At 72.3% G+C, this 57,671-nt stretch carries 46 protein-coding genes (1 of these 46 running past the window's edge); 17 read left to right on the top strand and 29 right to left on the bottom strand.

Annotation, left to right across the window (positions count from 1 at the left end):
• Positions 1–897, top strand: partial view of a 3-deoxy-7-phosphoheptulonate synthase gene (locus DZA62_RS30715; RefSeq protein ID WP_116952780.1) — the 3' portion only. It extends 168 nt beyond the left edge of the window; the window shows 897 of its 1,065 coding nt (coding positions 169–1,065); its start codon lies beyond the left edge, outside the window; its stop codon occupies positions 895–897.
• 9 nt (positions 898–906) lie between these two features.
• Here the strand turns inward: DZA62_RS30715 and DZA62_RS30710 are convergent, their stop codons facing one another.
• The 3 genes from DZA62_RS30710 to DZA62_RS30700 are packed head-to-tail and all read right to left on the bottom strand — an operon-like array spanning position 907 to position 3,583.
• On the bottom strand, positions 907–1,500 hold the full coding sequence (locus DZA62_RS30710) for a DUF624 domain-containing protein (protein ID WP_116952779.1): 594 nt from the start codon (positions 1,498–1,500) through the stop codon (positions 907–909).
• Positions 1,501–1,514: 14 nt separating this feature from the next.
• Positions 1,515–2,417 carry a dihydrodipicolinate synthase family protein gene (locus DZA62_RS30705; protein WP_116952778.1) on the bottom strand — a complete coding sequence of 301 codons (903 nt, stop codon included), beginning with the start codon at positions 2,415–2,417 and terminating at the stop codon, positions 1,515–1,517.
• Entirely contained in the window at positions 2,414–3,583 is a 1,170-nt protein-coding gene (locus DZA62_RS30700) for a mandelate racemase/muconate lactonizing enzyme family protein (protein ID WP_116952777.1), read from the bottom strand. Before DZA62_RS30700 ends, DZA62_RS30705 begins: the two co-directional genes overlap by 4 nt.
• A gap of 85 nt (positions 3,584–3,668) precedes the next feature.
• On the opposite strand from DZA62_RS30700, the gene DZA62_RS30695 reads away from it, so the two are divergent.
• The 8 genes from DZA62_RS30695 to DZA62_RS30660 all read left to right on the top strand — a co-directional run bounded on the left by DZA62_RS30695 (position 3,669) and on the right by DZA62_RS30660 (position 21,500).
• On the top strand, positions 3,669–4,460 hold the full coding sequence (locus tag DZA62_RS30695; protein WP_116952776.1) for an IclR family transcriptional regulator: 792 nt from the start codon (positions 3,669–3,671) through the stop codon (positions 4,458–4,460).
• 34 nt (positions 4,461–4,494) lie between these two features.
• Positions 4,495–5,949, top strand: a complete 1,455-nt coding sequence (locus DZA62_RS30690; RefSeq protein WP_116952775.1) for an ABC transporter substrate-binding protein — start codon at positions 4,495–4,497, stop codon at positions 5,947–5,949.
• 3 nt (positions 5,950–5,952) lie between these two features.
• Positions 5,953–6,912 (top strand): carbohydrate ABC transporter permease, encoded by a 960-nt coding sequence (locus tag DZA62_RS30685; RefSeq protein ID WP_116952774.1) that lies wholly within the window; start codon positions 5,953–5,955, stop codon positions 6,910–6,912.
• Positions 6,909–7,805 carry a carbohydrate ABC transporter permease gene (locus tag DZA62_RS30680; RefSeq protein ID WP_116952773.1) on the top strand — a complete coding sequence of 299 codons (897 nt, stop codon included), beginning with the start codon at positions 6,909–6,911 and terminating at the stop codon, positions 7,803–7,805. The genes DZA62_RS30685 and DZA62_RS30680 overlap by 4 nt, the downstream gene beginning before the upstream one ends.
• An 11-nt stretch (positions 7,806–7,816) precedes the next feature.
• Positions 7,817–10,759, top strand: a complete 2,943-nt coding sequence (locus DZA62_RS30675) for a family 78 glycoside hydrolase catalytic domain (protein ID WP_198664378.1) — start codon at positions 7,817–7,819, stop codon at positions 10,757–10,759.
• 169 nt (positions 10,760–10,928) lie between these two features.
• Positions 10,929–15,641 (top strand): golvesin C-terminal-like domain-containing protein, encoded by a 4,713-nt coding sequence (locus DZA62_RS30670; protein ID WP_157988013.1) that lies wholly within the window; start codon positions 10,929–10,931, stop codon positions 15,639–15,641.
• A gap of 14 nt (positions 15,642–15,655) precedes the next feature.
• Positions 15,656–20,347, top strand: coding sequence for a golvesin C-terminal-like domain-containing protein (locus DZA62_RS30665; protein ID WP_157988012.1), 4,692 nt, complete (start codon positions 15,656–15,658; stop codon positions 20,345–20,347).
• Positions 20,348–20,369: 22 nt separating this feature from the next.
• Positions 20,370–21,500, top strand: a complete 1,131-nt coding sequence (locus DZA62_RS30660) for a mandelate racemase/muconate lactonizing enzyme family protein (protein WP_116952769.1) — start codon at positions 20,370–20,372, stop codon at positions 21,498–21,500.
• Positions 21,501–21,583: 83 nt separating this feature from the next.
• Here DZA62_RS30660 and map read toward each other — a convergent pair whose 3' ends face one another.
• Positions 21,584–22,351: a type I methionyl aminopeptidase gene (gene map / locus DZA62_RS30655; RefSeq protein WP_116952768.1), complete on the bottom strand. Its 768-nt coding sequence runs from the start codon at positions 22,349–22,351 to the stop codon at positions 21,584–21,586.
• 18 nt (positions 22,352–22,369) lie between these two features.
• Positions 22,370–23,107, bottom strand: coding sequence for an SDR family NAD(P)-dependent oxidoreductase (locus tag DZA62_RS30650; RefSeq protein ID WP_198664376.1), 738 nt, complete (start codon positions 23,105–23,107; stop codon positions 22,370–22,372).
• A gap of 55 nt (positions 23,108–23,162) precedes the next feature.
• Here DZA62_RS30650 and DZA62_RS30645 point away from each other — a divergent pair, with 55 nt between their 5' ends.
• Both DZA62_RS30645 and DZA62_RS30640 read left to right on the top strand, forming a co-directional pair.
• On the top strand, positions 23,163–24,323 hold the full coding sequence (locus DZA62_RS30645) for a mandelate racemase/muconate lactonizing enzyme family protein (protein ID WP_116952766.1): 1,161 nt from the start codon (positions 23,163–23,165) through the stop codon (positions 24,321–24,323).
• 7 nt (positions 24,324–24,330) lie between these two features.
• Positions 24,331–25,101: an NAD-dependent epimerase/dehydratase family protein gene (locus tag DZA62_RS30640; protein WP_157988011.1), complete on the top strand. Its 771-nt coding sequence runs from the start codon at positions 24,331–24,333 to the stop codon at positions 25,099–25,101.
• Positions 25,102–25,112: 11 nt separating this feature from the next.
• Here DZA62_RS30640 and DZA62_RS37725 read toward each other — a convergent pair whose 3' ends face one another.
• Both DZA62_RS37725 and DZA62_RS36040 read right to left on the bottom strand, forming a co-directional pair.
• Positions 25,113–28,016, bottom strand: coding sequence for a helix-turn-helix transcriptional regulator (locus tag DZA62_RS37725; RefSeq protein ID WP_198664375.1), 2,904 nt, complete (start codon positions 28,014–28,016; stop codon positions 25,113–25,115).
• Positions 28,017–28,086: 70 nt separating this feature from the next.
• Entirely contained in the window at positions 28,087–28,260 is a 174-nt protein-coding gene (locus DZA62_RS36040; protein WP_157988010.1) for a hypothetical protein, read from the bottom strand.
• A gap of 296 nt (positions 28,261–28,556) precedes the next feature.
• Between DZA62_RS36040 and DZA62_RS30630 the strand changes: the two genes are divergently transcribed.
• The 5 genes from DZA62_RS30630 to DZA62_RS30610 are packed head-to-tail and all read left to right on the top strand — an operon-like array spanning position 28,557 to position 33,325.
• Positions 28,557–29,426, top strand: a complete 870-nt coding sequence (locus DZA62_RS30630) for an ABC transporter ATP-binding protein (RefSeq protein WP_116952763.1) — start codon at positions 28,557–28,559, stop codon at positions 29,424–29,426.
• On the top strand, positions 29,423–30,241 hold the full coding sequence (locus tag DZA62_RS30625; RefSeq protein ID WP_116952762.1) for an ABC transporter permease: 819 nt from the start codon (positions 29,423–29,425) through the stop codon (positions 30,239–30,241). The genes DZA62_RS30630 and DZA62_RS30625 overlap by 4 nt, the downstream gene beginning before the upstream one ends.
• Positions 30,217–31,470, top strand: a complete 1,254-nt coding sequence (locus DZA62_RS30620) for a sensor histidine kinase (RefSeq protein ID WP_157988009.1) — start codon at positions 30,217–30,219, stop codon at positions 31,468–31,470. Before DZA62_RS30625 ends, DZA62_RS30620 begins: the two co-directional genes overlap by 25 nt.
• An 11-nt stretch (positions 31,471–31,481) precedes the next feature.
• A complete protein-coding gene (locus DZA62_RS30615) occupies positions 31,482–32,132 on the top strand; it encodes a response regulator (RefSeq protein WP_116952760.1) in 651 nt (216 codons plus the stop codon).
• 23 nt (positions 32,133–32,155) lie between these two features.
• Entirely contained in the window at positions 32,156–33,325 is a 1,170-nt protein-coding gene (locus tag DZA62_RS30610; protein WP_198664374.1) for an ROK family glucokinase, read from the top strand.
• A gap of 8 nt (positions 33,326–33,333) precedes the next feature.
• Here the strand turns inward: DZA62_RS30610 and DZA62_RS30605 are convergent, their stop codons facing one another.
• The 22 genes from DZA62_RS30605 to DZA62_RS30495 form a co-directional block, all read right to left on the bottom strand.
• Entirely contained in the window at positions 33,334–34,182 is an 849-nt protein-coding gene (locus tag DZA62_RS30605; RefSeq protein ID WP_116952758.1) for a 3-hydroxyacyl-CoA dehydrogenase family protein, read from the bottom strand.
• 2 nt (positions 34,183–34,184) lie between these two features.
• Positions 34,185–35,231 (bottom strand): phosphatase PAP2 family protein, encoded by a 1,047-nt coding sequence (locus tag DZA62_RS30600; protein WP_116952757.1) that lies wholly within the window; start codon positions 35,229–35,231, stop codon positions 34,185–34,187.
• Entirely contained in the window at positions 35,224–36,498 is a 1,275-nt protein-coding gene (murA, locus tag DZA62_RS30595) for a UDP-N-acetylglucosamine 1-carboxyvinyltransferase (protein WP_116952756.1), read from the bottom strand. The genes DZA62_RS30600 and murA overlap by 8 nt, the downstream gene beginning before the upstream one ends.
• A gap of 48 nt (positions 36,499–36,546) precedes the next feature.
• Entirely contained in the window at positions 36,547–36,987 is a 441-nt protein-coding gene (locus DZA62_RS30590) for a DUF2550 domain-containing protein (protein ID WP_198664373.1), read from the bottom strand.
• A 39-nt stretch (positions 36,988–37,026) separates the two neighbouring features.
• Entirely contained in the window at positions 37,027–37,398 is a 372-nt protein-coding gene (locus tag DZA62_RS30585) for a F0F1 ATP synthase subunit epsilon (protein ID WP_116952755.1), read from the bottom strand.
• Between the two features lie 84 nt (positions 37,399–37,482).
• Complete coding sequence (gene atpD, locus DZA62_RS30580; RefSeq protein WP_116952754.1) at positions 37,483–38,934, bottom strand: F0F1 ATP synthase subunit beta; 1,452 nt, start codon at positions 38,932–38,934, stop codon at positions 37,483–37,485.
• 6 nt (positions 38,935–38,940) lie between these two features.
• Positions 38,941–39,924: a F0F1 ATP synthase subunit gamma gene (locus DZA62_RS30575; protein ID WP_116952753.1), complete on the bottom strand. Its 984-nt coding sequence runs from the start codon at positions 39,922–39,924 to the stop codon at positions 38,941–38,943.
• A gap of 49 nt (positions 39,925–39,973) precedes the next feature.
• Positions 39,974–41,653, bottom strand: a complete 1,680-nt coding sequence (gene atpA / locus DZA62_RS30570) for a F0F1 ATP synthase subunit alpha (protein ID WP_116952752.1) — start codon at positions 41,651–41,653, stop codon at positions 39,974–39,976.
• A gap of 54 nt (positions 41,654–41,707) precedes the next feature.
• Positions 41,708–42,520 carry a F0F1 ATP synthase subunit delta gene (locus DZA62_RS30565; protein ID WP_116952751.1) on the bottom strand — a complete coding sequence of 271 codons (813 nt, stop codon included), beginning with the start codon at positions 42,518–42,520 and terminating at the stop codon, positions 41,708–41,710.
• 2 nt (positions 42,521–42,522) lie between these two features.
• Positions 42,523–43,095: a F0F1 ATP synthase subunit B gene (locus DZA62_RS30560; RefSeq protein WP_198664388.1), complete on the bottom strand. Its 573-nt coding sequence runs from the start codon at positions 43,093–43,095 to the stop codon at positions 42,523–42,525.
• A 14-nt stretch (positions 43,096–43,109) separates the two neighbouring features.
• A complete protein-coding gene (atpE, locus tag DZA62_RS30555) occupies positions 43,110–43,313 on the bottom strand; it encodes an ATP synthase F0 subunit C (RefSeq protein ID WP_116952749.1) in 204 nt (67 codons plus the stop codon).
• Between the two features lie 26 nt (positions 43,314–43,339).
• The gene (atpB, locus tag DZA62_RS30550) at positions 43,340–44,125 is read right to left on the bottom strand and encodes a F0F1 ATP synthase subunit A (protein WP_116952748.1); all 786 of its coding nucleotides are present in this window, start codon (positions 44,123–44,125) and stop codon (positions 43,340–43,342) included.
• A 347-nt stretch (positions 44,126–44,472) separates the two neighbouring features.
• A complete protein-coding gene (locus tag DZA62_RS30540) occupies positions 44,473–44,922 on the bottom strand; it encodes a hypothetical protein (RefSeq protein WP_157988008.1) in 450 nt (149 codons plus the stop codon).
• Between the two features lie 40 nt (positions 44,923–44,962).
• The gene (locus tag DZA62_RS30535; protein WP_116952745.1) at positions 44,963–46,078 is read right to left on the bottom strand and encodes a glycosyltransferase family 4 protein; all 1,116 of its coding nucleotides are present in this window, start codon (positions 46,076–46,078) and stop codon (positions 44,963–44,965) included.
• Between the two features lie 14 nt (positions 46,079–46,092).
• A complete protein-coding gene (locus DZA62_RS30530; protein WP_116952744.1) occupies positions 46,093–46,740 on the bottom strand; it encodes an L-threonylcarbamoyladenylate synthase in 648 nt (215 codons plus the stop codon).
• 7 nt (positions 46,741–46,747) lie between these two features.
• The gene (gene prmC, locus DZA62_RS30525; RefSeq protein ID WP_116952743.1) at positions 46,748–47,617 is read right to left on the bottom strand and encodes a peptide chain release factor N(5)-glutamine methyltransferase; all 870 of its coding nucleotides are present in this window, start codon (positions 47,615–47,617) and stop codon (positions 46,748–46,750) included.
• On the bottom strand, positions 47,614–48,708 hold the full coding sequence (gene prfA, locus DZA62_RS30520) for a peptide chain release factor 1 (protein WP_116952742.1): 1,095 nt from the start codon (positions 48,706–48,708) through the stop codon (positions 47,614–47,616). The genes prmC and prfA overlap by 4 nt, the downstream gene beginning before the upstream one ends.
• Before the next feature lie 85 nt (positions 48,709–48,793).
• The gene (gene rpmE, locus DZA62_RS30515) at positions 48,794–49,015 is read right to left on the bottom strand and encodes a 50S ribosomal protein L31 (RefSeq protein ID WP_092623147.1); all 222 of its coding nucleotides are present in this window, start codon (positions 49,013–49,015) and stop codon (positions 48,794–48,796) included.
• Positions 49,016–49,306: 291 nt separating this feature from the next.
• Entirely contained in the window at positions 49,307–51,415 is a 2,109-nt protein-coding gene (gene rho / locus DZA62_RS30510; protein ID WP_232827650.1) for a transcription termination factor Rho, read from the bottom strand.
• Positions 51,416–51,674: 259 nt separating this feature from the next.
• On the bottom strand, positions 51,675–52,577 hold the full coding sequence (thrB, locus tag DZA62_RS30505) for a homoserine kinase (RefSeq protein WP_116952741.1): 903 nt from the start codon (positions 52,575–52,577) through the stop codon (positions 51,675–51,677).
• Complete coding sequence (thrC, locus tag DZA62_RS30500) at positions 52,574–53,668, bottom strand: threonine synthase (protein WP_116952829.1); 1,095 nt, start codon at positions 53,666–53,668, stop codon at positions 52,574–52,576. Before thrC ends, thrB begins: the two co-directional genes overlap by 4 nt.
• A gap of 5 nt (positions 53,669–53,673) precedes the next feature.
• A complete protein-coding gene (locus tag DZA62_RS30495) occupies positions 53,674–54,966 on the bottom strand; it encodes a homoserine dehydrogenase (protein ID WP_198664372.1) in 1,293 nt (430 codons plus the stop codon).
• Positions 54,967–55,116: 150 nt separating this feature from the next.
• Here DZA62_RS30495 and DZA62_RS30490 point away from each other — a divergent pair, with 150 nt between their 5' ends.
• Positions 55,117–57,441 carry an ATP-binding cassette domain-containing protein gene (locus DZA62_RS30490; RefSeq protein WP_198664371.1) on the top strand — a complete coding sequence of 775 codons (2,325 nt, stop codon included), beginning with the start codon at positions 55,117–55,119 and terminating at the stop codon, positions 57,439–57,441.
• Positions 57,442–57,671 lie beyond the last annotated feature (230 nt).

Genomic DNA, 57,671 nt, shown 5'->3' with positions numbered 1-57,671 from the left:
CTCATGGTCGTCGTCGGCCCGTGCTCGGTGCACGACCCGGTGGCCGCGCTCGACTACGCCCGGCGGCTGAAGCCGGTGGCCGACGAGCTGCGCGACGACCTCGCCGTCGTCATGCGGGTGTACTTCGAGAAGCCGCGCACGACGGTCGGCTGGAAGGGCCTGATCAACGATCCCGGGCTCGACGGCACCTACGACGTGCGGCGCGGGTTGCGCATGGCCCGCGAGCTGCTGTTCGAGGTGCTCGGCGCCGGACTGCCGGTGGGCTGCGAGTTCCTCGAGCCGATCAGCCCGCAGTACATCGCCGACACCGTCTCGTGGGGCGCCATCGGGGCCCGCACGCCGGAGAGCCAGGTGCACCGCCAGCTCGCGTCCGGCCTGTCGATGCCGGTCGGCTTCAAGAACGCCACCAGCGGCGACGTCCAGGCGGCCATCGACGGCTGCACGGCGGCGGCGCACGGTCACGTGTTCTTCGGTGTCGACCACGACGGCCGCGCGGCCGCCGTCAGCACCGCCGGCAACCCCGACTGCCACGTCATCCTGCGCGGCGGCAGCGCCGGCCCGAACTACGGCCCGGACCACGTCCGCGACGCGCTCGCGCTGCTGCACAAGGCGCAGCTGCCGCAGCGGCTGGTCATCGATGCCAGCCACGGCAACAGCGGCAAGGACCACGAGCGGCAGGCCGTCGTCACCGCCGAGATCGCCGCGCAGGTCGCGGCCGGCCGGCGCGGCATCGCCGGCGTCATGCTGGAGAGCTTCCTGGTGGCCGGCCGGCAGGACATCGGCGCCACCCCGCTGGTCTACGGCCAGAGCGTCACCGACGCCTGCATGAGCTGGGAGACGACGCAGGGCCTGCTCGGCGACCTCGCGGCGGCCGTCCGCGCCCGCCGGGGCGCCTGAGCGAGAACGTCACCCAGCCAGCCCGCGCTGCACGGTCAGAGTGGCCAGCAGCGCGGGCAGCGCGGGGAAGAACAGCGGGACGGCCGCCGGTGTCGTGAGCCAGCCACCCACCGCCAGCCCCACGACCAGCACCGCCACGGCCACCGTCGCCAGCGGCCGCCGCCACGCCACCTCGGCCGTGACCTGCCACGAGCGCACCACCGGCAGGTCGAGGTGGGCCACGACGGCGGGCAGCTGCAGCAGCGTCGCGAGGTATCCCGCGGCCAGCACGGCCATCGCGACGGCGAACGGCGTCGACCGCGCCAGCAGCAGGTAGAACACGATCACCCACACGGTGAGGATCGGCAGCCCGAGCACCAGCTGCGCCGAACGCAACGACGCACGCCAGGCGGCCCAGAAGTCGCGCCAGAGCCGCGGCGAGCGGTCCAGCACGTACGCCCGCAGCACCGTGTACAGCGCGGCCGTGGCCGGGGCCAGCCCGAACAGCACCAGCCCGGCCAGCACGCCGAGGAGCCACAGCACGTTGAGCGCGGCCAGCCGCACCGGCCAGTCGAGGTAGCCGTACAGCCGGCCGAACCGGCCGCCGACCTCGATGTCCGCCATGGTCCTCCCGAGCGTCACAGGTCCAACGCGGTCAGGATGTCATCCAGCAGCGCCCGCCCGCCCGCGTCCAGCGTCTTGGCCGGCAGCCGGACGGTCGCGTGCTCGATGATGCCGCGGCGCACCAGCACCTCCTTGTGCACCGCCCACGCGATGCCCTGCTGCAGGCCGTGCACGATCAGCGGCAGCAGTGTCGCGAACGCCGCCCGCGCGCGCACGCGGTCGCCGGCGTTCCACGCGGCCAGAACGGGCCCGAGCAGGTCCGGGAACTCGCAGGCCGGCATGGTGCCGATGGAGCCGCGCGCGTACTCGTCGAGCACGAACTGGGCGTTCTGGCCGCCGAGGACGGCGAACCCGTCGTCGTCGCCGATCGCGTCGGCGACGGCGCCGACCTTGGGCACCGTCGGCGGCGACTCGACCTTGACCGACGTGACGCCGTCGAGCTTGCTCAGCTCGACGATCAACGCCGCCGACATCGCGACGCCGGTCACGCCCGGCGCGTCCTGGACCATCACCTCGGTGCCCGCCGACGCGGCGAACTCGCCGATGAGCCCGTAGAACTCCACGAGCTGATCCGGGCCGGGCTTGACCATGAACGGCGGGAGCACCATGAGCGCGTCGGCGCCGCCGCCGGCGGCCTCGCGGGCCTGCTCGAGGGCGGTGATCGAGGACGTGCCGTTCACGCCCGCGACGACCGGGACGGCATCGGCGACCACCTCGCGGACGTCGCGCAGGATGAGCTGGCGCTCCGTCGAGGTGAGCGCGAATCCCTCGCTGGCCATGCCGAACACCGCGACGCCGTCAACGCCGCTGGTCAGCTGGAACTCGACCAGCCGGCGCAGCCCGGGCCGGTCGAGCGTGCCGTCGGGGAGGAAGGGCGTGGCCAGGATCGGCACCAGGCCGTGAACGGTGTGGCTCATACGTTTCGGGACTCCTCGGCGAGCTTGCGGACGGTTTCCTCGTCGACGTCGATCCCGAGCCCGGGTCCGGCCGGCAGCGGGAAGCCGCCGGGGCCGAACGCGATCGGGTGCCGCAGGATGCGCCTGCCGACGTCGGTGGACTTGGGCTGGTACTCGAACACCTCGAGGTTCTCCACCGCGGCGCTGACGTGCAGGCCGGCGGCCAGGGCGACCGCGAGTCCGGTGGAGTGGTGCGGCGCGACCGGCAGGTGCCGGGCGGCCGCGAGCTCGGCGATGACCATCGCCTCGGTGATGCCGGTGCGGCCGACGTCGGGCTGCGCGATCCGCAGCGCCCGGGCGTCCAGCCACTCACCGAACTCGTAGCGGTTGCGAAGCGCCTCGCCGACGGCGATCGGGACCGGCGACGTCCGGGCGAGCTCGGCGTGCCCGGCGAGATCCTCGGGCGCCAGCGGCGCCTCCAGGAACCAGGCACCACGCTCGGCCAGGCCGGCGGCCAGTCGCCCGGCGTCGGTGACCGAGTACACCCAGTGCGCGTCGACCGCGATCCGCAGCGACGGTGCGGCGGCGCGGATGGCGTCGACGGTCGCCAGGTCGGCACCGACGCCGTTGCCCAGGTGCAGCTTGACCGCGGTGGCGCCGCGGGCCACCCACTCGGCGGCCAGCGCGGCCCGCTCGTCGTCGGTGGTCTTCGGCAGCCCCGAGACGTACACCGGCACGTGCTCGCGGAAGGCGCCGCCGAGCAGTTCCGCGACCGGGCGGCCGGCGAGGCGCCCGGCCAGGTCCCAGAGCGCGATGTCGACGGCGGCCAGGGCGTCGGCCTGGTGCCCCACCAGGTGACCGCGCTCGCGCATGAGGTCGCGCAGCCGGGACCACGCCGGTCGCGGCCGGGTGGCGTCCATCCCGCGCAGCACCGGCGCCAGGAGCAGGTCGACCACCGTCGCCGGCACCTCGGGCGCGACCGGTGCCAGCGCCTCGCCCCAGCCGGATGTCCCGTCCTCGGCCGTCACCTTGACCAGGAGTGCCTCGAAGCGCTCCGAGTAGAGGCTGCGCCACGGCTCGCGCACGGCGTACCCGGCGCCGATCTCGCTACCGTCGCGCAGCGCGCCCAGGTACGCCTCGTCGGAGCCCAGCTTGAGGACGAACGTCTCGATATCACGAATCAACATGCGTCATCCGAAGAGGGCTTGACTTCATGCACCATATGCGTAACTCTCCCACATGATGCACGGTTCCTTCAATCTCAGGAGCGCAGTGGCAACGGACCAGGCCACGAACCAGAGCGTCGAGAAGGCAGTGACCGTCCTCGGCGCCTTTCTCGACGGCCGCGCCCTGCGTGTCTCCGACGTTGCCAAGCACGCCGGACTCGGCCAGTCGACGGCGTCCAGGCTGCTGGCGACCCTGGAGTCGTTGCAGTTCGTCGAGCGCGACGCCGTCAGCACCCTTTACAGGCTGGGACCCGCGCTGCTGACGCTGGCCGGTGTCGCGATCAACCAGCACCCGGTGCACCGCGAGGCCCGGCAGGCGGCCCAGCTGCTGGCCGGAACGCTCGGCCTGGGCGTCAACGTCGCGGTCCGGCAGGGCTCGTCGCTGTTCTATCTGTGCAACTTCGAGGGCCGGCTGGCGCCGAAGTCGTTCACGCTGATGGGCCAGCGCAATCCCCTGCACGCCACGGGCATCGGCAAGTGCCTGCTGCTCGCGCTCTCCCCGGCCGAGCGCCGGGAACTGGTCCCCGACCTGCACCGCTACACACCGCGCACCATCTGCGACCACGACGAGCTCGACACCGCGCTCGACCTGGTCGCGCACCGCGGCTACGCCACCGAGGTCGAGGAACTGGCGCTGGGACGTTCCTGCGTCGCGGCCCCGATCCTCGACCAGTCAGGCAGCATCGTCGCCGCGCTGTCCATCTCCGGCCCGCTCTCCGCGCTGGGACTCGCCGACGGTGATCCCGAGCTGGCCAGCACCGTCATCGAAGTGGCCGACGCGATCAGCGTCGGCCTCGGCTATCTCGGTCCCCGGCACGCGCCGGCGGAGCGACACTGACCCACGTTCACCGACAAAGGAGTCCCCGAGAACCATGTCCCGCACACGACGCACGCTGCGCTGGGCAGCCGCCGCATCGGCCGTCGCCCTGACGGCCACCGGCTGCAACCTCGTCGGCAGCGGCGAGGACGACAGCAACGACGACGCCTCCGGCGAGAACGTCACCATCACCGTCGCGCTGGTCCCCGACCCGCCCGGCGCCAGCGAGTTCTACCGGGCCCAGTTCGACCAGTTCGAGGAGGACAACCCGGGCATCACCGTCGACGTCATCGAGAACCCGACGGACCAGCAGTTGAACGCCGTCGAGCTGATGTTCCAGCAGGGCGACCCGCCGGACGTGTTCCGGGCCCAGGCCGAGGGCTTCGACCGGATGTACGAGCGCGGCTGGACGCACTCGCTGGAGGAGTTCGTCACCGACGAGTTCATCGACCGCTTCCCCGAGGGCACGATGAACCCGGCGACGTCCGGCCTGCACCGCGACGGCGAGCTGTACACGCTGCCGCTGGTGACCGGTAAGTGGGACGTCCGTGTGCTCATCTACAACGAGGCGGTCCTGCGCGACAACGGCTACGACGCGCCGCCGGAGACGTGGAGCGAGCTCGAGGAGATGGCCACCACCATCACGCAGAACGGCGGCGGCTCGGTGTTCGGCTACGCGCCGGCCTCCAACAAGGCCGCCGCCGTCGAGATGCTCGCGCAGACCGCGGTGCCGTACTCCGTGGTCAGCGAAGGCATCGACTTCCGCACCGGCCAGCCCGCGACGGCGTCGCCGGGCATGGTCGAGGCGGTCGAGCTGCACCGCCGGATGCAGGCCAACGGCGTCATGGTGCCGGGCTGGGAGAGCTGGGACGGCAGCCGCGCGTTCACCGAGTTCGCCGCCGGCACGATCGCCATGTACCCGAGCGCGCCGTGGCACGTCGCGGAGATCCGCAAGCTCGACCCGGAGATCGAGATGGGCGTGGCGGCGCTGCCGGTGCCGGACGACGGTCGCGGCGGCTACACGCCGATGAAGCAGCCGTTCCAGCCGATCTGGTCGATGTCTTCGGAGACGGAGCACCCGGAGCAGGCATGGGCGGTCATGGACTTCCTCGCCTCGGAGGACTTCCACCGCGCCTACTACGAGGAGTTCGGCACGCTCACCGCGGTCGAGAGCGCCTGGGAGGACCAGGCGGCGGAGAACCCGGACCAGGCGGCGATCCTCGCGGTCGCCGAGGAGGGCATGCGGCTGGTGCCGAACCCGAAGCTGGCCACCCCGGGCGGCGCGGCCATCCTGCAGGCGCGGGCGCAGCGGCCGGAGCTCAAGCACACCGACGCGGCGGTCGACGCGATCATCAACAACAAGCCGTTCCTGCCGATCGCCGAGGCCCTCGACGCCCAGATCCAGACCTTCCTGGACGAGACGCTGACGGAGTTGAGCGGCACCGCCACCATCGACGACATCACGTTCCCCAGCTGGGATCCGCTCGAGAACTACACCCCGGAGCAGTAGTCCATGGCCTCCTTGCAAGCCCCCGCCCGGCGGCCGCGCGCCGCCGGGCGGCCCCGGGCGGCGCGCTGGCGCCGGCACGCCTGGAGCTACGCGTTCCTGGTGCCGGCCGCGCTCCTGTTCTGCGGCTTCTCGATCTGGCCGATGCTGGCCAGCTGGTGGTACTCGTTCTTCGAATGGGACGGCGTCGGCGCCCCGACCGACTGGATCGGGCTCGACAACTTCCGCGACGTGCTCGGCGCCGGCGGGTTCTGGGACGCGTTCTGGCACTCGTTCCTGTTCTCGCTCGCGGCGCTGTTCATCGAGCTGCCGCTGGCGCTGATACTGGCGATCCTGCTGAACAATGCCTGGCTGCGCGGGCGCAACGTGTACCGGCTGGCGCTGTTCCTGCCGGTCGTCACGACCACCGCGGTCGTCGGCATCGTGTTCGCGATCCTCTTCGACCCGATCCGCGGCGTGGTGAACACCGCGCTCACCGACATCGGGCTGGTCGACTCACCCATCAACTTCCTCGGCTCGACGACGACCGCGCTGCCGACGCTGATCGGGATCGATATCTGGAAGGGCTTCGGCATCACGCTGATCTACTGGCTGGCGGCGCTGCAGACGATCCCGAAGGACATCCACGAGGCGGCGTTGATCGACGGCGCCAACCCGCGGCAGTCGCTGCGCTTCGTCGTGCTGCCCATGCTGGTGCCGCTGGCGATCGTCATCCTGCTGCTGGTCTTCCAGCGCAGCCTCAACACGTTCGACCTGGTGCAGGCCACCACGCAGGGCGGGCCGAACTACGCGACGGACGTGGTGCCGACCTACATCTACCGGTTCGCGTTCGACCCGTTCCTGCAGGCGCCGCGGTACGGCTTCGCCTGCGCGGCCGGCGTCGTCTTCGGCGTCATGACCCTGCTGATCACGTTGCTGCAGGCCCCGGTCCTCCGGCGCCAGTACAAGGCGGGAGCGACGACATGAGCACCACCGAACTCGTCCGCGACACCCCGGCGCCACCCGCGCCGGCCGGCCCCGACCGGCGCAACCGCTGGTACCGGATCAGGCCCAACCTCTGGCACCTGTTCCTCATCCCGTTCTGCCTGCTCTGGGTCTATCCGTTCATCTGGATGATCTCGGCGGCGTTCAAGTCGCCGAGCGAGATGCTGCTGGGCGGATTGTCGCTGATCCCGGACGACTGGACGTTCGACAACTTCGACCGGGCCTGGACGACGGCGAAGTTCGGCGACTACACGATCAACACCATCACGTTCTCGATCACGGTGGTGCTGCTGGTCCTGCTGACGTCGGCGACGGCCGGCTACGCGCTCTCGCGACCGGACCTACCGGGCAAGAAGGTGATCGTCGGCATCCTGATCGCCACGATGTTCATCCCCCACGGGTACACCATCATCCCGGTGTTCCTGCTGATCAACGACCTGGGGCTGAACAACGGCCTGCTCGGCGCCGCGCTGGCGCAGGCCGGGCCGGTGCTGGTCGTGCCGATCCTGCTGTTCATGGGGTTCTTCGCCGGCATCCCCCGCGATCTGGAGGACGCCGCCCGAGTGGACGGTGCCGGGTACGTGCGCACGTTCCTGCGGGTCATGCTGCCGTTGTCCCGGCCGGTCATCGGCACCGTGACGCTGCTGAACTTCATCACCGCCTGGAACTCGTTCTTCATCCCGCTGGTGTTCACGCTCGGCGCGCCGGAGCTGCGCACGCTGGGTGTCGGCATGTTCAGCTTCTTCGGCCAGGAGGGCACCGACTGGACGGGGCTCGCGGCGGGCGCCTGCATCAGCACCGTCCCGATCGTGATCGTCTTCCTGTTCCTGCAGCGCACGTTCGTCGAGGGCATCGCCGGCGCGGTGAAGACCTGACCATGCCGGCCTTGACCACTGAGGCAGCCTGGATCTGGGACGGCCACGAGGACAGCCCGCGCAATGCCTGGCGTTGCTTCGTGCGCAGCTTCGCCATGCCGTCCGGCGTGACCGCGGCGGAGTTGCGGATCACGGCCGACGCCCGCTACGTGGCCTACGTCAACGGTGTCGTCGTCGGTGACGGTCCGGTGCGCGGCTATACCGAGCGGTGGCGGATGGATACCTGGGACATCAGCCGGCTGTTGCGGCCGACCGGCCCGAACACCGTTGCCGTCCTGGTGCACCATCCGGGCGTGAGTACGTTCTCCTACCGGCGGGCCCGTGGCGGGTTGCTGGCGGAACTCCGCTTCGAGGGGGACTCCGCCGGCACCATCGGCACCGACGGCTCCTGGCTCACGGCGCCCCATACGGGGTACGACAGCCGGGCCAACCGCATGTCGATGCAGCTCGGTTTCACCGAGCTGTTCGACGCTCGCCGGTTGACCGCCGACTGGACCACGGGTGCCATCCCGGACGAGGACGGCTGGTCCCCCGCACGCGTCATCGGGCCGGCCGGCATGGCGCCCTGGCGCACGATCGAGTCCCGCGACATCCCGCCGCTCACCCGGCGGCGGGTCACGGCGACGAGCGTCTGCGCACTCGGCACGCTCACCGCCTTCCACGAGTCCCGCGTGGTGGATCTGCGCACCGTCATGGATCCGTCGTCACCGGACCATGCCAATCGGGTGGCCTACGCCGGCTTCCTCGTCTTCGGGCTGCGGCTGACCCGCCGCGCGGAGGTGACACTGGCATTCGCCGGCGGGGATGTCGGGACGACGACCAACCCGCTGGCCATCGGTGGCTCCTGGGTGTCGCCCGATGAGTTCTACGACGGCGCACCCAGACTCAGGTGCCTGCGCCGTACCCTGGCGGCCGGCGACCACCTCGTCGTCGTCGACGTGTCCCGCCGGGACCACGGAACCGCGTTCCGGGTCGCCGCGCACGGCGATGCCACGGGAACCGTGTCGTTCGTCCCACCCAGCGGCGGCTCGGCGGAGTTCGTCGTGATCGGCCCTCTCGGCGACCCCGGCGTGCCGCATCCGTTGATCCCGGACCGGCCGCTGTTCCCCCGCGTCCCCGCGATCCCGGCCGAGCTGCGCGCGGCGGTCGGCGCCATCCGCACCGGGGACGAGCTCCTGGCTGCCCACCCGAGCGTTCGAGCAGTGCCGAGCGCACTCGTCTGCCCGGTCGACGTCATGGTCAACTCGGCATCGCCACCGGCACGGCAGGCGATGCGGGTGCCGCGGGCCTGGAGCCGTGTGGACGGTGAGAGGCCGGTCTCGGTGCCCGTGACCGGCGATGCCGACTGCGAGCTGGTCTTCGATCTGGGTCACGCGACGACCGGCTTCGTGAGCATCGAGGTCGACGCACCGGCCGGGACGGTCATCGACATCTGCGGATTCGAGTGGATGGCCGGCGGCGCTCGTGAGTACACCATCCACGCCGACAACACGGACAACTCCTTCCGCTATGTGGCGCGTGCCGGGCGCCAGCGTTACGTGTCGCCCGTTCGGCGTGGGATGAGGTACTGCCAGCTGATCGTTCGACGACCGGCCGGCGCGCCCGAGGCGCAGGTCGTCGTGCATGACGTCTCGGTCATCGAGAGTGTCTATCCCGCGTCGCCGGGCAGCTTCGAGTGCTCGGATCCGGTGCTGAACGATGTCTGGAGGATGTCCCAGCGCACGGTGCGGGCGTGCATGCTCGACGTCTACGTGGACAGTCCCGTCTACGAGCAGGCGGCCTGGGTCGGGGACCTCTACACCAGCGCACTGAGTGCTCAGTACGCGGTGGGTGGGTCCGAGCAGCTGACCGAACGCTGCCTGAGGCTCGCCGCCGACTCGGCGATCCAGACGCCGCTCATCAACTCCCACTCGGTGTCAGGCTGGGACAACGTCATCCCCAACTGGACGTTTCTGTGGGTCGTGGCCTGTCGCGATCTGTGGCGCCGCACGGGCGACACCGGATTCCTGGAGTCCGTGTGGCCGGCTGTCTGGACGGCCTTGGAGTCGTTCCGGGAGCACTGCGAGGACGGCCTGCTCGACATCGAGGCGTGGAACTTCATCGACTGGGCGCCCCTCGACCAGCCTAACGAGGGTGTCGTGACGCACCAGAACTGCCTGCTGGTGATGGCCCTCGACGCGGCCACGGAGCTGGCGGCGGCCCTCGGGCGGCCTGAGGCCGCGATCGCGCGGGCGACCGCCGCGGAGCTGTCGGCGGCGATCAACGCCACACTGTGGTCGCCCGATGCGGATGCGTACATCGACTGCGTCCACGCCGGCGGCCGCCGCTCCGATGTCGTCAGCGTGCACACGCAGGTGCTGGCCGTCTTCTCCGGCGTCGCGACCGGACGACGACGCAGCCGGCTCATCGACCTCGTCGCCGATCCGCCGCCTGACTGGGTGCCCATCGGCAGCGCCTGGATGTCGACGTTCCTGTACGACGTTCTGGCCGGCGCTGGTCGCGTCCAGGAGATGGTCGACCTGATCCGCCGCCACTTCGGGCTGATGCTGGAGCACGGCGCCACGACGTGCTGGGAGACGTTCCCCCGCGCAAGACCCGACGGCCGGCTGACACGCAGTCACTGCCACGCCTGGTCGGCGACCCCGGCCCGCTTCCTTCCGGCCTCGGTCCTTGGTGTGCGGCCGACGGCCGCCGGCTGGTCCCGGCTGCTCGTAGCACCGGAGCCGGTGGACCTCGCCTGGGCGCGCGGCCGCGTCCCACTCGCCGGGGGCGACCACGTCGACGTCTCGTGGACCCGTAGCGGCGCCACCCTCGACCTGCGCGTCACGGCACCGGACCACATTCGCGTCGACGCCAGGCTCCCCGACGGCTTCGACGGCACCGTGGCCATCGCCACGTGCCCCACCAGAACTGATACCTCGATCAAGGTCTTGACGCCACCGCAATTAGGATGAAACATCTGTTATGTGCATTCCGTCAGCATATCGCCGATGCCGCATGACGGGATCATCTCGAGAGTGGGCCCGTCCCACGAGACGCCGACACCCCAGACACTCGTAAGCCTGGCGCGCACAAGCCCGCAGAACGAGACTCCTTGCCCTCCGAGAGATGGAGCTGCGAGACATGAACGAAGCAGTCGTCGTCCAGGATCAGATTCGTGCGGCCATGTCCCGCCGCACCGCGATCCGCCTGCTCGTCGGCGCGGCCGTGCTGCCGCCGCTGGTGAACGCGTTCGGCATCTCGACCGCGTCCGCCACCACGCCCGCCGCGGACGGACAGCCGCCGCTGCCGGACGCGCTGCGCCGGTTGGCGCTCCCGAGCCTGGTCACCGAGCCGGTCGCCACCATCACCGGCGACCGGCACCGGGTGACGTTCCACCGCGCCGCCTGGGACGGCGGCCACACGTTCGTCCGTGACCTGGAGGTGCGCACGCCCGGCGGCGACTGGCTGCCCGTCACCGAGTCCCGGTTCGACGAGCAGTGGATCGTCCTGACCGGCGACGACGGCAACCCGACCGACTACTACACGTCGATGACGCCGAACTGGGTGGCCTTCGACTCGCTCGCGCAGCTCGACGCGCAGACCGTCGAGCTGCGCAGCACACCGCCCGGCGGCTACGACCTCACCGTCCGCTGGTCGCTGTCCGGGGCGAACCCGGAGCTGCAGTGGACGCTCACCGCGGGCTCCGCCGGCCACTACGTCGTCGGCTACCAGTCGGTCGACGCGGTGACGCCGGACGACGTCGACGAAGTGCTGTGCGGCTCCTGGCAGCACGCCCGGGTCATCGGCGGAGCCCAGTCGCTCGGCGCCTGGGAGCTGTTCGCGCCGATGTCGCTCACCCAGCGGCGCATCGGCGACCACGACGTCACCCTCGGCGTCTACACACCCGGCGAGGTGCTGCTGTTCGAGCACGAGCGCGAGCCGGGCCCGGACGGCCAGCCGTTCGGCATGAGCCTGCGCAACGACGACCGCGACGTCCAGCCGGTGCTCTTCGCGCCGCAGGCCGGGCGCCGGACGCCGCTGGCAGCCGGCGAGAGCCGCGGGTACGCGTTCGGGCTCTACGCCGCCGCCGGCACCGTCTACGAGTCCTATACCGACCTCGTCCGCCACGAGTACGGCTACACGGACTACCGGCGCAACGTCTACGACACGTCGCTCACCGACACCGTCCACCACCTCATCGACCTGCTGATGGTGGAGCCCGACGGCGACGACAGCGAGTCGTTCGTGCCGTCGTTCAGCGGCTGGTGGAACCGGGCCAAGGGGTTCGTCGACATCGAGAACGACCAGGCCGTACGGACGCCCATCGCCGGCGTCCTGCTGTCGGCGTACCACCTGACCGGCAACGACGCGCTGTACGAGCGTCGCGCCCGGCCGCTCGTCGAGTACCACCTGTCGCGCGCCAACCACGGCAGCACACCGGTGAAGGGCGCACCGGTGTACGGCAACCCCGATCTCTACCGCATCGGCCGGATCCCCGGCGACGCCTCGACCCTGGTCCCGCTGTACGAGCAGACGCGTGGGCAGAACGCCGGCATCCACGCGCTGGCGATGGACCTCATCCGGCAACGGCCCGCGCGCGACGCCCGCACCCCGATGAGCACCCCGCTGCAGGCCTACGTACTCACCGGCAACGAGGCCTACCTGGCCGAGGCCCGGGCGGAGGCGCGCCGGCTGATCCGGGACCAGATCATGCGGCCGTACACGACGAACGCCGCCGAGAACGAGTTCGGCTACCACTACGTGAAGGCCTGGACCGAGCTGCTCGTGCTGTTCGAGCTGACCGGCGAGCAGGAGTTCCTGGACGGCTCGTACCGCGAGGCACAGCGCTATCTCGGCGTCATGAACGTGCGGCCGGTCCCGGACACCACCGTCACCGTGCCGAACCAGCCCTTCATCGACAACCAGATCGACTGGTGGAACACCCCGCTGCTGCCGGACTACCCGCAGACGACGGTGCCGAGCGAGGAGGTGCCGGCCTGGATGGTGTCGTCGTCCGGGGTCACGTTCGAGCAGCTGTCGACCTACAAGACCTCCGCGGGCCGGGTGAACCCGGGCGGCGGTTTTACCTGGATCCCGGCCTGGGCGCCGTTCCTCCTCCGCCTCGCCCACCACACCGGCGACGACCTGTTCCGCGACGTGGCGCACAACCTGGTGGTCGGCCGGTTCACCAACTACCCCGGCTACTACAACCGCCAGTTCAGCGTCGCCCACATGAAGCCGGACTTCCCCTACCAGGGTCCGCCCGGGGCCGGCGGCATCTACTTCCACCACATCCCCGGCCAGCTCGGACTCGCGCTGGACTACTTGATCACCGAGCACCACACCCGCTCGGGCGGCGCGATCGACTTCCCGCGCCAGTTCGAGACCAACTACGTGTTCTTCAAGTACTCGACCTACGGGCACGCGCCCGGCACGTTCTACGGTGAGGACGGTGTCTGGCCGTACTTCCCCAAGGGCATCGTCAGCGTGGACAACCCGCAGGTCAACTGGCTGACGGCGGTCGGCAACGGCAGCCTGTACATCAGCCTGACGAACGAGAGCGAGACCGCCGAGCGGGTCACCGTCGACGTCGCCACGCCGGTCACCGGGCTCGCGCGCCGCGACGCCAAACGGGTCGAGGTGCTGGGTGGCGGCGCCGGGGTCCGGCCGGCTCAGACCCTGCGTGGAGGACGGCTCACCGCGACGGTGCCGGCCAAGGGCATCACCGCGCTCGTCGTCCGCGACGTCGACCTCAGCGCACCGTGGCAGTGGACCTCCGACGCCGCCGACCAGGGCCCGGACAGCCACCACCACGCCTTCCTCGACCCCGGGACCGGGACCGGCCTGGTCCGCGCGGTCCTGCTGGTGCGCCCGGACCGGTCCGGGTACGACGCCTACGTGCAGGCCGACACCGAGACGACGGCCCAGTTGCACTACGCCTTCGGCGACGGCGCGGCCCAGCAGGCGCCGGCGAAGGTCTTCCCGTTCGAATGGACGATCCCGGTCGACGATCTCACCACGCCCTTCACGTTCCGGGTCGTCGCGGGCGCACAGGCGACCGCGGACCACACGCTGCGGCTGCCGGCGTCCGTCACCGGCGCGGTGCCGCCGGGGACGCCGGCCGTGGGTGAGCTGACCACGTCGCCCGACACCACGCCGGGCGATGTCGTCCGGGTCCGGGCACGGGTGCGCGCCGGGTCGGCCGCGCTGGCCGGCGCGTCGGTGGCGCTGACCGTGCCGTCCGGATGGACGGCCGCGCCGGTGGGCGAGGTGCCGGCGTCGGTGCCGGCCGGCGGCTTCGCGGACTGGACCTTCGACGTCACCGCGCCGGAGGACGCCACCGGCAGCGTCGAGCTGACCGCCACCGCACGGTGGACGGGCGGAAGCACCGCTCTCGCCCCGGCCCCTGTCGAGGTACTGCCGCCGCTCAAGATCCCCGCGCTGATCGCCGCCCCGGCCGAGCTCGCCGAGCCCGGCGACGCGTTCGAGCTGACCGCCGCCGTCCTGAACGTCGGCCCGCTGCGGCGTTCGGGCACGCTGCGGGTGAGCGTACCGGCGGGCTGGCAGGCGTCGCCCGCGGAGATCGGGTTCGACGTGCCCGGGCGCGAGGAGCGCGAGTACACCGTCACGGTCACGTCGGCCGCGAGCGCCCAGCCCGGCACCGCTCACCGCATCACCGTCGCCGCGGACGGATCGGCGCAGCAGGCGGTCACCGTCCGGCTCGCCGGGACCGACATCATCGTCGACAACGCCGACCCGTGGCCGCGGTACGTCGAGACCGGCTGGTGGCTGCCCAGCACCCTGGCCGGCTGGAACCGCACCGCGTCCCGGTTCAGCGAGGAGGGCCGGCTCGGCGGCACGGCGACCTGGACCCCGGAGTTGCCCGCCGACGGCGCCTACGACGTCGCCGTCTGGTATCCGTCGAACGTGGAGACCACGCGGGCGGCGGTCTACGTCGTCCACCACGCCGACGGCGAGGACGAAGTGGTCGTCGACCAGCAGCAGGACGCCAACGGCTGGCGGACCCTCGGCCGGTTCCGGTTCGCGGCCGGCACCGGCGGGTTCGTGCGCATCGAGGTGCGCAACCCCGGCTTCCACCGGGTCGACGCGGCCCGGTTCCTCCCGGTCGACGCTGCGGCGCTGCTGCCGGTGGTGTCCGGGCTGGCCGCCGCGGACGTCACCGGTCCCGGCGGGACGACCACGCTGACGGCGTCGCTGCGCGCCCAGAACGGCACCCCGGCACGGGGCACGGCCACGCTGGCCACCCCGGCCGGCTGGGCGGTCGCGCCCGCCGAGATCCCGGTCGACCTGGCCGGCGGCGCCACGACGACCCTGGAGTTCGAGCTGACGGCGCCGGCGAACGCGACGGCGGGGTCCCTGCACGAGATCGCCCTGTCCGCGGCCGGCGCCGGGGCGGCGATCGCCGTGGCCGTCGGGACGCCCGACCCCACTGCCGCCGTCGTCGTCGACGACGAGGACGCCGGGTACATCGAGACCGGTGGCTGGAGCGCCAGCAGTCTGCTCGGCCACGACGGCAGCCGGTCGCGGTTCGCCGGTGGCGCCACGGGCGCGGTCGCCACGTGGTCCCCGCAGCTCGCGGCGGCCGGCCGCTACCGCGTCAGCGTCTGGTACCCGACCAACTCGACGACCACCAGGGCGGCCGTCTACACCGTCGTGACCTCCGACGGCGACCAGAACGTCGTCGTCGACCAGCAAGAGGGAGGCGCGAGCTGGCGGCCACTGGCCATCGTCGATCTGGACCCCACGACCGCGGCGGTCCGGCTGGCCGCGCAGAACAGCGGCCACCATCGTGCCGACGCGGCCCGGTTCGAGCCCGTCGTGCCCGCGCAGTGAGATCGGAGGCCGTGATGAACGCCACCCCGTCCCTGTCCCGCCGCACGGCGATCCGCCTGCTGGTCGGCGCGGCCGTGCTGCCGCCGGTGGTGAACGCGTTCGGGATCTCGACCGCGTCCGCCACGACCCCCGCCGCGGACGCTCAGGCGCCGCTGCCGGACGCGCTGCGCCGGCTGCCGATGCCGAACCTGGTCACCGAGCCGGTCGCCACCATCACCGGCGACCGGCACCGGGTGACGTTCCACCGCGCCGCCTGGGACGGCGGCCACACGTTCGTCCGTGACCTGGAGGTGCGCACGTCCGGTGGCTGGCTGCGCGTCACCGACCCCGGGTCCCGGTTCGACGAGCAGTGGATCGTGCTGAGCGGCGACGACGGCAACCCGACCGACTACTACACGTCGATGACGCCGAACTGGGTGGCCTTCGACTCCCTTGTGCAGCTCGACGCGCAGACCGTCGAGCTGCGCAGCACCCCGCCGGGCGGCTACGACCTCACCGTCCGCTGGTCCTTGGCCGGCGCCAACCCGGAGCTGCAATGGACGCTCACCGCGGCCGCCGCCGGCCACTACGTCGTCGGCTACCAGTCGGTCGACGCCGTCACCCCGGACGACGTCGACGAGGTGCTCTGCGGGTCGCGGCAACACGCCCGGGTGATCGAGGGCGCGCAGGCACTGGGCGCGTGGGAGCTGTTCGCGCCGATGTCGCTGACGCAGCGGCGCATCGGCGACCACGACGTCACGCTGGGCGTGTACACACCCGGCGAGGTGCTGCTGTTCGAGCACGAGCGGGAGCTCATGCCGGATGGCCAGCCGTTCGGGATGAGCCTGCGCAACGACGACCGCGACGTGCAGCCCGTGGTGTTCGCGCCGCAGGCCGGCCGGACGACGGCGCTGGCGGCGGGCGAGCGGCGCGGCTACGCGTTCGGGCTCTACGCCGGGGCCGGGAGCCTCTACGAGGCCTACGCCGACCTCACCCGCCACGAGTACGGTTACAGCGCCTACCGGCGCAACGTCTACGACACGTCGCTGACCGACACCGTCCACCACCTCGTCGACCTGGTGCTGGACGAGGGCGAAGGCGACGACAGCGAGTCGTTCGTGCCGTCGTACAGCGGCTGGTGGAACCGGGCGAAGGGGTTCGTCGACATCGAGAACGACCAGGCCGTGCGCACGGCGATCGCGGGCGTGCTGCTGTCGGCGTACTACCTGACCGGCGACGACGCGCTGTACGAGCGGCGGGCCCGGCCACTGGTGGAGTACCACGTGTCGCGGGCGAACCACGGCAGCACGCCGGTGCCCGGCAAGACCGTCTACGGCAACCCGAACCTGTACCGCATCGGCCGGATCCCCGGCGACGCCTCGACCCTGGTGCCGCTGTACGAGCTGACCCGCGGGCAGAACGCCGGCATCCACCGGCTGGCCCGCGAGCTCATCGCGCAGAACCCGCCGCGCGACGGCCGCACCCCGGTCAGCACGCCGCTGCAGGCCTACGTGCTCACCGGCAACGAGGCGCACCTGGCCGAGGCCCGGGCCGAGGCACGCCGCTACATCCGCGACCAGATCGCCCGCCCGTACACGACCAACCAGGCCGAGAACGGCTTCGGCTACAACTACGTCAAGGGCTGGACCGAGCTGCTGGAGCTGTTCGAGCTGACCGGCGAGCGGGAGTTCCTCGACGGCGCCTACCGTGAGGCGCAGCGCCACCTGAGCGTCATCCAGGTGCGGCCGGTGCCGGACACCACCGTCACCGTGCCGAACCAGCCCTTCATCGACGACCAGGGCGACCGCTGGACGACCGAGATCATGCCGGACTACCCGGTGACGACGGTCGAGTCCGAGGAGGTCCCGGCCTGGATGGTCTCGACCAGCGGTGCGACGTTCGAGCAGCTGTCGACGTACAAGGTGGCGGCCGGGCGGGTGAACCCGGGCGGCGGTTTCACCTGGATCCCGGCGTGGGCGCCGTTCTTCCTGCGGCTGGCCCGGCACACCGGCGACGACCTGTTCCGCGACGTGGCGCACAACCTGGTGGTCGGCCGGTTCACCAACTACCCCGGCTACTACAACCGCCAGTTCACCGTCACACAGCTCAAGCCGGACTTCCCCTACCAGGGGCCGCCCGGGGTGAGCACGATCTTCTTCCACCACATCCCGGGCCAGCTCGGGCTGGCGCTGGACTACCTGATCACCGAGCATCTGACCCGCTCGGGCGGCGCGATCGACTTCCCTCGCCAGTTCGAGACGAACTACGTGTTCTTCAAGTACTCGACGTTCGGGCACGCGCCCGGCACCTTCCACGGTGAGGACGGCGTCTGGCCGTACTTCCCCAAGGGGCTGGTGGTGCTCGACAACCCGCAGGTCAACTGGCTGACGGCGGTCGGCAACGGCAGCCTGTACATCAGCCTGACGAACGAGAGCGACGCCGACGAGCGGGTGACGATCGACGTCGCCACGGCGGGCACCGGGCTGCCCCGGCGGGCCCGCAACCGGGTCGAGGTGCTCAGCGGCGAGGTCCTCCACGGCGCTGCGACGCTGCGCGGCGGCCGGCTCACGACGACGGTGCCGGCGAAGGGGCACGCGGCGCTGGTGGTGCGCGACGTCGACATCGACGTGCCGTGGCACTGGACGAGTGACGGCCCCGATCGCGGGACGGACAGCCACCACGACGAGTACCTCGACCCGGCGGCGAACGACGGCCTCGTGCGGGCGATGCTGCTGGTGCGCCCGGACCGCTCCGGCTACGACGCGTACGTGCAGGCCGACGTCGAGGAGCCGGCAGCGAGGCTGTCCTATGCGATCGGCGACGACGCATGGCAGCAGGCGCCGGCCAAGGTGTTCCCGTTCGAGTGGACGATCCCGGTCGACGGCCTGACCACGCCGTTCACGTACCAGGTCAGCTCCGGGCCGCGGACGACGGCCGAGCACACGCTGCGGCTCCCGGTCGCCGTGACCGGCGTGGTACCGAACGGGACGGCTGCCGCCGGTGAGCTGAGCACGGCGCCGGACACCACGCCGGGCGACGTCGTCCGGGTCCGGGCGCGGGTGCGAGCCGGGTCGGCCGAGCTGGCCGGCGCGGCGGTGGCGCTGACCGTGCCGTCCGGATGGACCGCGGCGCGGTTGGGCGAGGCACCGGCGTCGGTGCCGGCCGGCGGCTTCGCGGACTGGACCTTCGACGTCACCGCCCCGGCGACAGCGAGCGGGACGGTCACCCTGGCGGGCACGGCGACGTGGACCGGTGGGAGCGCCGAGCTGAGATCGTCCGACGTCGAGGTGCTGACGCCGCTCAAGCTGACGGCGCTGGCAGCCGCGCCGGCCGAGCTCGTCGAACCCGGCGACGCGTCGGAGCTGACCGTCGCGGTGCTGAACCGCGGACCGCTGCCGCGAACGGGCACCCTGCGGGTGACGGCGCCGGCGGGTTGGCAGGCGTCGCCCGCGGAGATCGGGTTCGACCTGCCGGGACGCGAGGAGCGCGAGTACACCGTGACGGTCACGTCGGCCGCGAGCGCCGCGCCCGGCAGTACCCACCGGGTCACCGTCGCCGCCGACGGCGTGGGCGAGCGCGGCGTCACCGTGCGCCTGGCCGGGACCGACATCATCGTCGACGACGCCGACCCGTGGCCGCGGTACGTCGAGACCGGCTGGTGGCTGGCCAGCACGCTGGCCGGCTGGAACGGCACGGCCACGCGGTACAACGAGGAGGAGCGCTACGGCGGCACCGCGACGTGGCGGCCGGAGCTGCCCGCCGACGGCCGCTACGACGTCGCCGTCTGGTACCCGACGAATCCCGCCACCACGCGGGAAGCCGTCTACGTCGTCCACCACGCCGACGGCGAGGAGGAGATCGTCGTCGACCAGCAGCAGGACGCCAACGGCTGGCGCACGCTCGGCCGGTACCGGTTCACCGCCGGGTCGGACGGCTACGTGCGGGCGATCGTGCGCCACCCCGGCTTCCACCGCATCGACGCCGCCCGGTTCCAGCCCGTCGACCAGGCCGCGGCCGTGCCGGTGGTGTCCGCGCTGGCCGCGGCCGACGTCGCCGGGCCGGGCGGGACGACGACGCTGACGGCGACGCTGCGCGCCCCCGACGGCACGCCGGTGCAGGGGACGGCGCGCGTGGCCGCTCCGGCCGGGTGGACCATGGCGCCGGCCGAGCTGCCGGTCGACCTCGCCGGCGGCGCCACGACGACGCTGGAGTTCACGCTGACGGCGCCCCCTGACGCCGCCGCCGGGACACTGCACGAACTCGTGCTCGTCGCCGCCGCGACGCGGGCGGCGCTCGCCGTCGCCATCGGGACCCCCGACCCGGCCGCCGCCGCGATCGTCGGACCCGACGACCCCGGCTACGCCGAGGAAGGCGTGTGGACGCCGAGCAGCCTGCCCGGCCACGACGGCGGGCGGACCCGGGTCAGCGGCGGCGGCAGCGGAGCGGTCGCCACGTGGACCCCGCAGCTCGCGGCGGCCGGCCGCTACCGAGTCAGCGTCTGGTACCCGACCAACTCGACGACCACCCGGGCGGCCGTCTACACCGTCGTGACCGCCGACGGCGACCAGAACGTCGTCGTCGACCAGCAAGAAGGTGGCGCCGAGTGGCGGCCACTGGCCATCGTTGACCTGGACCCCGCGACCGCGGCGGTCCGGCTGGCCGCGCAGAACAGCGGCCACCATCGTGCCGACGCGGCCCGGTTCGAGCCCGTCGTGCCCGCGCAGTGAGATCGGAGATCGAGTGAAGAGCATGGTGATCGCGGCGGTCGAGGCGTTCCCGCTCCGGCTGGCGCTGGACGGCACACCCGATCGCGGTGGCCCTGACTATCAGGCGCCGCACGAGCGGCCGACCATCTATTCGCCCAGCCGCGAGACGGTGTTCGTCCGCATCGAGACGACGGAAGGGCTGGTCGGCTGGGGTGAGGCGCTGGTGCCGGTCGGCCCGCGGGTGGTCGCCGCGATCGTCGAGGACCTGCTCACCCCGGTCCTGCTCGGCGCCGACGCGGCCGACGTGCGGCCGCTGCGGTTCCGGCTGGGCGAGCTGATGCGCGAACGTGGCCACCTCGGCGGGCATCAGGCCGACGCGCTGGCCGCCGTCGACATCGCGCTGTGGGACCTGCTCGGCCGGGCGACGGGACTGCCGGTGGCGGCCCTGCTCGGCGGCGCGTTCCAGCGGCGGATCCCCAGCTACCTCACCTCCGTCGGCACCACGACCACGCCGGAGGAGTTCAGGCGGCACTGGGACGGCGGCGTGCGCCGGTTCAAGCTGCACCTCGGCCCGGACGTCGACGCCGCGCTGGCGGTGTTCGACGCCGCGCAGGCGGTGCTGCCGGAGGCCGCGTTCGCCGTCGACGTGCACTGCCGGCTCGACGGCGCGTCCGGGCTGCGGCTGGCGCGCGAGCTGTCCGCGCGCGGCGCGTGGTTCCTCGAGTCGGCGCTGCCCGCCGAGCACGCCCGCGGGTACGCCGCGCTCGCCGCCGCCGCCGACCTGCCCATCGCGGCCGGCGAGGCGCACCGGCACCGCTACGAGGTCGCCGACTGGCTGGCGATCGATGCGCTGGACCTCTATCAGCCCGACATCGGCCGGACCGGCATCACCGAGGGCAACGCGATCGCGACGCTGGCCAACACCGCGTACCGGCCGATCCTGCCGCACCACTCGGCAGCGCTCGGGCTGGCGCTGGCCGCGGGACTGCACGTCGCGGCGGCGGCCGACAACGCGCCGTACTTCGAGTACTCACCGGGGACGGTCGCGCTCGCCAACGCGCTGCTGGCCGAGCCGATCGTCGCCGAGGCCGACGCGTACCTGCTGCCCGACGGTCCCGGCCTCGGCGTCGTGGTCGACGAGGACAAGGTCCGTGCCGCCGTCGTCGAACGCTGACCGGTTCGACCGCCCGCCCTGGGCGTTCGCCGTGGCCGCGACGGCGAACGACCGGGCGGGGCAGGCGTCGGCGCCGGCCGGCGTCAGAGCGCCGTCAGCACCTGGGCACCGTCCGGCGTGATGGCGATGGTGTGCTCGCTGTGAGCCGTCCGCGACCCGTCGGCGGAGCGGATCGTCCAGCCGTCCGGGTCGTAGACGATGCGGCTGGTGCCGGCGGCGAACCACGGCTCGACGGCGAACGTCAGCCCCGGTCGCAGCGGGTAGCCGCGGCCGCGGCGGCCGATGTTGGGGACGGCCAGGCCGTCCTCGTGCATCGTGCGGCCCACGCCGTGGCCGCCGAACTCGTCGTTGGGCGTGTAGCCGTAGGCGCCGGCGACCTCGGCGATCGCGGCCGAGACGTCGCCCAGCCGGGCACCGGGACGGGCCGCCGCGATACCGGCGGCCAGCGCCTCCTCGGTGGCCCGGATCAGCCGCTGGTCCTCCGCGCGCGGCGTCCCGGCGATCACGCTGATCGCGCTGTCGCCAACCCAGCCGTCCAGCGAGACGGCGAGGTCGAGGCTGAGCAGGTCGCCGTCGCGCACCACGGCGTCGTGCGGCAGGCCGTGCAGCACCGCGTCGTTGAGGGACAGGCAGATCACGTTGCGGAACGGCCCGTTCCCGAACGACGGCGCGTAGTCCCAGTAGCAGGAGACGCCGCCGCCGGCCGCGATCAGCTCGCGGGTACGGTGCTCGATGTCGAGCAGGTTCACCCCGGCTCGCACCATCGGGCGCAACTCATCGAGGATGGATGCGACCAGCCGTCCGGCCGCCCGCATCTTCGCGATCTCGGCCTCGGTCTTGAGCTCGATCATTCGACACCTCCGGTATTATCATACCGGAGGCAGGAACCTGGCGCGCATCTCGGGGCGGGCGAACGCCGACGGGCTGGCAATGGTGAGGCCGCCGTCGACCGGCAGGGCGACACCGGTCACGAACGAGGCGCCGTCGCCGGCGAGGAAGTGGACGACCTCGGCGACCTCGGCCGGGCGGCCGGTGCGGTACAGCGGATAACCCTCGGCCAGGGCGGGCCGGTCGTCCGCCTCGGTCGTGATGAGCCCGGGCACCACGGCGTTGACGCGGATGCCTCGCGGCCCGTACTCCAGCGCGAGCTGGCGGACCAGCCCTTCAAGCCCGGCCTTCGCGGCGGCGTAGGCGGGCAGCCACGGCGCCGCGACCCGTCCGTTCACCGAGGACACCGCGACGATCGAGGAACCCGGGGCGAGGTGCGGGAGCCCCTGCTTGCAGACCTGGAACGCCGTGGTCAGGACGGCGCCGAGGGCCGCCTGCCACTGCTCGTCGGTGGTCTCGACGAGGGGCGCGGTCGGCTGGGCCGCGGCCGCCGGCACGATGACGTCGAGCCGGCCGGCGCGATCGAGCACGGTGTCGACCACCTGCCGCGCACCTGCCGCGGTGGTGCAGTCGGCCTCGAGGTGCACGGCCAGCGACGGGTGCTCGAGCGGCTGGACACTGACGCCGACCACCGTGTCGCCACCGGCGGCGAACCGGTCGGCGATGGCGCGGCCGATCTCCGACGACGCACCGATCAACAGGACACCGCGACCGGACACCAGACCTCCTCAGACCTGCACAACTAGTGCATTATCAGCATGACATTATCACCATATGGATAACGAGCTGGGGCTGCCGATGAGGATCACCGAGGTCGAACCGCTGGTCATCGCCACGGTGACCGGTACGTATCTGCTGGTCGTCGTGCACACGGACGAGGGACTGCACGGCCTCGGCGAGGTCGGCATGAGGTCGCGGCCGCGCGCCGTGCTGGGCGCGCTGGCCGACTTCGCCGACCTCGCCGTCGGCACCGAGGCGCACCGCATCGAGGAGCTGTCGCAGCTGTTCCTGCGCGGCGGTTTCTTCCCCGCCGTCGGCGACGTCGCGGCGGCCGCGGCCGGCATCGACCTCGCGTTGTGGGACCTGCGCGGCAAGGCGCTCGGCGTCCCCGTCCACGAACTGCTCGGCGGCGCCGTCCGCGAGCACGTCCCCGCCTACGTGCACGTACAGGGGCGCGGGCTGGCGGAGTACCTCGACCACGCCCAGCAGCTGGTCGAGCAGGGCTGGCGGCACCTGCGGATCGGCCTGCAGCCGCCGGCCGAGCCGGTGCTGGAGCCGCGGGCGACGCTGCGCGAGAACATCACCGTCTTCCACGGCCTGCGCGACGCCCTCGGCGACGACGTCGAGCTGCTCGTCGACGTGCACACCCGGCTCGACCCGGCCGAAGCGGCGGTGTTCTGCCGCGAGATCGAGCCGGCCCGGCCGTTCTTCGTCGAGGACCCGCTGCGCGCGGAGAACCTCGACGCGTACCGGACGCTGCGGACCCGGACCGCGGTGCCGCTGGCGGCCGGCGAGCAGCTGACCACGCTGTGGGAGTTCCGCCCGCTGCTCGAGGGCGACCTCGTCGACCACGCCCGCATCGACCTCGCCAACACCGGCCTCTCCCAGGGCCGCAAGATCGCGGCGATGGCCGAGGCGCACCACATCCAGATCGCCACGCACAACCCGCTCGGCCCGGTCTGCACGGCGGCGTCCGCGCATCTGAACGTCACACTGCCGAACGTCAGCGTCCAGGAGCAGGGCCACCCGCACGGCTGGGCCGACGACCCGTTGGTGCCGGCCGGCCCGCTGATCGAGGCGGGTGCCGTCCGGCCGGGCGACGGACCGGGTTTCGGCGTGGAGATCGACCTGCCCGCGGCGCGCCGCGCGGCGGGCGGCGAGCTGGGGCCGCCGCCCCGCTACCGTCGTCCCGACGGATCGCTGACGAACTGGTGAGGTGCCCATGACCGCGGTGCTCGTGACCGGTGCGGCCGGAAAGGTCGCCGGGATGCTCCGGCCCGCCCTGGCCGGCCAGGTCCTGCGCGTCGTCGACACCCGCGACGTGACCGGCTGGGACGGCGCCGACGCCCGCACCGGCGACCTCGCCGACCCCGGCTTCACCGCCACGGCGGTCGAGGGGATGGACGCGATCGTGCACCTGGCCGCCAACCCGCACCCCGGCGCGACCTGGCCGGAGCTGCGCGGACCGAACGCCGACGCCGTCGTGACCCTGCTGGACGCGGCGTGGCGGGCGGGGGTCGCGAAGGTCGTGCTGGCCAGCTCGGTGCACGCGGTGGGCGGCTACGTCGCCGACGGACTGCCGGCCGGCACGCTGCTCGATCCGGCCTGGCCGGCGCGCCCGTGCTGCACGTACGGCTCGTCCAAGGTGTTCGCCGAGGCGTACGCCCGCAGCGTCGCCGACGGCGGTGGTCCGTCCGTGGTGTGCCTGCGCCTCGGCGGCGTGGTGCCGCGGCCGACCGACACCGGCAACCTGCTCGGCTGGCTCTCCCCCGGCGACCTGCGGCTGCTGGTGCGGGCGGCGCTGGCGGCGGACGTCCGGTACGGGTGCTACTTCGGGGTGTCGGCGAACACCCGGGGCGTGTTCGACTACGCGAACGCGGTGACCGAGCTGGGGTACCGGCCGGAATCGGACTCCGAGGCCTACGCCGCCGACGTCACCCCTGGCGACGGAGGCCTGTGCCGCTGGCGCGACGAGCGCGTCGCCGTCGGGTGAGCGACGGGCCGTCAGGAGGCGGCGGTGCCGAGGAGGCCGTCGCGGTGGGCGATGGCGGCGGCCTCGCCGCGGCCGGAGGCGCCCAGCTTGGCCAGGATGTTCGACACGTGCACGCTGGCCGTCTTGGCGCTGATGAACAGCTCTTCGCCGATCTCGCGGTTGCTCCGGCCCGCCGCCACCAGCCGGAGCACCTCGTGCTCGCGCACCGTCAGGCCGGACGGCACCGCCGGGAGGGGCACGCCGGAGACCAGCGGCAGGTGGGCCTGCCGGGAGAACGTGTCGATCCAGCCGCGGAACAGCGACGCCCCCAGCGAGTCGGCGACCGCGGCGGCCTGGCGTAGTTCGTCGAGCGCGCGATCGCGCCGGCCGGTCGCGACGAGGGCCTGGCCGAGCCGGAAGCCGGCGTACGGAACGAGGTGCACCGGTCCCTCGGCCGTGCGCAGTGCCGCCAGCGCGGTGTCCCAGGCGTCGGCGTCGGTGCCGCCGGCACCGGCCAGCTCGGCGTCGACCAGCACGGTCCAGACGCCGGCCGGCCAGCCGTGGGCCACCTGCGCGACGAGCGCCCGCAGCCACCGGGCGTCGGGCTCGAAGCCGGCGGCCCGGCCCGCGGCGCGGATGCGTGCCCCCAGCGCTTGTGCCCCGGCGAACGCCAGCGGCAGGTCGTAGCCCGGCACCGCGGCGTCGACCCGCGCCCCGACCTCGCCGGTGACGGCGGCCCAGGCCCGCTCGGCGTCGCCCTGCGCGAGCGCGACGTCTGCTTCGAGCCGGGCCACCAGCCGGCTGTCCTGCGGCAGCACGACCCGGCGGGTCATGCCGGCGCGCAGCCGCTCGACCGCCGCGGCAGCGGCGTCGACGTCGCCGCGCCAGAGGCCGAGCCAGGCCTGCAGGCCGATCATGTGCCGCTCGTGGTTGGGCGGCGGCACCAGCTCGAGGCCGCGCGCGATCATCCGCTCGGCCCGTTCCCAGTCGCCCAGCGCCAGCATCGGCTCGGCCGCGTTGCCGGCCAGCACCGCGCCCGACGTGCGCTTGCGGCCGCGCTGGCGGGCATGCTCGTAGCCCTCGGTAGCGACGTCGACGGCGTCGCGGTAGCGGCCGAGCAGGGTGTAGGCGTCGGACAGGTTGACGAAGTAGCGGTGCAGGTGGTCGGGCTCCGCGGCGGCCGTGGGCCCGGCCCGGCGCAGTTCGCCGAGCGCCTTCTCGGCGTCGCCCATGTGCACCCACGCGGTGCCCCTGGTGATCTGCGCGGACGCGACGATGCGGTCGAGGCCGACGACGCCGGCGACGCGTTCGACCTCGTCGACGACCTCGAGGGACTCGGCGAATCGCCAGTCGAGCATGAGCATGGTGGCCAGCCAGTCGAGCGCCTCGGCCCGCTGCACCGACGGCTCGGCCGGAATGAGCTCGCGCGCCTCCATGAGCGCCTCGATGGCCCCCGGCCGGCCGAGCCGGTTCTTCACGCTGCCCAGGTGGGCCAGCAGCCACCCGGCCCGGACCGGATCGGCGGACCGGTCGACGAGCCGCAGCCCCTCTTTGACCAGCGACAGCGTCCGTTCGGTCTCGCCCGCCGCGTAGGCCTCGGTGGCCGCCCGGATGAGGACGTCGAGGCGGTCGCTGCCGGCCACCCGCTCGGGCTCGGCCACCTGGTCCCACAGCTCCAACGCCCGCTCGAGCAGCTGCTGCGCAGTGGCGTGTGCATAGCTGCGCACCAGCTCGTCGGCGGCGGTGAGCGACCAGGTGAACGCGCGCTCGACGTCGTGGGCGGAGTACCAGTGGTGCGCGACCTCGGCCGCCGTGGGCGCGTTGGGCATCAGTTCGGGGTGCGCTTCGAGCGCCTGCGCGTAGCGGGCGTGCATGCGCGCGTGCTCGCCCGGGAGCATGTCGTCGTGCAGGGCCTCGCGCAGCAGCGCGTGCCGGAACGCATAGCCGTCGCCGTCGACCACGATGACGCCGGCGGAGACCGCCTCGCGCAGCGCGGTGTCGAGCGGCCCGGACTGCTCGTCGGCGACCAGCTCGAGAACGGAGTGGTCGACCCGGTTGCCGGCCGCCGACATCAGCCGCAGCAGCCGCTGGGTCTCCTCGGACAACGGCTCGACCCGCACCAGCAGGAGGTCGCGCAGCGACCCGGGCAGGGCGCCGCAGTCTTCGGCGTGGGCCAGCTCCTCGACGAAGAACGGGATGCCCTCGCTGCGCCGCACGACGCGGTCGACGTGGGTCCGCTCGGGCGGGCGGCCGAGCAGCTCGCGCAGCTGCAGCACGACCTCGTCGGCGTCGAGCCGGGGCAGGTCGACGCGGTGCACCTGGCGCAGGCGGTCGAGCTCGGCCAGCAGCGGGCGCAGCGGATGGCCGCGGTGCAGTTCGTCGGAGCGGTAGGTGGCGAGGATCGTCAGCCGGGTGTCGCGCACCCCGCGGACCAGGAAGCGCAGGAGGTCGCGCGTGGGGCTGTCGGCCCACTGCAGGTCCTCGAGCACCACCACCAGCGGGCGGTCGGCCGCCACCCGCTCGAACAGCGACGTGACCACCTCGTACAACCGGCCGCGGCCCTCGGGCCCCTCAGCGGGCGCCACCCCCAGCTCGGGCACCAGCCCGGCCAGCGCGTCGCCGCCCGGACCGGCCAGCTCGAGCAGCCGCTGCGCGCCGAACTCGGCGTGCAACCCGCGCAACGCGCCGACCAGCGGGGCGAACGCCGGCCCTTCGCCGTCGAGCGGGACTGACTGCCCCGCGACGGCCCGCGCGCCGCCCGCGACCACCTCGGCCACGAACTCCTCGGCCAGCCGCGTCTTGCCGATGCCGGCCTCGCCCCCGACGAGGACGGTGACCGGCTCGCCCGCGCATGCGCCGGCATGGGCCGCGCGGAGATCGGCGAGCTGCCGTTCCCTGCCGACGAGGCCCATGGTGCGGGTGACGTGAATGACCACGTCATTCATCCTGCCACCCGCTACCGACAGCCCCATCCGAATTTCCCTCCAGCAGATCCGCCGCCCCGGCTCAGGCGGTCCGGGCCCGGCCGCGTGCCGTGGCCCCGCCGGCCTTGCGACCCGCGCCGCGCCGGAGGACGGCCAGCGCCTGGCGGGCCAGCCCGTCGCTGCGTGCCTCGGCCTGCAGGTCGCGGGCCCGCTGGTCGTGGACGATCCGTGCCGCGTAGTCCCCGTGAATGCTCATGATGCTCGGCTCCTCGCCATCCTCGTGCGCTCTGTCAACGAGCATGGTTCTGAGGCGCCGTGTGACGCATCGGGAGACTGCCGCATTGTGGCCGCCCGGAATCGTCTAAGGCACCCTGAGGCCCCGTCTAAGGTGGCCCGGACGGACCTCGGTCCGCCCGGCACCGGCCGCGTACGCCACCAGGGGCGCGGCGGCATCCCTCACCCCCGACCCGGGGGTGGGTCCACCGGACGGTGGACACCGGATCCCACCGCGCGGTGCTCGTGGCGAGCGCGGCCGGGCCGCATCGTGGAGTCATGAGCACATCCACCGCCATCCGCGTCCGCGGCCTGCGCAAGACCTACGCCGGAGTCGCCGCCGTCGACGGCCTGGACCTCGACGTGGCGCACGGCGAGGTCTTCGCCCTGCTGGGGCCCAACGGCGCCGGCAAGACCACCACCGTCGAGATCCTCGAGGGCTACCGCCGGCGCGACGCCGGCGAGGTCAGCGTGCTCGGCGCCGACCCGGCCCGGCCGGACCCCGGCTGGCGGGCCCGCATCGGCATCGTGCTGCAGAGCTCCGGCGGCCACGACGAGCTGTCCGTGCAGGAGCTGGTGCACCACTTCGCCGGCTACTACCCCGACGCGCGCGACCCCGACGAGGTCATCGCCGCCGTCGGGCTCGACGAGAAGCGCGCCACCCGCGCGCGGCACCTCTCCGGCGGCCAGCGCCGCCGGCTCGACGTCGCGCTGGGCATCCTGGGCAGTCCGGCGCTGCTCTTCCTCGACGAGCCCACCACCGGGTTCGACCCGGAGGCGCGGCGGGAGTTCTGGTCGCTCATCACCGCGCTCGCCGACGGCGGCACCACGATCATCCTCACCACCCACTACCTCGACGAGGCCGAGCACCTGGCCGGCCGCGTCGGCGTCATCACCGGCGGGCGCATCGTCGCGCTGGACACACCGGACCGCCTCGGCGGGCGCCACCACGACCAGGCGGTCGTGCAATGGACCGAGGACGGCCGGCAGCGGACCGAGCGGACCGCGGAGCCGACGGCGCTCGTCACGGCCCTGGCGCACCGCCTGGGTGGCGAGGTGCCCGGCCTCGCCGTCAGCCGGCCCACCCTGGAGGACGTCTACCTGCGGCTCATCGGCGAGCCGGCCCAGACCCTGGAGGTCGTGTCATGAGCACCGCCGTGAGCCCCGCCCGGATCGCCATGTCGCGCGCGTCGCTCGAGACCAGGAGCTACTTCCGCGAGCGCGACTCGCTGATCTTCTCCTTCCTGTTCCCGGTCATCATGCTGGGCATCTTCGCCGTCGCGTTCGGCGGCGAGGACGTCGGAGAGAGCAGCGGCCCCCCGATCGACTTCGCCCAGTACTTCCTGCCCGGCATGGTCGCCTCCGGCATCATGCTGGTCAGCTTCCAGACGCTGGCGATCAGCCTGGCCATCGAGCGCGAGGACGGCACGCTCAAGCGGCTGCGCGGCACGCCGATGCCCCCGGTGTCGTACTTCCTCGGCAAGGTCGGCATGATCCTCGTCGTCGGGCTGAGCCAGATCGTGCTCCTGCTCGCGGTGGCCGCGCTGGCGTTCGGCGTCGACCTGCCGACGGAGCCGGCGAAGTGGCTGACGTTCGCCTGGTGCTACGTGCTCGGCACGGCCGGCGGCGCCGTCCTGGGCATCGCGTACTCGTCGGTGCCGCGCTCGGCGAAGAGCGCGTCCGCCGTCGTCGTGGGGCCGCTGCTCGTGCTGCAATTCATCTCGGGTGTGTTCTTCGTCTTCAGCGACCTGCCAAGCTGGCTGCAGAACGTCGCCTCGGTGTTCCCGCTCAAGTGGCTGGCCCAGGGCATGCGTTCGGTGTTCTTGCCCGAGCACTTCGAGGAACTGGAGGCATCCGGATCATGGCAGCACGGCCCGACGGCGCTGATCCTGTCGCTCTGGCTGATCGTGGGTCTGGTGATCTGCGTCCGGACGTTCCGGTGGCAGCGCAGGGACGACGGCTGACGCCCGGCGACGCCGACCCGGTGCGCGGGAGCGTCGCCGAGCTGGACGCGTTCTGGCAGCGCACCACGGTCGCCTGGCACACCGTCTACCTCGGTCTGCTGGGGCTGCTCGCGCTGATCATCGGCAGCTCCGCCGACCTGTCCAGCAGCGACCGGCTGACCGGCCTGCTCACGGTGACGACGATGGTGGTCGTCTACCTGCTGATCGGCCGGCGCCTGCTGGGCGCCGAGGAGCGCAGCTGGCAGGCGGCGCTCCAGCTGGTGATCAGCTGGAGCTGCCTGTACCTGCTGATCGGCCTGGGCATCTTCGACGCGTACTTCCTGTTGTTCGGGCTGATCCCGCACATCTGGGTGCTGCTGTCGACGCGCTGGGCCGTCGGCGCGACGTTCGTGTTGCTGTCCGGCCTGGCCGTCGTCGAGGTCGGCCGCGACGGCTGGACGACCGACGCGATCCGCGACGTCGCGCCGCAGATCGCGCTGCAGATCGGGCTGTCACTGCTGATGGGCCTGTTCATCACGCACGTGTTCATCCAGGCGGAGAAGCGCGCCACGCTCATCGACGAACTGGAGCGCACCCGCACCGAGCTGGCCCAGCTGGAGCACTCCCGCGGCGTGCTGGCCGAGCGCGAGCGGCTCTCGCACGAGATCCACGACACCCTGGCCCAGGGCTTCACCAGCATCCTCACGCTGGCGCAGGCCATCGAGGTGGCCCTGGACCGTGACGCCGGCGCCGTCCGCCACCGGCTGGCGCTGCTGGAGCAGACCGCCCGCGACAACCTCGCCGAGGCGCGGGCGCTGGTCAGCTCGCTGGCTCCGGTCAGCCTGCAGGACGCCTCGCTGCCCGAGGCGATCGAGCGCATCGCCGGCCGGTTCGCCGACGAGACCGGGCTCGAGGTCGACCTGCAGGTCGACGGCTCGGGTCCACCGCTCCCGGCGAACGTCGAGGTCGTCCTGCTGCGCACGGCCCAGGAGGCGCTGACGAACGTGCGCAAGCACGCCGGCGCCCGCCGGGTCATCGTCGCGCTGCGGTTCCGGCCCGGGCCGTCGGGCGCCGCCACGGTCGCCGTCGTCGACGACGGGCGCGGCTTCCGGCCCGGTGCCGCACAGGACGGCTACGGGCTGCGCGGCATGCGCGCGCGGGTCGAGCAGGTGGGCGGCCGGCTCGACATCGTCAGCGCGCCGGCCGCCGGGACCACCGTCCGTGCCACCGTCGGACTGGTACCGGGGTAGCGTGGGCGGCCGTGACGACGTTGCGGCTGCTGCTGGTCGACGACCACCCGGTCGTGCGGACGGGATTGGCCGGCATGCTCGGCGCCGAGGACGACCTCGAGGTGGTCGGTGAGGCCGGTGACGGCGAGGAGGCGCTGGTCATGGCCCGCCGGCTGCGGCCCGACGTCATCCTGATGGACCTGCGCATGCCGCGGCTCGACGGCGCCGAGGCCACGGCGCGCATCCTGGCCGAGCTGCCGGGCATCCGGATCCTGGTGCTCACCACGTACGACACCGACTCCGACATCGTCCGCGCGGTCGAGGCCGGCGCCACCGGGTACCTGCTCAAGGACACCCCACGGGTGGACCTCGCCGCGGCCGTCCGCGCGGCACACCGCGGCGAGACCATCCTGGCGCCGCCGGTGGCCGCACGGCTGGTGAACCGCCTGCGGGGGCCGTCGGTGCCGCCGCTGACGCCCCGCGAGCGCGAGGTGCTGGCCGCGGTCGCCACCGGGCTGTCCAACGCCGACGTCGGCCGGGCGCTGCACATCGGCGAGGCGACGGTGAAGACCCACCTGCTGCGGGTCTTCGCCAAGCTCGGCGTCGACGATCGCACCGCCGCCGTGACGACGGCCTACGCGCTGGGCATCCTGGCCCCGCCGGGGTCGTCCCCGGGGCCCTGACCATGCCCGGCCATACTGTGGGCATGTCTCCAACCCGGACACGGGTGTCCCGGCTGGCGCTGCGGCCCACCATCGGCATCGACATCGGCGGCACGAAGGTCGCCGCCGGCGTCGTCGACGCCGACGGCACCATCATCGAGCGCACCCGCCGCGAGACGCCGAGCAAGAGCAAGAGCCCCCGCGTCGTCGAGGACACCATCGCCGACGTCGTCGCCGAGCTCGGCGCGCGCCACCACGTGCTGGCCGTCGGCATCGGCGCCGCCGGCTTCGTCGACGGCACCCAGTCCTCGGTGCTGTTCGCACCCCACCTCGCCTGGCGTAACGAACCACTGCGCGACGCCGTCCAGCGGCGCATCGGGCTGCCGGTCGTCGTCGACAACGACGCCAACGCCGCGCTGTGGGCCGAGTGCCGCTTCGGCGCCGCCCAGGGCGAGTCGCACGTCGTGTGCGTCAACCTCGGCACCGGCATCGGCGGCGGTGTCGTCCTCGACGGCGTCCTGCACCGCGGCCGCTTCGGCGTCGCCGGCGAGTTCGGCCACATGGTCGTCGTGCCGGGCGGACATCGCTGCGAGTGCGGCAACCGCGGCTGCTGGGAGCAGTACGCCAGCGGCAACGTGCTGATCCGTGAGGCGCGCGAGCTGGTGCTCAACGGCTCCCCCGTCGCCTACCGCATCGCCGAGACCTGCGAAGGCGACCCGTCGCGCATCACCGGCCCGATGATCAGCGACCTGGCCGCCCAGGGCGACCCGGCCGCGCTGGAGCTGCTGGAGGACATCGGGCACTGGCTGGGCGTCGGCCTCGCCAATCTGGCCGCCGCGTTCGACCCCGGCCTGTTCGTCATCGGCGGCGGCGTCTCCGACGTCGGCGACCTGCTGCTGGACCCGGCCCGGACGACGTTCCGGCGCACGCTGACAGGGCGCGGTTTCCGGCCCGAGGCGCAGGTCGTCCGCGCGGCGCTGGGCAACGACGCCGGGCTGATCGGCGCCGCCGACCTCGCCCGCCGCGGCGGCTCGCGGCGGCGCGACCGCGCCAAGCTGGTCACCACGCGGCTGCTGCTGCCGCGGCGCCGCGAGGCCGACGGCAACGGCACCTCCATCCGGCGCAGCTCGCGCCGCGCCGGCGGCACCGGTACCGCCATCGACCCGATGGGAGTCCGCCGCTCCACCGGCGCCTGGCGCCGCAGCACCCCCTGATCGGTGCGTCAGTACGAGTAGAAGCCGTGGCCGGTCTTGCGGCCGTGCTCACCGGCGTCGACCATGCGGCGCAGCAGCTCGGGCGGGAAGAACTTGGCGTCGGCGGTCTCGTCCCAGATGTTCGACGTGGCATGGTGCAGGACGTCGACGCCGGTGAGGTCGGTGGTGGCCAGCGGCCCCATGGCGTGCCCGAAACCGAGCCTGCAGGCGAGGTCGATGTCCTCGGCCGACGCGACGCCGGACTCGTAGAGCTTCACCGCCTCGACGACGAGCACGCTGATGAGCCGCGTGGTGACGAACCCGGCGACGTCGCGGTTGACGACGATGCAGGTCTTGCCCGCGGACTCCGCGAACTCGCGCGCCGTCGCCAGCGTGGCGTCGGACGTGTGCAGGCCGCGCACGAGCTCGCACAGCGCCATCATCGGCACCGGCGAGAAGAAGTGGGTGCCCACGACCGACTCCGGCCGTTGCGTGGCGGCGGCGATCTTGGTGATCGGGATGGCGCTGGTGTTGGTGGCCAGGACCGCGCCGTCGCGGCAGCTGCGGTCCAGCTCGGCGAACAGCTCGCGCTTCGCGTCGACGTTCTCGAACACCGCCTCGACGACGATGTCGGCCTCGGCGACGGCGTCGAGGTCGGTCGTCGTGGTGATGCGGGCCAGCGCGGCGTCGCGGTCGGCCTCGGACAGCCGGTCCTTCTCGACGAACTTCGCGGTGCTGGCCTCGATGGCGGCGCGGCCCCGGGCGACGGCGGCGGCGTCGAGGTCGCGCAGCACGACGTCCCAGCCGCCGGTGGCCGCCACCTGGGCGATGCCCGAGCCCATGAGGCCGGCTCCGACGACGGCCACGCTGCGCCCCATGGTCACTGCCTTCCCGCTCGCTCGTTCGGTTCCTTGGCGACGCTCGGATCGGTCCGCAAGGCCGGCTCGACCGGCGCGGGCGTGCCGGCCGACAGCGGGGTGACCTCGGGCGGGCGTCGCCGCCCCCGCCAGCGCTCCCAGAGGTGCGCGACGAGCATGACGGCGGCGACGTAGAGCCAGCCGAGCACGACGTCGACCACGTAGTGCTCGCCGCCGTAGACCAGGGTGAACGCCATGGCCAGCGGGTAGGCCACGACGGGCACCTTCAGCCACCAGCGCTTGGCCAGCGGCCACAGCGTGACGGCGACCAGCATGGCGAACCCGGCGTGCAGCGACGGCAGCGCGGCCACCTCGTTCGCGCCGCCCTGGGCGTCGGAGAGCCAGGCCTGGGCGCTGCGCAGCCCCAGCTCGTTCCAGCCGCGGCCGACCAGCCGGTAGACGGGCTCGGCGATGTCGCCGGTGCGGGCCGACGCGTACCACGGCGGCGCGGCCGGGACCAGCACGTACGTCAGCAGGCCCGCGTAGGTGAGCAGCAGCACCCGCCGGATGTAGGACACCCACAGCGGCCGCGACCACATGTAGAAGGCGGCGGCCAGCACCCACGGCACGACGAAGTGGCTGAAGTAGATGACCGCGGCGCCGACGTCCCACCAGCGCACCGTCGACTCGAACAGGTGCTCCTGCAGCCACACCGTCGGGATGGTGCCGCCGAACAGCCAGGTCTCGACGTCGACGACCTGGCCGACCCGCAGCGGCATGCCCAGGGTGTCGGCGATGCCGCGGGTGTGGTCGTAGATGATCAACGCGGCCAGCAGCGGCAGCCAGTCGAGCAGCGTGCGCACGTGCTCGCGCCACGGCCGCCCGATCTTGACGGCGATCATCCCGGCGATGATCCAGCCGGTCTGCCCGACGCGGTCCATCGGGATGCCCTCGAGGGCGCAGTAGACGAGCAGCGCGACCAGGTAGACGGCCAGGCAGATGCGGCCTGGAGTCAGCCGGTCGCGCAACCGGTCGATCGGACCGGCCGAGACCTCCGTCTCGTCAGTCATCGAAGTGGTCCGGATCGGGTTCGCGGACCACGTCGGCGCCCAGTGACTGCAGCTGCCCGACGAGGTCGGGGTAGCCGCGGTCGATGTGGTGGACCGCGGACACCAGTGTCTCGCCCTCGGCCAGCAGGCCGGCCAGCACGAGGCCGGCGCCGGCCCGGATGTCGGTGGCCACCACCGGGGCGCCGGACAGCCCGGGCCGGCCGCGGACGACGGCGTGGTGGCCGTCGATGCGGACCTCGGCGCCGAGACGGACCAGCTCGTTGACGAACATGAACCGAGCCTCGTACACGTTCTCGGTGATCATCGCGGTGCCCTCGGCCACCGCGTCGAGCGCGACGATCATCGGCTGCAGGTCGGTGGGGAAGCCCGGGTACGGGAGTGTGACGACGTCGATGGCACGCGGCCGCCCGGACATCGCCACCCGCAGCCCGGCCGGACCGGACTCGACGGTGGCGCCGGCGGCGGCCAGCTTGTCGAGGACGATCTCGAGGTGCTCTCCGCGGCCGTTGCGGATGGTGATGTCGCCGCGGGTCATCACCGCCGCGACGCCCCACGTACCGGTGACGATGCGGTCGGGGATGGTGGTGTGCTCGGTCGGGTTCATGGAGTCGACGCCCTCGACCCGCAGCGTCGATGTGCCGGCGCCGTCGATCTTCGCGCCCATGTCGCCGAGCATGCGGCAGATGTCGACGATCTCGGGCTCGCGGGCGACGTTGTCGATGACCGTGGTGCCCTTGGCCAGGACGGCGGCCATGAGGACGTTCTCGGTGGCGCCGACGCTGGGGAAGTCGAGCCAGATGTTGGTGCCGTGCAGCCCCTTCGGCGCCCGGGCCACCACGAAGCCGTGCTCGATCTCGACCTGCGCGCCCAGCTTCTCCAGCCCGGCCATATGCATGTCGAGGCCGCGCGAGCCGATGGCGTCGCCGCCGGGCAGCGCCACGTTCGCCGCGCCGCACCGCGCCACCAGCGGGCCCAGCACGCAGATGGACGCGCGCAGCCGGCGCACCAGGTGGTACGGCGCCTCGTGGTCGATCTTCGCGGGCATGTCGATGGCGACGGTGCCGCCCTCGCGGTGGACGTCGGCGCCGAGCTGACGCAGCAGCTCACCCATGTAGTCGACATCGGTGATGGCGGGGACGTCGCGCAGCACCGTGCGCCCCTCGGCCAGCAGCGCCGCTGCCATCAGCTTCAGGGCGCTGTTCTTGGCGCCGCTGACCCGGACCTCACCCCGCAGGGAGCTCCCCCCGGTGACCCGAAATCTCTCCACTCCCGCTGAACCTTTCGCCGTTCCGATGAACGGTACGCCCCGAAGGGGTCAACCGACGAACTGGCCCCCGGGCGGCGCCGCCTCCAACCAGGTGACGAACGCCGTGGCCGCGGCCTCGGTCATCGACACCTCGACGGTCGCGCCGTTGGACCTGCAGACCATGACGACGTGACCGGCGGGCAGCTCGTAGCTCTCCTCCGCGTCGGGCTCGCGGCGGCTGTCGACGACCAGCTCGTTGCGCCGGAACGTCCGCTTGGGCCACGAGGTGAAGCTGAAGGTGCGAAACCACTCCAGGGTGTCCTCGCGGTAGCGCCCGATGCCGAACGCCCACCCGCCGGACCAGCCGTCGTGGCTGTCGCCGCGCACGCACAGGTCGAAGCCGCCGTCACGCTGCAGGATGCCCCGGCGGACGTACAGCGCGAGGAGGACCAGCACAGCGGCGAGCGCGAGCGCACCCAGCACCAGCAGGGTCCACGACACCAGCGCCACCGATCACCTCCCCCGAGCGTGATACCGATGCTCTCAGATCTACCGGCTCGCCGCGACGTCGAGCCTCGCCTGCGCCCACCGGCCCACGCCGTCGCCGTCCTCGCCCAGCTCTGCCAACTCGGCCTGAGCAGCGGCGACGTCGATCTCGTCGGCCAGCTCGGCCTGCTCGGCCAGAATCGCGATCTGGTTCTCGGACACCGACAGGAACCCGCCGGACACCGCCACCACGACCGCCTCACCGCCGGTCGAGCGCACCGTCACCGGGCCGGCCACCAGCAGTCCGAGCACCGGCTCGTGACCGGGCATGATGCCGATCTCGCCCTCGGGCGTACGTGCGATGACGATGGAGGCCGCGCCGGACCACACCTTGCGGTCGGCGGCCACCACCTCGACGTTCAGATCTTCGGCCACGATCTTTCCCTTTCTCCCCGTGACCGGCAGGGAGCCGCCTCCCGAGGAGGACGACTCCCTGCCGGTCACCGTGGAATGTCAGCCTCAGGAGGCGAGCTCGCGCGCCTTCTTCTCGGCGTCCTCGATGTTGCCGACGTAGCTGAACGCCTGCTCGGGCAGGTGGTCGTACTCGCCCTTGGTGATGGCGTCGAACGACTCCAGCGACTCCGACAGCGGGACGAACACACCCGGCTGGCCGGTGAACGACTCGGCCACGAACATGTTCTGCGACAGGAACCGCTGCAGCCGGCGGGCCCGGTTGACCGTGACGCGGTCTTCCTCGGTCAGCTCGTCCACACCGAGGATGGCGATGATGTCCTGCAGCTCCTTGTACTTCTGCAGGATCTCCTTCACCCGGGTGGCGATGCGGTAGTGGTCCTCGCCGAGGTACGCGGCGTCGAGGATCCGGCTGGAGGAGTCCAGCGGGTCGACGGCCGGGTAGATGCCCAGCTGCGAGATGGGCCGCGAGAGCACCGTCCGGGCGTCGAGGTGCGCGAACGCGGTGTGCGGCGCCGGGTCGGTGATGTCGTCGGCCGGGACGTAGATGGCCTGCATCGACGTGATGGAGTGACCACGCGTCGAGGTGATGCGCTCCTGCAGCTCGCCCATCTCGTCGGCCAGCGTCGGCTGGTACCCGACGGCCGAGGGCATGCGGCCCAGCAGCGTGGAGACCTCGGAGCCGGCCTGCGTGAACCGGAAGATGTTGTCGATGAACAGCAGCACGTCCTGCTTCTGGACGTCGCGGAAGTACTCGGCCATGGTCAGCGCCGACAGCGCGACCCGCATGCGGGTGCCCGGCGGCTCGTCCATCTGGCCGAACACCAGCGCGGTGTCCTTGAGGACGTTGGCCTCGCCCATCTCGACCCAGAGGTCGTTGCCCTCGCGGGTGCGCTCGCCGACACCGGCGAACACCGAGGTGCCACCGAAGTTCCGCGCGACACGGGTGATCATCTCCTGGATGAGCACCGTCTTGCCGACACCGGCGCCACCGAACAGGCCGATCTTCCCGCCCTGGATGTACGGGCTCAGGAGGTCGAGCACCTTGATGCCGGTCTCCAGCATCGTCGTGCTGCCCTCGAGGTCGGCGAACGGCGGCGGGTCGCGGTGGATCTCCCAGCGCTCGCTGACCTCGATCTTCGACTCGTCGACGTCGAGCGGCTTGCCGAGAGCGTTGAACACGTGACCCTTGACGCCGTCGCCGACCGGCACCGCGATGCCCTGGCCGGTGTCGCGGACGACCGCACCGCGGATGAGGCCGTCGGTCGGCTGCATCGAGATGGCCTTCACCAGGCCGTCGCCGATGTGCTGCTCGACCTCGAGCGTCAGCGTGCGGTCGCCGCCGGCCTCGTCGGCCAGCTTCACGTCGACCTCGAGCGCGTTGTAGATGCCGGGCATGTGGCCGCCGCCGAACTCGACGTCGACGACAGGTCCGATGACCCGGACCACCCGGCCTGTAGCAGCAGTGGTCTCTGCTGGGGTTTCGATGGTGGCAGTCATGAGGTCCTACTCGCTCCCTGCGGACGCCAGCGCGTCCGCGCCGCCGACGATCTCGCTGATTTCCTGGGTGATCTCGGCCTGGCGAGCCGAGTTGGACTGGCGGGTGAGCGTCTCCTGCAGCTCACCGGCGTTGTCCGTGGCGTTCTTCATGGCCCGGCGCCGGGCCGCCCACTCCGACGCGGCGGCGTCGAGCAGCGCGGTGTAGACGAGGTTGCCGGCGTACTGCGGGAGCAGCGCGTCGAGCACCTCGTCGGCCGACGGCTCGAACTCGTAGAGCGGCAGCACGTCGGTGCGTGCGGGCCGTCCGTTGGAGGAGCCGGCGGAGCCGCTCGGGCCGCCGTCGTCGGTCCGCACCGCGCCGGCCTCGGCGTGGTGCAGCTCCTCCGGCACGTCCTCGACCATGATCGGGAAGAGCCGGCGGGCCCGGACCTGCTGCGTGACCATGTTGCGGAAGTGCGTCGAGACGATGTGGATCTCGTCGACGCCGCCCTCTTCGGTCGGGGTGTTGATGGCCTCGAGGAGGTCGTCGGCGATGCGCCGCGCGTCGGCGTAGGACGGCCGGCCGGTGAAGCCCACGTACTGCCCGCCGAGCTCGCGCCCGCGGAACGTGAACCAGCTGACGCCCTTGCGGCCGACGACGTACGGCACGACCTCCTGGCCCTGCTCGCGCAGCAGGCCGGCCAGCGCCTCGCTCTGCCGGATGACGTTGGCGGAGTAGGCGCCGGCGAAGCCGCCGTCGCTGCTGACGACGAGGATCGCCGACCGGCGCGGCTGTTCGACGCCCTCGAGCAGCGGGTTGTCCAGCCGGGCCCGTTCGGCCGCGGCCTCCATGGCCCGCACCAGCGCCTGGCTGTACGGCCGCGCGGCCTCGGCGTACTGCTGGGCCCGCGCGATCCGCGAGGTCGCGATGAGCTCCTGGGCGCGGGTGATCTTCTTGATCGACTCGACGGAGCGGATGCGCTGCCGCAGCTCACGAATTTGAGCTCCCATTACGCGTGCGACCTCCCTTCAGGGCCTCGGTACGACATGACGGTCACGCTCACTCGCCCGCGTCGGGACGAGCGGCCTCCTGGATGTCCTGCGCGTCGCGTGTGCGCCGCCGCAGCACCGTCAGGTCCTCCTCGCCCTCGCCCAGGGACTCGACCGGCTCGTCCTTGATCAGCGGCTGGCCCGAGACGGTGACGTACGTCTGCTTGAAGGCGTCGACCGCCTGCTCGAGCGTCGCGATGTCGTCGTCGGACAGCTTGCCGCTGGACTCGATGTTCTCGAGCACCGCGCTCTGCTCGCGCACGACGGTGTCGAGGAACTCGCCCTCGAACCGGCGGATGTCCTCGACCGGGACGTCGTCGAGCTTGCCGGTGGTGCCCGACCAGATCGAGACGACCTCACGGCCGACCGACAGCGGCGCCGACTGCGGCTGCTTGAGCAGCTCCGTGAGCCGCTCGCCGCGGTTCAGCTGCGCCTTGCTGGTGGGGTCCAGGTCGGACGCGAACGCCGCGAACGCCTTGAGCTCGTTGTACTGCGCGAGGTCGAGGCGCAGCGTGCCGGCGACCGACTTCATCGCCTTGATCTGCGCGTCGCCACCGACGCGGGAGACCGAGATACCGACGTTGATGGCCGGGCGGACACCCGAGTGGAACAGGTCCGACTCGAGGAAGCACTGGCCGTCGGTGATCGAGATGACGTTGGTCGGGATGAACGCCGACACGTCGTTGGCCTTGGTCTCGATGATCGGCAGGCCGGTCATCGAGCCGCCGCCGAGGTCGTCGGACAGCTTCGCGCAGCGCTCGAGCAGCCGCGAGTGCAGGTAGAAGACGTCGCCGGGGTACGCCTCGCGGCCCGGCGGGCGGCGCAGCAGCAGCGACACCGCGCGGTAGGCCTCGGCCTGCTTCGACAGGTCGTCGAAGACGATGAGGACGTGGTAGCCCTGGTACATCCAGTGCTGGCCGATGGCCGAGCCGGTGTACGGCGACAGGTACTTGAAGCCCGCGGCGTCGGACGCCGGCGAGGCCACGATGGTGGTGTACTCGAGCGCACCGGCCTCTTCCAGCTGCTGCCGGATGCCCGCGATGGTCGAGCCCTTCTGACCGGTCGCGACGTAGATGCAGCGGACCTGCTTCTTCTTGTCGCCGCTCTTCCAGTTGTCGAGCTGGTTCAGGATGGTGTCGACGGCGACCGTGGTCTTGCCGGTCTGCCGGTCACCGATGATCAGCTGCCGCTGGCCCCGGCCGATCGGGGTCATGGAGTCGATGGCCTTGATGCCGGTCTGCAGCGGCTCGGCGACCTTCTGCCGCTGGACGACGGTCGGCGCCTGCAGCTCCAGCGCGCGGCGGGTCTCGGCCTTGATCTCGCCGAGCCCGTCGAGCGGGGCACCCAGGGGGTCGACCACACGGCCGAGGAAGGCGTCGCCGACCGGGACCGACAGCACCTCGCCGGTGCGGCGGACCGTCTGGCCCTCCTCGATGCCGGCGTAGTCGCCGAGCACGACGACACCGATCTCGCGCACGTCCAGGTTCAGCGCCAGCCCGAGGGTCCCGTCCTCGAACTCCAGCAGCTCGTTGGCCATGGCCGACGGCAGGCCCTCGACCCGGGCGATGCCGTCACCGGCGATGACGACGTGGCCGACCTCTTCGCGGACGGCGGCCGCCGGCTGGTAGGACTCGACGAAGGCGTCGAGCGCCTCGCGAATCTCCTCGGGACGGATAGTCAGCTCCGCCATCGTTGCTCCTGCTCTCTCGCTTCGAACGGTGGTCTCAAGTCTGGGGGGTGCCGGTCAGCTCACCACGAGCTGGCGGCGGGCGGCGTCGAGGCGGCTGGTGACGGTGCCGTCGACGACCTCGTCGCCGAGCTCGACCCGGATGCCGCCGACGACGTCAGGCTCGACGACGACGTTCAGCAGGACCGGGCCGCCGACGCGGACCGCCAGCGCTCGTTCCAGCCGTTCGCGGTGTTCGACGGCAAGCGGTGCGGCGACGTGGACCACGGCCACCCGGCGCTGGCGCAGCCGGGCGGCGAAGTCGGCGACGCGAGCCAGCTCCGCTTCCAGGCTACGCGCCCGGCGGTCCAGGACCGCGTGCTCGATGAGCGCGACGGTCTCGGGTGCCGCCTTGTCGCGCAGCAGCGTCCGCACGAGGTCCACCCGCGCGTCGGCGGGAGCGGCGCGATCGATCAGCGCCGAGCGCAGGTCGCGGTTGTCGCGCACGACCAGCCCGAAGCGGAAGATCTCCTCCTCGACGGCGTCGAGGCGGCCGCCCGACCGGGCGGCCAGCAGGACCGCCTGGAGGCCGAACTCCTCGACCGCGGAGGTGAGGTCGCCCGGGTTCGCCCAGCGCTCCCGCGCGGCCGCGGCGAGGACGTCCGTCGCGGCCGGCTCGATGCGGTCGCCGACCAGGCGGCGCACGAGCGCCTCGCGGTCGTCGGGCGTCCGGCCGGTGTCGGTGAGCGCACGGCGCACCGACGGACGGGAGTCGAGCAGGTTCGCGAACGCGAACAGGGCGTCGCCGACCGCCGACGCGCGGTCGGCGGCCTGGTCGACGATGCTCTCGAACCGCAGCCGCAGCTCGCCGCCCTGGGTGTGTTCAGGCATGCTCACGCATCCCCACTGGCCGGCGTCGCGGCGTCGGAGGCCTGGGCGGTCTCGAGGTCGGTCAGGAACCGCTCGACGACGCGGCGGGACCGGTCGTCGTCCTGCAGCGACTCGCCGACCACCTTGCCGGCCAGCGTGGTCGCCAGCGTGCCGACCTCGCCGCGCAGTTCACGCAGCACCTGCTCGCGCTCGGCCTGCAGCTGTGCCTCGGCCCGCGCGGCAACCCGCTTGGCCTCGGTCTCGGCGTCCTCGCGAGCCTGCGCGATGATGGCCGCGCCCTGCTGCTTGGCGTCCTCGCGGATGCGAGCCGCCTCGCTACGGGCGTCGGCCAGCTGAGCGCGGTACTCCTCGAGCAGGTGCTGAGCCTCGGCCTGCGCCTCCTCGGCCTTCTTGGCGCCGCCCTGGATGGCGGCGGCGCGCTCCGCGTAGGTCTTCTCGAAGATCGGGTAGACCTTCGCGCGGAGGAAGAAGAACAGCAGAGCGAAGGCGACCAGACCGACGATCAGCTCGGACGTATGCGGCAGCAGCGGGCTCGGCCCGTCCTCCGCGGCGAGGACCGAGGCGCTCGATGCGATCGAGATCGTCATGACTAGAGGGCGAAGGCGAGGCCGATGGCGATGATGAACAGCGCCTCAGCGAGAGCGAAGCCGAGGATCGCGATGCCCTGCAGCACGCTGCGAGCCTCCGGCTGACGGGCCACGCCGTTGATGTAGGCGGCAAAGATCAGGCCGATACCGACGCCCGGGCCGATGGCCGCGAGGCCGAGACCGACCATGTTGAGCGAGCCGTCCATCTTTCTTCCTTTCCTTTAGGTGAAGCTCAGTGCTCGTGGGAGAGAGCGCCGCCGATGTAAATGGCGGAGAGCAGAACGAAAACGTACGCCTGCAGAATCTGGACGAAACCCTCGAAGAACGTGAGGACGATGCTGAACAGAATGGAGACGCTGCCCGCGGCGATGCCTGCCACGCCCTGGTATTCGAAGAGCAGGTACTCACCGCCGAGGATGGTCAGCAACAGGACCAGGTGGCCGGCGAACATGTTGAACGTGAGACGAAGAGTGAGCGTCACCGGCCGCACGAGGAAGGTCGAGAAGAATTCCAGCGGTGCCAGCAGCGGGTAGATCGCCTTCGGAACTCCGGGCGGGAACATCATGTTCTTGAAGTAGCCGCCGAAGCCCTGGCGCTTGATGCCCACGTAGTTGTAGATGATCCACGAGATCACCGCGAGGAACAGCGGGATAGCGATCTTCGAGGTCGCCGGCAGCTGGAGCACCGGGATGATGCCGGAGAGGTTCAGCACCGCGAGGAACGAGAAGACGGTCACGAGATAGGGCACGTACTTGATGCCCTCGCGACCGATCGTGTCGCGGGCGACGCCGTCGCGGATGAACCCGTAAACGGCCTCACCAGCGAACTGCAACTTCCCCGGAACAAGCGTGCTGCGTCGTGCGGCGAAGTAGAAGAAAGCGCCGACGGCGATCGTGCCGAGCACGACGATCAACATCGGCTTCGTGAAGAACGTGCCCTCGCCGAAGAGCGGCGGGAAATCGAAGTCGGCCGGCCCGGGACTGTGGAATCCCGACTCGGCCACGATCCGAGTGCTCACGTGGTCCTTTCTTCAGCGCGCTCGCGGACGCGCCCGTCTGGGAAGGGCCAGGTCAGGGCTTACCGTATCTGACCCATACGAGGTACAGAGCGGCACCCATCCCTACCAAGAGCCCCAGTACGAGGAACGCGCGGCTGTTGAGCCACTCGGAGACGAGCCAGCCGACGCCACCCCATACTGCTACTCCGGACACGACCAGTGCGAAGGCATCCCACGCACCGTTCTGATCCGTCTGACGCACGTCATCAGGATCGTCCGGACTCATGGCGCCTCGAATACTACTGGGTGCCCTTGCCGGTAACGAAATCGGGTCCCACTAAGGGCGCGGAGGCATGTCGAGACGAAGGTCATTTCGGTGTGCCGGTCCGTACCGCGGGCTGTGCACCGCGGGCGTTCTCGCGGAACATCGTCACCGCGTAGGTGAGGGTGTAGACCAGCGCGCAGACCATCAGCGACAGCCCGAGCGCGCGCTCGTCGATGCTGTCGATGCTGGTCAGGACGCCGAGACCGATGAAGACCAACGCCAGCCGCAGGCTGTAGGTGACGATCAGCACGCCGGCGCCGGCCAGCCCGCTGGGCGGCAGGTGCCGAGCCAGCAGCACGGGCAGCGCACCGCTGGCGAAGAACGCGATGACCAGCACCGCGGCGATGACGGCGGACCACAGGGCGGCGCCGCCGGAGACCAGCGCGGCCGTGACGGCACAGGCGGCGCCGGCAGCCGCGGTGAGCAGCAACGCCGGCCGGGCGGCTGCGGCCGGGCTACGGCGGCGCGGCGGCGGGGAAGGGGATTCGCTCATGGCGGCATCAGCCTACCTGGCCGTCCCGAGGTGCCATTTCTCACACGGTCGACGGCTGTCCACGGCGGAACAAGCGGCGCGGATGGCCCGTGGTGAAGGCGATCATCACAACCACGGCGAGCGCCAGCAGCACGTAGGTGGTCCAGCCGCCCACCAGCGCGATGACCACCAGGCCGCCGGAGACCAGCGCCGCCCACACCCACATGATCGCGACCGCGCGCCACTGCGAGTGGCCGATCTCCAGCAACCGGTGGTGCAGGTGCATCTTGTCCGGCGCGAACGGCGACTTGCCGGCCCGGGTGCGGCGCACGACGGCCAGCATCATGTCGAGGAACGGCAGCAGGATGACCGCCAGGGGCAGCACCAGCGGCAGCAGCGTGAGCAGGAAGCTGGAGGTGTCGACGTCCTGGCTGGGCAGCCGGCCGGTCAGGCTGATCGAGCCGGCCGCGAGCAGCAGCCCGATCAACATGGCGCCGGAGTCGCCCATGAAGATCTTCGCCGGGTGCGCGTTGTGCGGCAGCAGCCCGGCGCAGATGCCCACGACGACCACGGACACCAGCGCCGACGTCGTCATGTACGAGGTGTTGTTGTTCTCGACAGACAGCAGGTAGGCGTAGGAGAAGAAGGCCGCGGCGCCGATGCCGACCACACCCGCGGCCAGGCCGTCGAGGCCGTCGACGAAGTTCACCGCGTTGGTGGCGCCGACCACCAGCACGACGGTCATGATGGCGCCCTGGGTTTGGTCGAGCACGAACGTGCCGCCGGGTAGCGGCAGGTAGAGCAGCTGCACGCCCAGCGCGACCAGCAGGCCGGCCGCGACCACCTGACCGGCGAACTTGGCCAGCGCGGACAGGTCCCAGATGTCGTCGGCGACGCCGATGAGGCAGATGACGACCGCGGCGAGGATCAGTGCCCACGCGTCGCTGGACTCCGTGAACACGTTGCGCATGCGCGGCAGGTAGCTGGCCACGAGCATCGCGACCAGCATGCCGACCAGCATCGCGATGCCGCCCAGCCGCGGCACCGGCTCGCGGTGGACGTCGCGGTCGCGGGTCGGCGGCACCGCGCCGACCCAGTACGCGAACCGTCCGGCGAGCCCCACCACCAGGTACGTGACCGAAGCCGCGATGAAGAAGGTCAGTAGATACTCGCGCACCGGGCGACCGTCTCCTAGCTTTCCGGGCCCTGCAGCTCGGGAACGACGGACTGCAGCTCGGTCAGGCCGAGCGCGCCCTGCCGCAGCACCCGCGGAAGATCGCCGGAGACGTCGACGATGGTCGACGGCGTGTCGCTCTCGGTGTCGCCGGCCTCGAGGTAGACCGCGACGGAGTCGCCGAGCTGGTCGCGGGCGTCGCGCGCGGACCGCGCCGGCGGCTGCCCGGTGGCGTTGGCACTGCTGACGGCCAGCGGGCCGGTCGTCTTCAGCACCTCGACGGCCACCTCGTGGTCGGGCATGCGCACCGCGACGGTGCCGCCGGTGTCGCCGAGGTCCCAGCGCACCGACGGCTGCTGGCGGCAGATGAGCGTCAGCCCGCCGGGCCAGAACGCTTCGACCAGCGCGTCGATGGTCTTGTCGGTGACCGCGACGCCGCCCAGCGTGGCCGGTGAGCCGACCAGCACCGGCACCGGCATGTCGCGGCCACGGCCCTTGGCCTGCAGCAACGCCGCGACGGCCTCGGGCGTGAACGCGTCGGCGCCGACGCCGTAGACGGTGTCGGTGGGCAACACGATGAGCTTGCCGTTGCGGATGGCGCGGGCCGCGGCGGCGATGCCGCGCTGCCGCTTGGTCTCGTCGGAGCAGTCGTACAGCGGTCTCACGCAGACATCATCCCGCACGACGCGCGGTGACGTACCGCGGGCGGCCCGCGAGATCCAGATGGTCCGCGACCTCGGCCCAGGAGCCGTGCCGACGGAACACCTCGGGAGCCGCCCCGCCCTGCACGTCGGCGTGCTCGGCCACCAGCAGGCCGCCGGGGCGCAGCAGCCGGGCGCCGACCTCGGCCAGCACCCGCATGGCGTCGAGGCCGTCGGCGCCGGACCACAGCGCGGCCGGCGGGTCGTACTCGGCCACCTCGGGGTCGCGGATGGTGGCGTCGGCCGGGATGTACGGCGGGTTCGCGGCCACGACGTCGACCTGCCCCAGCAGCATCGACAGGCTGCGCTCGGCGACCAGCGCGACGTCGTCGCGGTGCACGATGACGGAGTTGCCGGCGGCGTTGCGGCGCAACCAGGCGACGGCGTCGTCCTCGCGCTCGACGGCGTGCACCATGACCGGGCGCACCTCGGTGGCGACGGAGACGGCGATGGCGCCGGAACCGGAGAACAGGTCGACGACGACCGGCACCCGGCCCGCTTCGACCACCGCCCGGGCCTCGTCGATGGCCGTGCCGGCGGTCAGCTCGGTCTCCGGCCGCGGGATGAACACCCCGGGCCCGACCTGCAGTGTCAGGTGCCGGAAGGGCGCGAGGCCGGTGAGGTGCTGCAGCGGCTCACGGCCGGCGCGGCGGCGGACCAGCTCCTCGAACCGGGGCGCGAAGGAGTCGTCGGGGTCGGGCTGCGACAGCAGCGTCGCGCGCTCGACGCCGAGGACGTGCGCGGCCAGCGCCTCGGCGTCGTGCCGCGGCGACGGCACCTCGGCCGCGGTCAGCACTCCGGTGGCGACGCGGAGCTGCTCGAGCAGCGGCGCCGCGCTCATGCGCCGTCACCGCCCTCGGCGGTGGCCGCCAGCGCCGCCTCGGCGTCGGCGTCGACCAGCGACTGCACGACCGGGCCGAGGTCGCCGTCGAGCACGGCGTCGAGGTTGTACGCCTTGTAGCCGGTGCGGTGGTCGGAGATGCGGTTCTCGGGGTAGTTGTAGGTGCGCACCCGCTCGGAGCGGTCGACGGTGCGCACCTGGCTGCGCCGCGCGTCGGACGCCTCGCGCTCGGCCTCCTCCTGCGCCGCCGCCAGCAGCCGGGCGCGCAGGATGCGCATCGCCTGCTCCTTGTTCTGCAGCTGGCTCTTCTCGTTCTGGCAGGAGACCACGATGCCGGTGGGCAGGTGCGTGATGCGCACCGCGGAGTCGGTGGTGTTGACGCTCTGCCCGCCGGGGCCGGAGGACCGGAACACGTCGATGCGCAGGTCGTTGGGATCGATGACACCCTCAGCATCGTCTTCGATGGCCTCGGGCAGCACCAGGACGCCGGCCGCCGACGTGTGGATGCGACCCTGGCTCTCGGTGACCGGGACCCGCTGGACGCGGTGCACGCCACCCTCGTACTTGAGCCGAGCGAACGGCGCCGTGCCGGGCTCGGCGGAGCCGCGGGCCTTCACCGCCACGGAGACGTCCTTGTAGCCGCCGAGGTCGGACTCCTCGGCGTCGAGCACCTGGGTGCTCCAGCCGGCCCGCTCGGCGAAGCGCAGGTACATGCGCAGCAGATCGCCGGCGAACAGCGCCGACTCGGCGCCACCCTCGCCCGCCTTGATCTCCATGATCGCGTCGCGGTCGTCGTTGGGGTCGCGCGGCAGCAGCAGCATGCGCAGCCGTTCGGCGAGGCCGTCCTGCCGGGTCGCCAGCTCGGCCGCCTCGGCGGCGAAGGCGGAATCGTCGGCGGCCAGCTCCAGTGCGGCGGCGCGGTCGTCGCCGGCCTGCCGCCAGCCGGCGTACGCCTCGACGATGGCCGACAGCTCGGCGTAGCGCCGGTTCAGCCGCTTGGCCAGCGCGGGGTCGGAATGCACCGACGGGTCGGCCAGACGCTGCTCGAGCTCGGCGTGCTCGGACACCAGCGCCTCGACACCTTCGAACACGGGTGGGCTCCTTCCGAGGACGCGACGTGGGCACAAAGGGGGCGGGGCGTGCGAGGAGAACCTCGCACGCCCCGCCCACGGAGAACTACTTGGCGTCGGCCTTCTTCTTGCCGTACCGCGACTCGAAGCGCGCGACCCGGCCACCGGTGTCGAGGATCTTCTGCTTGCCCGTGTAGAACGGGTGGCAGGCGGAGCAGACGTCGGCGTGGATGACGCCGTTGGCGGCCGTGCTCCGGGTGGTGAACGTGTTGCCACAGGTGCAGGTGACCGTGGTCTCCACGTAAGCCGGGTGGATGTCGGACTTCATGCTGTGTACTCCTGGCGTGTCGAGGGCCGCCGGGTCGGCACGACGGGGCGTCGCATCGTGAACCGGAGCCAGCAGATCAGTATTCCAGGCCGCGACGCCGCAGCCAAATGGGAGCACCGCACTCGCGTGAGGAACCAGATGACGGCCGGATCGGCGCCGGGTGTGGTCTTGCGGCGCGTGAGGTGTACCGGTGGCGGGTGACGTCACCGTCGTGTCCGACCGGCGACCCGGGGCCGGACGCGACGGCGCCCCGACCGCTCGGTGAGCGATCAGGGCACCGTGGGACCAGCGTCAGTCGGCGTCCTTGGAGCCGTTGCCGCCGGCGGCCGGCGTCGTCTTCTGGACCGTGAGCATGAACTCGGCGTTGCTCTTGGTCTTCTTGAGACGGTCGAGCAGCAGCTCGATGGCCTGCTGCGGGTCGAGCGCCGACAGCACGCGGCGCAGCTGCCACATGATGGCCAGCTCCTCGCGGGAGACCAGGATCTCCTCGCGCCGGGTGCTGGACGCGTCGACGTCGATGGCCGGGAACAGCCGCTTGTCGGCGAGGTCGCGGCGCAGCCGCAGCTCCATGTTGCCGGTGCCCTTGAACTCCTCGAAGATGACCTCGTCCATCTTGGACCCGGTCTCCACCAGCGCGGTGGCGAGGATGGTCAGCGAGCCGCCGTTCTCGATGTTGCGCGCGGCGCCGAAGAACCGCTTCGGCGGGTACAGCGCGCTGGAGTCGACACCACCGGACAGGATGCGGCCGCTGGCCGGCGCGGCCAGGTTGTAGGCCCGGCCCAGGCGGGTGATGCCGTCGAGCAGGATGACGACGTCGTGGCCCAGCTCGACCAGCCGCTTGGCCCGCTCGATGGCGAGCTCGGCGACCATCGTGTGGTCGACCGGCGGGCGGTCGAACGTCGACGCGATGACCTCGCCCTTGACGGTGCGCTGGAAGTCGGTGACCTCCTCGGGCCGTTCGTCGACCAGCACGACCATGAGGTGCGTCTCGGGGTTGTTCTGCGTGATGGCGTGTGCCAGCGCCTGCATGATCAGCGTCTTGCCGGCCTTCGGCGGCGACACGATGAGACCACGCTGGCCCTTGCCGATGGGCGCGATGAGGTCGATGATGCGCGTCGCCATGTTCGTCGCGTCGGTCTCGAGGCGCAGGCGGTCCTGCGGGTACAGCGGGGTCAGCCGCGAGAACTCCGGACGCTGCTTGGCCGCCTCGGGGTCGGCGCCGTTGATGGTGTCGACCCGGACCAGCGCGTTGAACTTCTGCTGCTTCTCGCCCTCGCGCGGCTGCCGGACGGCGCCGGTGACGGCGTCGCCCTTGCGCAGGCCGTAGCGGCGGACCATGGCCAGCGACACGTACACGTCATTGGGGCCGGGCAGGTAGCCCGACGTGCGGACGAACGCGTAGTTGTCGAGGATGTCGAGGATGCCGGCGACCGGGATGAGGACGTCGTCCTCGGAGACGGTCGGCTCCTCGATGCGCTCGCGGCCGCCGCCACCCCGGCGATCGCGGTCGCGGTCGTTGCGGTCGCGGTCGTTGCGGTCGTTGCGGTCGCGGTTGCTGCCGCGGCGGTCGCGCCTGCGGCGGCGGCGACCGCGGTCGTCGTCATCGTCCTGGGCGTCGTCGCGGCCGCCACCCTGACGGGCGCCGTCGGCGTCCTGACGGTTGGCGTCCTGACGGTTGGCGTCCTGACGGTTGGCGTCCTGACGGTTGGCGTCCTGACGGTTGGTGTCCTGGCGGTTGTCGCGGTCGCGCTGACGGCCGCCGTCGCGATCGCCCTGGCGGTCGTTCTGACGGTCGCCGTCGCGGCCGCCCTGGCGGTTGCGGCGGTTGTCCTGCCGCTCGGAGCGGCGCTCGGCCGCCTCGTCGTCGGTGGCCGGAGCCTCCGCGGGCGGGGCCTCCGCGGCCGGAGCCTCGTCGGCCGGGGCCTTCGCGGCCGGAGCCTCGTCGGCCGGGGCCTTCGCGGCCGGGGCCTCGGCGGCCGGTGCTTCCGCGGCGGGGGTGTCCGCGACGACCACGACCTCGTCGGGACGGTTCTCCGCGGCGGCCTGCGGCCGCTCGGCGCGGCGGCGGGTACGGCCGCGGGCGGGCGCCGCGTCGGCGGCGGGGGTGTCGGTGACGGCCGGGGCGGCGGACGCCGCGGACTCGACCGGAAGGGTGTCGGCAGCGGCCGGCGCCGAGCCGCCGGACTGAGCCGCCTTGATGGCCTCGACCAGCTCGCCCTTGCGCATGCGGCCGGTGCCCTTCAGCCCGAGGCCGGCGGCGAGCTGCTGGAGCTCAGCCAGAACCATGCCCTCGAGGCCGGCAGCGCGGCGGCGCGCGGGGCGCTTCGCCGCGGTGGCGTCGGCAGACGACGCCTGAACGTCCGGCGTCCCAGTGACGCCGGGGATCTCGGTATTAGTCACTCAGGGTCCTTCCCTGGACCGGCATCGGTTCAGACAAGCCGATGCATCGAACACCTCGGGTGGCTCCCGAGGAAAGGCACGACGCGAACTGATGGGCCACCCTTCCGCGAGACTCGCGTGAACGACCCCGGGGAGTTGGGCGAAGACCATGGCCATCGGCGACGAACGTCACCACCATGGGGAAACCGACCAGCAGAACGTCGGTGCACAGCGAGAGTAGCACGCCATAGGCCGTTTGACCCACCCACGTCCGCACCGCTCACGCCGTGGCGTACTCCACAACGACACCCCGCGTGTCCACTTGCAACGGACGCACGTCCCACCCTTCGGCGAGCTCCCGGACAGGGCCGGCGACGTCGCCGGTCGCGAGCACCAGCACCGTCGGGCCGGCACCGGACACGACGGCCGCCAGCCCCTGCGCCCGCAACGACGTGACCAGCTCGAACGACGCCGGCATGGCGGGTTCACGGTAGTGCTGGTGCAGGCGGTCCGCGGTGGCGTCGAGCAGCAGGTCCGGCCGCCGGCCCAGGGCGTGCACGAGCAGCGCGGCACGGCCGGCGTTGGCGGCCGCGTCGGCGTGCGGGACGGTGTCGGGCAGCAGGCCGCGCGCCTTCTCCGTCGACACCTCGAAGGACGGGACGCAGACGACCGGCGCGACGTCGGGGTGAACGTCGACGCGCGTGGCACGGGCGGCGCCGGCGTCGTCGCGCCACGCCACCGTCAGACCGCCGAAGAGACAGGCGGCGACGTTGTCCGGGTGGCCCTCGATGCGGTCGGCTGCCGCGAGCGCGTCGTCGTGCGTCGTCAGGCCGGTCAGCGCGCGGGCGGCGACGACACCCGCGACGATGGCGGCCGCCGACGAACCCAACCCGCGGCCGTGCGGCAGCGCGTTGCGGCAGTGCAGCCGCAGCGCCGACGGCTGTTCGCCGAGCTCGGCGAACGCGGCGCGCAGCGACCTGACCACCAGGTGCCGCTCGTCCAGCGGCACCGACCCCGCGCCCTCGCCGTCGACGCTCACCTCGACCGGAGCCGCCGCCCCGCCGAACTCCGCCGTCACGTCGACCTCGTCGTACAGCGACAGCGCGAGGCCGAGCGCGTCGAACCCTGGACCGAGGTTGGCGCTGGTGGCCGGGGTACGGACGCGGACGGAGGCCGTGCTCACGCCAGGCCCAGGGCCTTGGCGGCCGCGTCGGCCTGCGCCGGGACCACGTAGGGCCGGATCTCGCCGTAGTAGGCGCTGGCGGTGTCGACGTCCTTGAGGCCGTGTCCGGTGACGGTGACGACGATGCGCTGGCCGGCGTCGAGGCGCCCGGTGCGGCTGTAGTGCAGCAGCCCGGCCACGCCGGCCGCCGACGCGGGCTCGACGAACAGCCCCTCGCGGCCGGACAGCTCCTGCTGCGCGGCCAGGATCTGCTCGTCGGTGACGGCGTCGATGAGGCCCCCGGAGTCGTCGCGCGCGGCGATGGCGAGATCCCACGACGCGGGGTTGCCGATGCGGATGGCGCTGGCCACCGTCTCGGGCGCGGACACCGGGCCGCCGTGCACGAACGGCGCGGCGCCGGCGGCCTGGAAGCCCCACATGCGCGGGCGCCGCTTCGCCGGTCCTGGATTATCGGCGGCGTACGCCGTGTATTCCGAGTAGCCGAGCCAGTAGGCGGAGATGTTGCCGGCATTGCCGACCGGAAGGACATGCAGGTCAGGGGCGTCGCCGAGGTCGTCGACCACCTCGAACGCGGCAGTCTTCTGGCCGGCGAGGCGGTACGGGTTCACCGAGTTGACGAGCGCGACGGGGTACGTCTCGGCCAGTTCGCGGGCCAGCCGCAGGCAGTCGTCGAAATTGCCCTGCACCGACGCGATGACGCCACCGTGCACGACCGCCTGGGCCAGCTTCGGACCGGAGATCTTGCCGTCGGGCAGCAGCACGACCGGGCGCATGCCGGCGCGGACGGCGTAGGCGGCCGCCGACGCGCTGGTGTTGCCGGTGGACGCGCAGACGACGGCCTCGGCCCCCTCCTCGGCGGCCTTGGAGATGGCTACCGTCATGCCGCGGTCCTTGAACGAGCCGGTCGGGTTCACGCCCTCGACCTTGAGGTACACCTCGCAGGAGGTCTGCTCGGACAGCCACGGCGCCGGAACCAGCGGCGTGCCGCCCTCGCGCAGCGTCACCACCGGCGTGGCCGCGGTGACCGGCAGCCGGTCGCGGTACTCCTCGATCACTCCACGCCACAGCCGAGACTGAGTCACGACAGCCATGGTGGTCACTCGCCTTCTACCCGCATCACCGAAAGGACAGCACGAACGGTATCGAGTCGCGTCAGCCCTTCGACAGTCGCGGCCAGGGCGTCGTCGGTGGCCTGGTGGGTGACGACGACCAGTTCGGCGTCGTCGGGGCCCTCGGAACGCTGCCGGACGGTCTCGATGGACACATCGTGCTCGGCGAACACCGCGGCGACGGCCGCGAGCACGCCCGGGCGGTCGTCGACGTCGAGGCTGATGTGGTAGCGGGTGACGGTCTCGCCCATCGGGCGGACCTGGCGGTCGGCGTACCAGGAGCCGCGCGGTCCGACGGCGTCGCCGATGCGGTTGCGGGCGGCGGTGACGAGGTCGCCGAGGACGGCGCTCGCGGTGGGCACGCCACCGGCGCCGGGGCCGTAGAACATCAGCCGGCCGGCCGCCTCGGCCTCGACGAACACCGCGTTGTAGGCGCCGCGGACGCTGGCCAGCGGGTGGGTGCGCGGCAGCATCGCCGGGTGGACGCGCACGCCGACGCCCTGGCCGTCGGGCGACAGCTCGCAGATGGCCAGCAGCTTGACGACGGCGTTCATCGCCTTGGCCGACGCGACGTCGGCGGAGGTGACGTCGGCGATGCCCTCGCGGTGCACGTCGGCGGCGACCACCGGTGAGTGGAACGCGATGCCGGCGAGGATCGCGGCCTTCGCGGCGGCGTCGAAGCCCTCGATGTCGGCGGTGGGGTCGGCCTCGGCGTAGCCGAGCGACTGCGCCTCCTCCAGCGCCTCGGCGAAGCTGCTGCCCTCGCTGTCCATGCGGTCGAGGACATAGTTGGTGGTGCCGTTGACGATGCCTAGCACGCGCTTGATGCGGTCGCCGGCCAGCGACTCGCGCAGCGGCCGCAGCAGCGGGATGGCCCCGGCGACGGCGGCCTCGTAGTAGAGGTCGACGCCGTGCTTCTCGGCAGCGGTGTGCAGCGTGACGCCGTCCTCGGCGAGCAGCGCCTTGTTGGCCGTGACGACGGAGGCGCCGCGTTCCATGGCGGCCAGCAGCAGGCCGCGGGCCGGCTCGATGCCGCCGATGACCTCGACGACGAGGTCGACGTCGTCGCGCTCGGCGAGGGCGCGGGCGTCGGTGGTGAACAGGCCGGGGTCGACACCGGTGATGGAGCGGTCGCGGCCGACGCGGCGGACGGCGATGCCGGCGAGCTCCAGCCGGGCGCCGGCCCGGGCGGCGAGATCGTCGGCGTGCTCGTGCAGGAGACGGGCGACCTCCGTGCCCACCACACCGCATCCGAGCAGTGCCACGCGCAGGCTGGCCATCACTCCCCCTCCTTCGCCCCGGCAGTACGCACGAACACCAGTCTCCGGGAGGTCCGGACGATCTCGTGCCGTGCATCCATGATGCGAGACATCCGTCTCACCATACGCAGGTCCACCGGAAGTCCTGCGCCAGCCCGTATCATTCCGCGCGTGAGTGTGCTGCGGGTCACCGTCGGCGGGGTGGCTCAGCACTTCCCGCCGACCGCCGGTGAAGTACTGATCGGCCGGTCGGCCGCCTCGAACGTCGTCGTGTCCGAGTCCAGGGTGTCACGACGCCACCTGGTCGTGTCGTACGAAAGCGGCTGGGTCGTCCGCGACCAGCAGAGCTCCGGCGGCACCTGGCAGGGCGGTGTCCGGGTCGGCGAGGTGCCGGTCGACGGCGGCGTCGACCTCGCGCTGGGCGGGCCGTCCGGCCCGGTGGTGTCGCTGTCGGCGCCGCAGTCCGCGCCACCCCGGCCGCCGGGGACGATCCGGGTCGGCCGCGCGCCCGACAACGACATCGTCATCGACGACCTGCTCACCGCCAAGTACCACGCGCGGCTCACCCCGAACGACAGCGGCTGGTACCTCGAGGACCTCGACAAGCACCACCAGACGTTCGTCCGCGGCGCCGACGTCGAGACCGCGCACCTGCGCGAGGGCGACATCGTCACGTTCGGCAAGGTGCGCTTCGTCGTCACCGCCGCCGGAGTGCTGCCGGTGCCGGACTCACCGTCGAGCGGCGGGCTGGACGTCAGCGACGTCCACTTCGCGCTGCCCGACGGCAAGGTGCTGACGTCGGGCGTCTCGCTGGACGTCGCCGGGCCGCGGCTCGTCGCGCTGATCGGGCCGTCGGGGTCGGGGAAGTCGACGCTGCTGCGGCTGATCAGCGGTGAGCTGGAGCCGTCGCAGGGGTCGGTGCGCTACCAGGGCATCGACCCGCACGTCCAGCAGGAAGAGGTGCACGGCCGCATCGGCGTCGTGCCGCAGCACACCATCGCGCACGCGCAGCTGACCTCCCGCAAGGCGCTGCGGTACGCCGCCGAACTGCGGCTGTCGCAGGACGCCACGCCGGCCGAGCGGCGCCAGCGGGTCGACGACGTGCTGGGCGAGCTGTCGCTGTCCGACCACGCCGACATCCCGGTGCGCCGGATGTCCGGCGGCCAGCAACGCCGGCTGGCCATCGCGTTCGAGCTGCTCACCCGTCCGTCGCTGCTGGTCCTCGACGAGCCCACGGCCGGACTGGACCCCGCGCTGGTGCGGCAGATCATGACCGGGCTGCGCGAACTCGCCGACGGCGGCCGGCAGATCCTCGTCACCACGCACGACCTCGCCCACCTCGACCTGTGCGACGACGTCCTCATCATGCTGCCCGGAGGCCGGGTCGAGTACTTCGGCCCGCCCGGCGGCATCGAGGAGCACTTCGGCACCGACGACTGGGCCGACATCTTCGAGCGGCTCAACGCCGCGACACCGCCGCCCTCCCCGCCGCCGCCCGCGGGACCCGACCTGGGCGCGCGGCTGACCCGGCTGAACCCGCTGACCTGGCTGGACCGCCTCAGCGGCTTCGGCCGCCCGGACGCCGCCGACCCGTCCGCCGACGCGCGCCGCCTGCCCCGGCTGGGCGCGGCCGGCGGGACGCACGCCCCCGGGCAGGCGCCGGAGATCGTCGGCCCGCAGGCCATCGACCAGCGCCGCCGGCGACAGCAGGCCTGGGTGCTGATCCGGCGCCAGCTCCGGCTCATCCTGGCCGACCGCGGCTACGCCGGATTCCTGCTGGTGCTGCCGATGGTGCTCGCGCTGCTGACGTTCGCGATCCCGGACGAGACCGGGCTGGGCCGGCCGGTCGGCCCCGGCAGCACCGAGGCCATGCGGCTGCTGGTCGTCCTCGTCGTCGGCGCCGCATTCATGGGCATGGCCGCGACCGTCCGCGACCTCGTCGCCGAGCGGCGCATCTTCCGGCACGAACGGGCCGCCGGCCTGATGCCCGACGCCTACCTGGCGGCGAAGATCGTGGTGTTCTGCGGTGTCGTCGTGGTCCAGACGCTGATCCTCCTGCGTCTGGTCTTCTGGTTCCGGGCCGGGCCCGAGGACGGCGTGCTGTTCGGCACCGGCAAGGTCGAGGTCGGCATGGCGCTGGCCGCTACCGCCATCGTCTCCGCGCTGCTCGGACTGCTGATCTCGTCGCTCGTGGCGACGCCGGAGCAGACGATGCCCCCGCTGGTCGTGGCGATCATGGCGCAGCTGGTGCTGTGCGGCGGGCTGATCGAGGTGACCGGCCAGGCGGTGGTGTCGCAGCTCTCCTGGCTGGTGCCGTCGCGGTGGGGCTACGCCGCGACCGCCTCGACCGTCGACATCACCGAACTGGTCGGCAACGCCCCGGACGACGCCCTGTGGAGCCACAACCCGGCCGCCTGGCTGGGTGCGCTGCTGGCGCTGGCCGTGCTGGGGACGGCCTACGCCTGGCTGGCCCGCCGCCGGCTGCGGGCGACCTGACGGTTCGCCGGGCGGCTCGGTTCGCCGGGCCTCTCGGTTCGCCGGGCGGCTCGGTTCGCCGGGCCTACCCCGTTAGCTGGGCGGTTCGGTTGGCTGTCGCCTCGTGTGCCGGGGTCGTGCCGTTCGCCGTCCCCCTGCTGCCCATTTTCTCAGCCGCGCAACCGCGCCTCAAGCGGACCTGATTGGGCGCTTCGCGCCGACGACGACCGCTTGACCCACGGCCGCACGGT

The sequence above is a fragment of the Jiangella endophytica genome (assembly GCF_003427025.1).
Classification (GTDB): Bacteria; Actinomycetota; Actinomycetes; order Jiangellales; family Jiangellaceae; genus Jiangella; species Jiangella endophytica.
The sequence above is the reverse complement of the archived record's forward strand: the minus strand, read 5'-3'. Positions and strand labels throughout refer to the sequence as shown.

Coding starts and splice junctions, on each gene's coding strand:
- DZA62_RS30710 (WP_116952779.1), bottom strand. CDS start 1,500: ATGGCGGACATCGAGGTCGGCGGCCGGTTCGGCCGGCTGTACGGCTAC.
- DZA62_RS30705 (WP_116952778.1), bottom strand. CDS start 2,417: ATGAGCCACACCGTTCACGGCCTGGTGCCGATCCTGGCCACGCCCTTC.
- DZA62_RS30700 (WP_116952777.1), bottom strand. CDS start 3,583: ATGTTGATTCGTGATATCGAGACGTTCGTCCTCAAGCTGGGCTCCGAC.
- DZA62_RS30690 (WP_116952775.1), top strand. CDS start 4,495: ATGTCCCGCACACGACGCACGCTGCGCTGGGCAGCCGCCGCATCGGCC.
- DZA62_RS30685 (WP_116952774.1), top strand. CDS start 5,953: ATGGCCTCCTTGCAAGCCCCCGCCCGGCGGCCGCGCGCCGCCGGGCGG.
- DZA62_RS30680 (WP_116952773.1), top strand. CDS start 6,909: ATGAGCACCACCGAACTCGTCCGCGACACCCCGGCGCCACCCGCGCCG.
- DZA62_RS30670 (WP_157988013.1), top strand. CDS start 10,929: ATGAACGAAGCAGTCGTCGTCCAGGATCAGATTCGTGCGGCCATGTCC.
- DZA62_RS30665 (WP_157988012.1), top strand. CDS start 15,656: ATGAACGCCACCCCGTCCCTGTCCCGCCGCACGGCGATCCGCCTGCTG.
- DZA62_RS30660 (WP_116952769.1), top strand. CDS start 20,370: ATGGTGATCGCGGCGGTCGAGGCGTTCCCGCTCCGGCTGGCGCTGGAC.
- map (WP_116952768.1), bottom strand. CDS start 22,351: ATGATCGAGCTCAAGACCGAGGCCGAGATCGCGAAGATGCGGGCGGCC.
- DZA62_RS30645 (WP_116952766.1), top strand. CDS start 23,163: ATGGATAACGAGCTGGGGCTGCCGATGAGGATCACCGAGGTCGAACCG.
- DZA62_RS30640 (WP_157988011.1), top strand. CDS start 24,331: ATGACCGCGGTGCTCGTGACCGGTGCGGCCGGAAAGGTCGCCGGGATG.
- DZA62_RS36040 (WP_157988010.1), bottom strand. CDS start 28,260: ATGAGCATTCACGGGGACTACGCGGCACGGATCGTCCACGACCAGCGG.
- DZA62_RS30630 (WP_116952763.1), top strand. CDS start 28,557: ATGAGCACATCCACCGCCATCCGCGTCCGCGGCCTGCGCAAGACCTAC.
- DZA62_RS30625 (WP_116952762.1), top strand. CDS start 29,423: ATGAGCACCGCCGTGAGCCCCGCCCGGATCGCCATGTCGCGCGCGTCG.
- DZA62_RS30610 (WP_198664374.1), top strand. CDS start 32,156: ATGTCTCCAACCCGGACACGGGTGTCCCGGCTGGCGCTGCGGCCCACC.
- DZA62_RS30605 (WP_116952758.1), bottom strand. CDS start 34,182: ATGGGGCGCAGCGTGGCCGTCGTCGGAGCCGGCCTCATGGGCTCGGGC.
- DZA62_RS30600 (WP_116952757.1), bottom strand. CDS start 35,231: ATGACTGACGAGACGGAGGTCTCGGCCGGTCCGATCGACCGGTTGCGC.
- atpD (WP_116952754.1), bottom strand. CDS start 38,934: ATGACTGCCACCATCGAAACCCCAGCAGAGACCACTGCTGCTACAGGC.
- DZA62_RS30575 (WP_116952753.1), bottom strand. CDS start 39,924: ATGGGAGCTCAAATTCGTGAGCTGCGGCAGCGCATCCGCTCCGTCGAG.
- atpA (WP_116952752.1), bottom strand. CDS start 41,653: ATGGCGGAGCTGACTATCCGTCCCGAGGAGATTCGCGAGGCGCTCGAC.
- DZA62_RS30565 (WP_116952751.1), bottom strand. CDS start 42,520: ATGCCTGAACACACCCAGGGCGGCGAGCTGCGGCTGCGGTTCGAGAGC.
- atpE (WP_116952749.1), bottom strand. CDS start 43,313: ATGGACGGCTCGCTCAACATGGTCGGTCTCGGCCTCGCGGCCATCGGC.
- DZA62_RS30540 (WP_157988008.1), bottom strand. CDS start 44,922: ATGAGCGAATCCCCTTCCCCGCCGCCGCGCCGCCGTAGCCCGGCCGCA.
- prmC (WP_116952743.1), bottom strand. CDS start 47,617: ATGAGCGCGGCGCCGCTGCTCGAGCAGCTCCGCGTCGCCACCGGAGTG.
- rpmE (WP_092623147.1), bottom strand. CDS start 49,015: ATGAAGTCCGACATCCACCCGGCTTACGTGGAGACCACGGTCACCTGC.
- thrC (WP_116952829.1), bottom strand. CDS start 53,668: ATGGCTGTCGTGACTCAGTCTCGGCTGTGGCGTGGAGTGATCGAGGAG.
- DZA62_RS30495 (WP_198664372.1), bottom strand. CDS start 54,966: ATGGCCAGCCTGCGCGTGGCACTGCTCGGATGCGGTGTGGTGGGCACG.